The sequence below is a fragment of the Sporosarcina sp. P13 genome (assembly GCF_002743055.1).
GTDB lineage: Bacteria > Bacillota > Bacilli > Bacillales_A > Planococcaceae > Sporosarcina.
In genome coordinates, this window is the sequence record NZ_PDYM01000020.1 from 1 (window position 1) to 53,184 (window position 53,184).

Consider the following 53,184-nt stretch of genomic DNA (forward strand, 5'->3'; position numbering starts at 1 on the left):
CTTTCTTTACCTTCAACATATCGTTTAATAGCTTGAATCTTTTCTTCCACATCTATTTTCCCCACTTAAACCACATCCTTTTCATTTTAAATGTGTCCAAGTTTTGGGGTGCAGTTCAAACGCGTCCGCCTGGAGCGCAGCGTAACGATATCTTACCTATTCACTTATACTTTTCAAATCATAAAAGCCGCTTCCTCCCAAAAGAGAAAGCGGCTGGTGCTCGAATTATGCTTTTTGGCCTTTCCATTGCAAATACTCGTCATAGGACATCATCTTATCAAAGATTGTTCCATCATCGTTGATTTCGATAATGCGATTAGCGATTGTTTGGATGAACTGATGGTCATGTGATGTGAAGACCATTGCGCCCTTGAACGCGATCAATCCGTTGTTCAATGCTTGAATCGATTCCAAATCCAAGTGGTTTGTTGGCTCATCCAGTAAGATGACGTTCGCGCTTGTAAGCATCATTTTAGATAGCATACAACGAACTTTCTCTCCACCTGATAGGACGCTTGGCTTTTTCTTTACTTCTTCGCCTGAGAACAACATACGACCTAAGAATCCGCGTAGGAATGTTTCTGTTTCGTCCTCTGGAGAGTATTGACGTAACCAATCAACTAGTGTTGGTTCTGAACCTTCAAAGAACTTGGAGTTATCGATAGGGAAGTAAGCACGCGTTGTCGTTACGCCCCATTTGATTTCTCCTGCATCTGGCTCGGTTTCCCCAGCAAGTAGATCAAGCAATGCCGATTTAGCTAGTGGATTACCAAGTAATACGACCTTGTCTTCTTTACCAAGTGTAAACGTAGCATTTTTAATATGCGTTTTACCATCTACAGTTTTTGTTACGTCTTTTATCGTCAAGACATCATTACCAATTTCGCGGCCCATTGTGAAGTTAACGAATGGGTAACGGCGAGAAGATGGCTTAATATCGTCTAACTCGATTTTTTCGAGTGTCTTTTTACGTGAAGTTGCTTGTTTTGATTTCGATGCGTTGGCACTGAAACGCGCGATAAAGGCTTGTAATTCTTTAACCTTTTCTTCTTTTTTCTTGTTTTGCTCTTGAGATAATTTCAATGCAAGTTGACTAGATTCATACCAGAAATCATAGTTACCTGCATAAATTTGAATTTTACTGAAATCTAGATCTGCGATATGCGTACACACTTTGTTCAAGAAATGACGGTCGTGTGAAACGACGATAACCGTGTTATCGAAGTTGATCAAGAATTCTTCAAGCCACTGGATTGCTTTTAAGTCCAAGTGGTTCGTTGGCTCATCCAGTAATAGAACGTCTGGCTTACCAAATAATGCTTGTGCAAGTAATACTTTTACTTTGTCAGATCCTTCGAGTTCCGACATTTTTACATGATGTAGGCTTTCAGGAACGCCTAGACCTTGAAGGAGTACAGAAGCTTCTGATTCTGATTCCCACCCGTTCATTTCAGCGAATTCACCTTCGAGTTCAGCTGCACGCATGCCGTCTTCATCGGAGAAATCCTCTTTCATGTAGATTGCATCTTTTTCCTTCATCACTTCATAGAGACGTTTATGTCCCATAATGACAGTTTCCATAACCTCAAACTCTTCATATTCGAAGTGGTTCTGCTTCAAAACAGCTAGACGCTCATCTTTACCTAAGATCACGTTACCTGTCTGTGGTTCTAGTTCACCTGAAACGATTTTAATGAATGTTGATTTTCCCGCACCATTTGCTCCAATTAATCCATAGCAATTGCCTGGATTGAATTGTATATTGACGTCTTCAAACAGCTTACGGTCGCCGAAGCGAAGACTTACATTACTGACTGCTAACATATACTAAATCCTCCTAAATTCACAATGCTCCTATTATACATGAAAAAGGAGTGAAATGAAACGTTTGGACTGGTACTGTTTTCATTTTCGGTTTACGATAAGGAATGAAAGTTAGATGAATTTTTTTACATGAACAAAGGAGCCTTTTTATTGCGACCGAAAACATCCCTCATTCTTTTGAAGTTGCGATAGTTATTGTCGCACTCCATGCATTAGGTGGTTTCTTTATTCGTATTTCTTCTATTATTTTTGGACATGCTAGTGCTAGCGTTACGGATCGAAAAACAGCCGCTACAGACGTCGCACTAGACGCAACCTCTGTCTGATAGAAACGTCTGTACTATAGGACTACAGGGATACTGGAGGAATGAAAGCATCATGGACGAACAACTAGAGGGAAATATACCGCAACGTAGAAAAAAGAGACGTAAACTCCGAATCGCTAGGGTTTTCATCGTGTTTCTATTGCTTTTCATCACAATGATATCAGCGTATAGTTATGTAAAATATAAACAAGGTAAAGCGATGACAGCAGGAAGTGTAATTGACCCTGGAGAATTTCAAGGCGATCTACTAGACCCAAAAAACCCGACAACGGAAAACTATTTATTACTTGGAATCGACAATGACGGTTCAGGTAAATATCGTACAGATACGATGATGGTCCTTTCTTGGGATCAAGCAAATGGAACTGCGCGGCTCATTTCATTTATGAGAGATATTTACGCACAGATTCCTGGCTACCAATCGTATAAATTAAATACTGCTTACTATTTAGGCGGTGTGCAAACCGCGAAAGAAACGATTTCGGGCATGTTCAATATTCCGATTCATCATTACGCAGTCGTAGATTTTGATAATTTCGAGTCAATTATGGACATCGCCTTCCCGCAAGGCTTAGAAATGAATGTAAAGAAAGAAATGTCCGAAAAAATCGGTGTGACACTGACGCCTGGTGTACAACGATTAAACGGCAAGGAATTGTTAGGCTATGCGAGGTTCCGAGCGGATAATGAAGGGGACTTCGGTCGTGTCAACCGACAGCAAGAAGTCATTCAAGCAGTGAAGGACGAGCTATTTAGTATGCAGACTATTATGCAAGCACCGAAAGTCGCGGGGGCACTTGACAACTTTGTTCAAACGGACTTAACATCTAAAGATGAACTAGCAAAAGTTATGACCATTTTAGCTAAACGGAAATTAGATCTTCAAACATTACGAATCCCTGTAGAAAAAAGCTATTCATTTACAACCTATAGTCATGCAGGTTCGGTCATTGAAATAAATTTAGAAAAAAATAGAGAAGCGATCCGTTCGTTTTTAGCAACGCAATAAGGGATCGTTAAGAGGGGGAAGCGGGATTTTGAGACAGCCACCTAGAAAAAGTTCGTTACGGGATATTTGGTCTGCCCGATCGACTTCACCAATTGTTGGGTTTCTTGGTGGTCAATCTACGTTATTCGTGCTGCTTTGTTTATTGTTCATTGGATTGATCATCTTAATCTTCACACAAGTGTCATTTATTTTTTATCCGATTCAAGTGTTTTTCTCGACAGTCGTCTTGCCAGTCGTGTTGGCGACAATTTTATACTATTTAATGCGACCGATTCTACGTTATTTGGAAATGCGTCTTAAAATTCCACGTGTATATGGGATTTTAATCATCTTCTTAGCTGCTGCTGGATTACTAACATTACTCGTTTTCTTAGTACTACCGTTTCTACGAGAGCAATCCATCAATTTATTCGATGAATTTCCTTCGTATTTTAAACAACTAATTTTGGATTCGGACCATTTTTTACGAAACTCCATATTCGCTCCGATTTACGAAGGTTTCAACTTTAACGTCAATACGTTCTTAGATTCAGGTTTTAATAGCATCAGTAAGTTTTTCACGGAAACAATCGGTGGTATCGCATCTGGCGTAACATCATTCGTTTCTGCACTTACTGGAATCATCTTAAGTTTATTTACGGTACCCCTAATTTTGTTTTATTTGCTGAAAGATGGGGAGAAGCTTCCACAGATGATTTTACGTGTGTTGCCACCCCGTTTGCGCAATGATGCATTGATTATTTTCCGAGATGCAGATAAACAAATTAGTGCATATATCCAAGGACAAATTTTAGTAGCCATTGCGATCGGTATTATGGTGTCGATTGGATTCCTTATTATTAAAATGAAGTATGCGTTATTGCTTGGAGTTTTAGCGATGTTCACAAGTATCGTGCCGTACCTCGGACCTGTCATCGCGATTACACCAGCCGTCATTATCGCAATTGTCACGTCACCGTTCATGCTCGTTAAGCTAGCTGTCGTTTGGACGATTGTTCAAGTTGTAGAAGGAAAGTTCATTTCGCCACAGATTATGGGGAAATCGCTCCATATTCATCCGATTACGATTATTTTCGTGTTGCTAACTGCTGGTTCATTGTTCGGCGTCGCGGGCGTAATTCTTGGAATTCCTGCGTATGCGTTATTGAAGGTCGTAGCGAGTCACGCGTTCTACTTGTTCACGTTGCGTTATAACCGCTATGAAACGGAAGAAGAAATGTATTATGATACAGTTGAATTAGAAAATGACATAGAATAACCCGCCTAGTACAAAGGCGGGTTTTTTCTATGGTGTTTCGTAACGCTTGATTATCCTTCGTTTTCATCAACATCAATTCATACTGTTGATCAATCAACGTCTAGTAGCCGCGCCATTTTTTTTCAATTGCAACACCGACATCTTCTTTTTAATTACAACTATCTTCCATTATTTCAATAAAAAATGCAAAATTGACAAGTGTTCTGAAGCCTATTATGATATTTCTATATAACTAAACTAAGTAGGGGATTCATAGTGAAACGTTTTTTATTTTCAGTACTAGTTATCATTCTTTCAGCACTATTTGTAGGATGCTCAGCTACAGATAAGAAACCGAATGAAGAAGTAGAGTTATTGATCTCTGCCGCAGCCAGTTTGACGGATGCATTAGAAGAGTTAAAAGGACCTTTTGAGGAAAAGCATGAAGGGATTCGGTTGACGTATAATTTCGGTAGTTCTGGTAAACTAGCAACAAACATTGAAAATGGGGCACCATCCGATGTATTCCTATCCGCAAGTACAAAAGACATGAATTCGATGGAAGAAAAAGGTTTAATCGACAATGAATCAAGAAAAGTCTTCGCATCAAACGCACTCGTTTTAATTGCACCTAAAGATTCGGCTATTGAGATCGCTTCATTTGAAGACATCGATCTAGCAGCAATCGCTCATCTTGCGGTAGGTGAACCAGCATCCGTTCCGGTTGGACGTTATACGAAAGAAACGTTAGAAACCTTAGATCTATGGGAGCCATTGCAAGAAAAGCTCGTTCTAGGATCAGATGTTCGTCAAGTACTCACGTATGTAGAAATGGGTAATGCAGATGCAGGCGTTGTCTATTCAAGTGATGCGTTCATGTCAGATGACGTAAACGTATTGGCTGAATCGAATGCAGCATGGCATGCACCGATCGTTTATCCTGGCGCAGTCGTGAAAGATTCGAAGCATCAGCAAGCTGCACAGCAGTTTTTAGATTATGTAACGAGTGATGCTGGCATGGAAACGTTGCGGAAATTCGGATTCAAGTAAAACAGGAGGAGAGGGCTTGCTAGAAATGGATTATTCACCTTTGATTTTATCGCTAAAAGTGGCTGCCATCTCCACTTTCTTTGTTTTTGTAGTAGGCGTGATGATTGCGTATTACGTAGCAAAACGTGATTTTTTCGGTAAAAGCATACTCGAAGCCTTGTTTCTATTACCTCTGGTCTTACCACCGACTGTTGTTGGCTTTGGTTTACTCGTGTTATTCGGTAAAAATGGCTGGATTGGTAGTTGGTTACTTGAATGGTTCGACTTCCAAATCGTTTTTACGTGGATCGGTGCAGTTATTGCTTCCATTGTCGTGTCATTTCCGTTAATGTACCAAAGTGCTGCGGCTGCTTTTGAAAGTTTGGATGAACGCCTGTCTAACGCCGCACGAACGATGGGTGCTTCAGAATGGCGTGTATTCTATACGATTGTCTTTCCGCTTGCATGGCCAGGTTTACTAGCAGGTTTGGTGCTGTCATTCGCTAGAGGACTTGGTGAGTTTGGCGCAACATTAATGCTTGCTGGTTATATCCCCGGAAAAACCGATACGATACCGATGGCGATTTATTTTGCGGTGGAATCAGGACAGATGGAAAAAGCGACATTTTGGGTGATGATCATCATTACATTCGGATTCAGTTTGATTTTATGGGTGAACTGGTGGAGTAAGCGTAATATTCGACGATTCACGCGGACATAAATGACTAGGAGGCAATGATATGCTACACGTCAACATACATAAACAGCTAGCGCATTATGAGATGGCTATTCAATTTAAGATGGGAGCAGAAATCCTCGTCCTAGTCGGCCCGTCTGGATCAGGAAAGACAACGATTTTAAATAGCATCGCTGGGCTCGTGCATCCTGATAGCGGATTGATCGTTTCGAATACGCATACGTTTTTTGACACGGATCAAAAACCATTGCCCGCAAGAGAACGCCAAATCGGCTATTTATTTCAAGATTATGCGTTATTCCCACATATGACTGTCGAAAAGAACATTTGGTATGGGGTCAAGAAGAAGAATCGAAAAGATAGTCAGAAAATGATTGTCGAGTTGTTGCAAGTACTTGGCATTGAACATTTACTACATAAATATCCTCACCAAGTGTCTGGTGGAGAAAAGCAACGCGTCGGCTTGGCGAGAGCACTTGCTGCACGCCCGTCTGTTCTATTGCTCGATGAACCTTTATCGGCTTTGGATAGAGAAACACGAAAACAATGCCAGGATGAACTGTTGCGATTACATGAAATGTGGAAAATCCCATTCATCATCGTCACACATGATTTGGACGAAGCCGAACGTCTAGGCGACCGAATTATCTATTTAGAACAAGGACAAATTACGGATGAACAAAGGAAACGCCAATTGATTTCCACATATTAAGAACAATAGGTGACAAACAAAGCCCAGATTTCCATATCAGGGCCTTTTTTATTTTGTGAAACGCCAGTATAACCGCTATACTTTACTGTAAGCGGGCTATTTACAAGATGAATTTGAAATGGAGTTGGAATCGTGGGTAAAGAGCTGAATGAACGAAAAGCACAACATATTCAAATCGTTTTGGAGGAGCATGTGACAGGCAACAGCATCACGACTGGCGTAGAAAACTATCAATTTATACATAACGCATTGCCAGAATTAGCATTTGATGATATCGAACTACAACAGAATTTTTTCAACAAACGATGCAGCACACCGTTTTTAGTAAGTTCAATGACAGGTGGTGCGGATTTCGCTGAAACGATTAATCGTAACTTAGCTATCGCAGCGGAACAACGCGGTTGGGCTCTTGCGCTCGGATCGACACGCGCGCTAATCGAAAGTGAAGCATTCCGACCATCTTTTGCACTTAGAAAATATGCACCTAGCGTTCCAATCATTGCGAATCTGGGCGCCGTTCAGCTGAATTATGGATTTTCCGCAGTAGAATGTCGTCAAATTATTGACTATACAGACGCGGATGCGCTTGTTTTGCACTTAAATATTCTTCAAGAAGTCATTCAGCCTGAAGGAAATACGAACTTTAGCGGATTGCTTTCTAAAATCGAAAAATTGTGTGCGGATTTACCGATTCCAGTCGGTATTAAAGAAGTCGGATGGGGAATTGACGCTTCAACTGCTCAAAAATTGCTCAATATCGGTGTATCCTTCATTGACGTAGCTGGAGCAGGAGGAACATCGTGGAGTCAAGTGGAAAAATACCGTACAAATCCGATTAAACAGCAAGCCGCAGCCGCATTTAGTGAGTGGGGAATTCCAACGACCGATTCTTTATGTGCTGTCAAGCCGCAACTGGCAGATCAACTATTAATTGCAAGCGGTGGATTAGCAACAGGTGTCGACGCAGCTAAATGTATTGCATTAGGTGCGGATTTTGTCGGTTTTGGTCGGGCGATATTAGAAGAAGCGACTGTGTCAGTTGAAAAAGTTTTACAATCAATGGAAGTTAAAGAATTGGAATTACGAATGGCGATGTTTGCGGTTGGCGCTGAAAACATTACAGACTTGCAACAAACGAAGCGATTACAAAAACTAAACTCGTGAATGATCGAAATCACGAGTTTATTCATAATAAGGAGGAATTTTTATGTGGAAATTAGTAAATGGTAAAATGATTCAAACGACAGATGAAACGCGTGTGAAATTCCGTACGAATATTAGCCAGGCGATTTTAGATCAATTAGATGAATTATCGGATGAACATGATACGTATAGTAATTATTTATTGGAGAACGGATTATTAAATGTATTAGCGAACGGAATGATTCATTATGATAAAGAATTACGACCAACAGATCGAATCCAGTTTAAAACGTCGTATGATAAAGAATTACTGGAGTCCGTTAAAGAGCTGGCTAAAGAGCATAAGTTGTTTATAAACGACGTGATTGAATACAGTGTAGATCATATAGATTTCACGGACATAAAGACGAAGGATCACAAAAACCGCTTAGAAAGCTAGCGCGAGAGGCCAATATGGAGAATAGAATATGTATAGATCGTAGAACGCCCCGAACATAATATAAATTATAGGAAGTTCTATATCACTATAAAGTATACTTGCGATAGTGAGACGAAAGCGGTTTTTTCGACAAATTATGCGCACGTCTCATTATAATTACTTCGCAAGTTTTCTTCAACTTTTAATGTGATTTCTACAAAATTTATGAACACTACTTATCCATACTTCACTATATGATTTATTACATCGTGTGAATCGCTCAGCTGCTTTTGGTCCGTTTCTGATATCACACTTTGCCATTGACGGCACTTAATTCACTATGATCTCCCACAACCGAGCGAAGCCTCCTCTAACCGCGCTATTACCTGTAGTAGAGTTATCTGGAATCAATGATAAAAGGGTTAGAAATCACTAAGATTTCCAACCCTTTTGATATTTACTTATCGTCATTGTCTTTTTCATTACTTTCCCATGCCAGCTCAAATTCCATAATTGCTATTAAAATAGGCAATAAGTTTGCACGGTTAAGAAAACTTCAACTCCTTGGAGGTTGCCTTAACTCATTATATTTATTTTATAACTAGACGAACCATCTCATATTACTCTAACCAATCCCGCATCCGTTTATATACGCTTGCTGATGGCGTTGCTTCACCTCTTTCTATATTGCTTATATAGGACGTCGAAATCTTTAATTCATGAGATACTTGCTGTAGCGTCATGCCTAATTTCATGCGTCTCTCTTTAAAATCACTACCTATTTTAGTACAGACTTCTGCCTTACTATCTACTAAAGTAAGGTCCTTTGGATTTTTTACGTTTATCTTTCTTTCGATCGGCTGATAATGGGTAATAATTTCGTCTGGCGGCGCTATTATAACGGTCGCGTCCTGCCATATTCTAAGCCAACCTTTTTTGGCCACGCTGTTTTCATCCCAATTATCGTATTGCCAAAACGTGATGACACCTTCTTCTTCCAATAGATCAAGTGCCTTTTCAAAGCGGTCTCGAATGCGTGACGGTGCTAGGGAATCTATTTGAACGCCTAACTTTTCGAGTAATGTACTGATTTTATGCGGCTGAAGATAGCTCGCTTTACGCGCTTGTGTACGCCAGCGCCAACTTAAATAACGAATTAATTTTTTCTCCCATTTTCGTTGATGTGGGTTAAATTCTACCGCTTGATTTGGCTGCAACTTCACTTGCCTGCTTGATCCTCTTAAGAAATGCTCGAATGCCTCACCTATAGTCAATAGAAATACGTCAGTTGGTTGATCAACAGAGAATGAATATGGATGACCCTCTTCAGTAGTAAATAGAAACGCGCGGCCTTTTATCGGTTTCTTGACCGCTTTTCCTTTTTCGTACACTACAATAGTGTCCATCTCAATCCATAAACTTTGTATAACGGAAAGCGCTTTCAAAATTTGATTACGTTGTTGCTTCTCAAAGCCACCCCGTCTACCTGTTCCCCCTAATTTTGTTTTCAATCCCCGCCTATGCAATAAGTCGTCTAGACGGATTTTGACGTGATCTGTGGCGTCTGAGGATCTCGTTAAATAGAGATGGCACAATGTATCAAGAACATCTACATCTAACTCCGTTACATGCTCGGCCAGTTCTTGCATGGCCTCTTTAGAACCGGATGATTGTACATTTTCAATAGGAACTAATTGGACAGAACCGTTTAGTGAATTATTTTGTATAGAGGCACTTCGCCATTCGCCATACTCGTCCGCTATAAACTTTCGATTGGAAATAGCTTCGGTAATGAATTGGTAAATGGGATTACTCATCACGGTGAAATTATTATTCATTATTGTCGTTTCAAGATGCTGGTGTTCCGCTACAGGCTTACTCGATTCTAGCATAGCTGTAATCTGCTTCATGGAGTCTTTCTCCACTTCAAACTGAACAAGTATTTCTGGAATCCATTTTTTCATATACATGTTGACAACATCTGTAAAGGTATCGATAAAATTGTCATTGGAGGAAAAATTACTATTCAATTTTTGGAAAAATAATCGATTGAGCTCTTCTTTATCAATTGAGTGTAGGTGCTCATAGCCATATTTCTGAACCATTTCTTCAATCGCATGATTCAATAAATACGTTTTAAATAGTTTTCTAAACCCTTCCCATGATTGTTCATCGTTTAGCCGTGTATTCAATTTCAACATCGCTTCGTATTTTTGGAAGAGTTTATGTAGTATTTCCCATTTAAGCGTTGGTTTATTTTCTAGTAGAGGTATGAGGTGATGTTCATTTGTACTGTAAAATTTAGCTGTCATGAATTCGGTGATTCTCACTAGCATTTCATTTCTTGCCTTAATTCTTAGTTTGTAAAACAGATCAAAGTTTTCTTCATACTTTTGCTGCCGTACAATAAAAGTTTCTGATTTGCTTCTAGGAAAGATACGCGTACTCTCTATCTTTCTCTTTAACTTCTCGGATGGGAAATGAAGTAAATAATCATAATCAAATTGATTTGGCTGACGATCATATAGAATAATCACTTGAAAATCATCAATTTTACTCGCTAGCTTTTCAACATGATTCATTTCATTCAAATGTATATCGGAACCTATCAACACGATTACCCCCAATAACAGCAAGTTTCGATTAGCTTATCACAATTTCACACAATTCTCTATTCACTTTTCGCAACTTTTGGAAATGTTAAGTAATTACGACTAAAAACCACATAAAAAAACAGTCCACACGTTCGATGATAACGAACGTACTGGACTGCTTCTGTCATAAACAAATTTTCGAGGCTTCTGCACTTTATAAGCAATCGTTATTTTAATTCCTTAGGTTTCAAAGGCAGGGGAACAATCGGTGCATCTACTAAATCTTCACTACTATGAATTCCAGGGATGGCCCGTGGAATCAGTGGTAAGAACAATAAGGCTAGTACGATGAATACCATGATAACCCATGAAGTATTGGACACCGCTCCTACCATATTGCCGTTTGCACTAAAAATCGAGAAGGCCACTAGCGCAAACGAAGCACCCATTCTTTGTGCAATGGTTTCGATCACTGAATTCGTAAACGTCACGACGTTCATCCGATCTGTTGCCGCTTTCGATACAATGAGCGCTTTCACAGCCGGTGTTTGGAAGCCTACACCTATCCCAATTAAACTCATGGTAATGAACAAATATATAAACGATGTTGTTAGCGTAACGAAGTTCAACATAATGATCCCAGCAGCGAATACGAGAATACCTGTACCGATAATCAATCGGGCAGAGAAGTTCTTTAACATTTTACCTGTGAAATAAGCGGTTGCTGATGTTCCTAGGAATACAGCCATCTGTAGGAAACCGACTGTTGTCGCGGCTTTTCCTTGCACGTTTTGCACGAAGAATGTCATTAAGTACATGACACCGGTATAACCTAAGAAAATAAACACAGCAATTGTTGTCGGTACCCAGAAATTACGATTAGTTACGTAGTTAATATCTAGTAATGGGGAATGTTGCTTTTTCTCCACGAAGATTAACACAGTCAATGCGATTAGGAAAACTACGAATGATGGAATCCACTTACCAGATGAGATACCAAAGCTATTAATGAATGTAGGAATCGTCAACAGACCGAGTAATAGAACGATAACGAAAATCAAGCCTAGTACATCCAATTTGTGTCGCTTGACTGTTTTCATCTTTGGTACGAAGCTAAATAATGAAAGTGCGACCATTCCAAGAACTGCCGTAAGCAAAAAGCTTGCTTGCCAGTTAACTATATCTACGATCATCCCACTAATAACCGGTCCAAACACGGAACCGATTGTGATAAGGCCCAAAAAGGTTCCGATTGCCTTACCACGTTGTGCACCTTCCATAAACCTTCCTGCGTAAGCAATGCCTGATGGTGCGATGGCTGCTCCTGATACTCCTTTAAAGAATAAACCGAGAACGAGCATCCAGAAAGAAAATGAAAACGCAACGAGTAAGGATCCAAGGATCATAAAAATCCCACCGATTAAGATGACTACCCTTAATCCGTACGAGTCACCGATCCAACCTAATAAAGGCTGGAATCCAGTCAGACCAACCGCTAATCCTAACTGCATCCATACTGCATAACCAGGTGTTAAGTTAAATTCCTGAATCATATGTGGGTATGCCGGAAGATGCGTTGCTAAACTAAACATAATAAAGAACGCCCCAAAACTGATTAAATAGAATCCTCGATGAATTGACTTGTCATTTGTCACTGCTTCACCCATAAAGTGACCTCCTCCTATCGATTTCATGACAGTTATTTTGCCAAGCGATATTCATTATGTTCAGTCTAGTTGTCGTGCTAAAAATAAGAGACCTGCACAAATGCAGATCCTTCTCTATTGCTACTTAACGAATGTTGATGACGCAAGCTTTTTCTTGCGTGTATTCAAGGATTGAGTCTGATCCATAACCACTTTCTTTGACTCCGCTAAATGGTAGATCCGCTCCAACTCTAGCATACGTATTCACCCATACATTACCTGCTTGAAGCTTATCAATTAGACGATGCGCTCTGCCTAAATCTTGTGTCCACACACCAGCTGCAAGACCGAAGCATGTATCGTTAGCGATTTGAATCGCTTCTTCTTCCGTATCAAACGGAATCGCGACCGCCACAGGACCGAAGATTTCTTCACGGCACAGCTTTTGATCATTATCCGCCACCTTCACTAATGTAGGCGCAACCCAGTAACCGTTCGCGTATTCCGGTTGACCAGGCAATACATGTTCCCCGCCATACGTTCCGCCAAATACGACTTCATACGCATCCTTCGCTGTCTCATCTATATAAGAGCAAACTTTCTTATACTGTGCTTCGTTAGCGATTGGTCCCATCGTATTGTTTTTATCTAACGTATCTCCATGTTTGACAAATTCACTATCCGTCATCAATTCTTTCATATGTGTGATGACTTTATCGTAGATTGTGCGCTGGATCAGCATACGGGATCCGGAAACACAGAGCTGACCCGAGTTTCGTGTAAAAATCCCGCTAATTAATCCATGCGCTGCTTGTTCGATGTCAGCATCTTCAAAGACGATATTTGGTGATTTCCCACCGAGTTCAAAGATTAAAGACTTCGGTGATTTTGCCGTCGCTTTTGTAATCATTTCAGCTGTCCCGATTGAACCCGTTAAGCTTACTTTGTTTACTTCTTTATGAGCGACTAAGTAATCACCTATCACTCGCCCTGAACCCGAAATTACGTTGAGTACGCCCGGAGGTAAGATTTTTGAAATGAGTTCACCGTAGCGTAACGATCCGACCGCTGCACTTTCAGATGGTTTTATGACCACTGTGTTTCCAGCGGCTAACGCATACGCTGCTTTTATCGTAAACGTGAATAACGGTGCGTTCCAAGGGAGGATTCCGACCACGACTCCGTAAGGCTTACGTAGCGTAAATCCAAAATCACCCGTTCCCATTTGTACCGTACGACCTTGTGAGCCTAGTAGTGCGGCTGAACCTGCTGCATCATACCATACTTGCTTCAATACCTCTGCAAGATAGCCATACTCATCGAGGACCCAGCCGTTATTGCGCGTTTCAAGTTCAAGTAACTCTGTCGCGTGCTCCGAGATCATATCTCCGACTTTGCGTAAGTAGTCACCTCGTGTGCGCGCCGATAGACTGGACCAATTTTCAAATGCGCCACGTGCTGCTTGAATCACTTGCTCGGCATCTTCTATTTTACTAGACGGGATGACTGCCCACTTTTCTCCTGTCGCCGGATCAATACTAGTTGTCGTTGCTCCGTCTCGTGAAGGTACCGACTCCCCATTGATGACATTCCCATATGCTTTTACTTGCTCCGTCACGTGTGTCATATAATTTCCTCCTTTTGATTACCAGCCTAATGAAGCCACAACTTTCTCTTGATAAAAAGGTGTGGAACCTAAATATTGATCATAATAACGAGCGCGCTTTACATATAAATGGCAATCGAGTTCTTCCGTAAATCCAATGCCTCCATGGAGTTGAATATTCTGTGAAGCTGCTTCGATAAATTTCTCGGTTGCATACGTCCGTGCGCTATATACTGCCGCTTCACGATCGTTCTCCTCTGTATCTACTACCCAGTTGGCATAGTAGCTCAATGAACGAGCGATTTCTAAATGTACTTTCATATCCACGATGCTGTGCTTGACCGCTTGGAAACGACCGATCGGCTGACCGAACTGCTCACGGATTTTCGCATATTCCGCAGCCATATGGACCACATGTTCCATGGCCCCAACCATATATGAACTAAGTGCAGCATTAAAGTACAGTAGACCTTCTTGAAGTTGTTCCCACCCTTTATTGACTTCGCCTATAATTTGCTCTTCTGTAATTACCAGTTGGTTGCATTCGATTTTCGCTACATGCTTCGCTTCGTCGAATGAAAGCTGTCTTTCGATATTCAGCTCATCTACTGCGTCGATCAATACGAGGGATAAACCATCCTCGACGTCTTCACTCGTCCGAACGACTAGCAAGAATGCATCCGCCAATTCTGCTTCAGGCACAAGAATTTTTGTACCGTTCAACACGTACTGACCATCTTTCTTTGCTAAAGAACATTGAATGCCTTGTCGTGAAAAGTCATTGAATGGTTCCAGTGCGGCGAAGGAAACTTGCTTATCTCCAGCCGCAATAGCTGTCAGATAGTTTTTCTTTTGCTCATCCGTACCGTATTTTTTAATAATAGGTACAACCAAAGCGTTCGTTTCCATAAATAATCCTGGGACTAGTGAACGTCCTAGTTCTTCAAACGTTGGAACGAGATCCAGTGCCTCTAGATCTAATCCATCATACTCTTCCGGAATATTGATACCGGAGCATCCTAATTCCGCTAGTGTGCTATATACTTTCTTCAAGCTTTCCGGTTTGTCTGCAATCATTTCCCGTGCCACTTGCGTACCGCCAAACTTATCTAGCATTTTTCGAATCTGTCCACGAAACATCTCTTGATCTTCTGTTAGTGAAAAGTCCATCGTTCATCCCTCCGCTATCTATTAACGTCCCATATCTTTCGGTAATCCTAATACTCTTTCACCGATTGTATTTCGCTGTACTTCGCTCGTTCCGCCACCGATCGTTTGACCGAATGAAGCAAGGAATAAACGTTGCCATTTCGAATCTACAGCAGCGTCCTTATCCCATAACAACCCTTGGTGACCTTGGATCTCTACCGCGAATGAAGACAATTCTTTATTCAACTCACTGACGACTAACTTATCTATAGAGCTTTCTGGTCCCGGTTGTCCGTTCTTTACGGTTGTCGTTAGGTTTCTATAGTAATTTAATAGTGATCCACGTACGCGCGCATAGAAGCCTGCCATCTTCTGTCTGATTAATGGATTATGGATGAGTGGCTGTCCATTGACTTTGTACTGTTGTGCTAATGTCACTGTATCGTTAAATTGTTTTTCCAAAGTAAACAGTTCAGCACCAATCCCTGTACGCTCATGTAGCATCAACGCAATCAATACATGCCAGCCTGAATCGACTTGTCCAACGATATCTGCATCTGTAGCGACCGCATCTGTTAAATAGACTTCGTTAAAGTCTTTATGACCGTCCATTTGAATGATTGGAAGTGTTTCTACACCTGGTTGGTCCATATCGATTAAGAACACGGTAATGCCTCGATGCTTCTTTTCTGGTACAGTGCTTGTTCTTGTAAGCAAGAAACATTTATCGGCTACGTGACCGAAGCTCGTCCATACTTTCTGCCCGTTAATGAGCCAACGATCTCCGTCTTTAACTGCACGTGTTTTAAGCGCTGTTAAATCTGACCCTGCACTTGGCTCTGAATACCCTTGGCACCAGATTTCTTCACCTGTTAGGATTTTCTTCAAGTATTTCTCCTTTTGTTCTTCGGTACCCATATCAATTAACGTAGGGCCTACCATATGGATCCCTATATAGTTAATGAGTGGCGGTGCTTTCACACGTACCATCTCTTGATGATAAATAATTTCTTCCATGAGGCTAGCATCTCTTCCGCCGTACTCTTTCGGCCAAGCGATTGCTGCCCAACCACCATCATAGAGTGTTCGTTGCCAAGCTCGTAAATAAGCGGAGTATTCATCCAGATCTTCCGGCAAATCTCTTTTGCCTTCTAGCCATCCTTCTGGAAGATTTGTTTCAAGCCATGTGCGTAGTTCGGTTCTAAACTTTTCTTCCTTTTTAGTAAAAGAGAAATCCATAATCCCTCATCCTTTCTTTCTCATCTAACGCTCAGTTAGTGACTGGAATCCATTGTGGTAACGCTCGGTCTTCCGTAATATCTACCCAAGTCATCTGGATAGGCAGTCCAATCTCTACATCTTTTTCTTCGCAATGTAAGATATTACCCATGATTTTGACTTCTGGCACGTCGTCTAGCTGTGCCAACGCAATAATTGTAGGTAACTCATCTTGGAATCCTGGTAAGAACGGACGATGCGAAACAACATATGAATAGACCGTTGCTTTAATATCATCTCCAAAGTTTTCCCAGCTTACATGTTGGCTTCCACACTTTGCGCAACTAGGGCCTGGAGGTTGTGCATAGGATTGACAATCATCACATTTTTGTAGTGCTAATTGATGCTTATCCGCTGCATCCCAGTACGGTTTATTATCGTGGTCTTTCAATGGAATCGGTTTTTGGTAAGCTGTCGTAACGTGTTTCATACTATTCCTCCTAGTTTCGTAAAATCATTGCGCCGGCGATATCTGGTCCCGCCCAGCCGGTACAAATTCCGATCTTGCAGTCTTCTACTTGGCGATCGGTACCTTTATAGTCATGGCGTAATTGCCGAACAATTTCCAGTGCGTTGTTCATGCCGTGGGTATAGCCTTCAGACAGCATACCGCCCGCCGTATTGGTTGGTAGTTTACCGCCGATCTTTAAGTTCCCTTGTGCGACGAACTCTCCTACTTCCCCGCGCTTAGCGAATCCGTACGCTTCTAGTTGACGCAATACAACCCAGCTAAAGCAGTCATAGATCGATGCGACATCAATATCTTCTGGTGTCACGCCTGCGTTCTCATAAACTTCTTGCGCTACGTAATCAGAAGCTACTTGGTCAATGTCATTCCAGTAATGCGTATGTGGGTGACATTGTCTTGCGGACATTCCCATAATGTAGACTGGTCTTGATGTGCAATCTTTCGCTTTCTCTTCTGACGTGACGATAATGGCGTTCCCTTCATCAAGTTCCAAGCAAGAATCATGGATATTGAATGGAGAGCTAATATCTGGTGTCGCTAAATACTCTTCCATCGTTAACGGTTTGCCGTGTAAGAAGGCATTTGGGTTACGCTGCGCATGCTCATAGAAACTCAAGCAGACATGTCCTAAATGTTCTTTTGTAATGCCCGTTTCATGCATATGACGTGTCGCATACATGCCGAACCACTGAGATGGACTTGCCGAACCATAAGGAATGACAAAGCTTCCACCGGATAGAGCGCCTTGTAGCATATCCGGATCATAGCCACGGCCTACACGCGTTCCTGAACTACCATTCATCGAGCGATAGATTAATACTGTCGTTAGCATGCCAGATTCAATAAGTGAAACGGCATCGGCAATCAACATTTCTGTACTCGCTCCGCCTCCTTGAATATCTTTTACATATTTAGGTCTAACCCCTAAGTATGTCGCTAGCTGGTGGGATGTACAGGAATCATTTTCGTTATAATTCATGAACCCATCGATATCTGTTGCTTTTAAGCCAGCATCTTCAATCGCCGCTCTTGCTGCATCTAGCGCTAGGTGAAGAGGGGTTGTGCCAGATTTTCGTGAGCGTTTACTCTCTCCTACGCCGACAATGGCATAGCGATCTTTTATATTTCCCATCATTCATTCCTCCTATTTCGCAGTTCCTTAGTCATTCAGTTGTAGTATCGCACTTCCTGATCCAACGACTTCGCCTGATTTCTTTTCGGCTGTCAAGTCAAGAGCGATCCAGCGCTTTCCGTCTTCTTCAACTATGCGTTCGACAATTGCCGAACAGCGAATTTCATCGCCCGGAAACGTCATTTTTCCGAAACGCATTGTAAAATTGACGACTTTTGCTTGCTGCGCTGCGATTTTCATTACATACTCGCCTAAAAAACCCATCACAAGCATGCCATGTGCAACGACCCCATCCATTCCAATCTTTCTAGCAAACTCATCGTCCAGGTGCAAAGGGTTAAAATCCCCTGAAGCACCTGCGTATTGAGCGAGTTGTACTTTTGTGATTGGCGGTTTCATCATCGGCTCTATTTTTTGATTTACAAGTAGTTCTTCTAACGACCAGTCCTTAATCATTTGGTACACTCCCCCCTCATTTCGCTAGTGAACGATAGACGATATTCATTCGGCTAATACAGACTAGTTCGCCTGACTCATCTTTCATTTCTGTATCTAGTTTTAAAAACTGCATTTTCCCACTTTTACCTTCTTTGTCGTATAAGTCACTCACGATCATCTGGCAACGTAAACGATCTCCTACTCGAACGGGTTTATGGTAGATAAATTCTTGTTCGCCGTGAAGCATTCTGCGATGATCTAGATCGATTGGTAGCTCTGCGTCTCCATTGTTCATAGCGATAGGGAAGGTTGGTGGAACAATCAAGCCTTCATATGCGGATTGTTTTGCATACTCCTCATCTGTATACAATGGATTATTATCTCCAATCGCAGCAGCAAATTGGCCGACATGGCGATTTTCTACTTCGAAAACGTATTCTTTGCTCGTTAATCCAACGACGCTTTTATCTAAGTCCATTGTTCCTCCCCCTCACTTTGTAATAATCAATGCATCTGCCGCTACAATGCCATGTTCATAGACGATTAACGGATTAATATCAATCTCTTGAATGTCATCCGCATAATCTTGGATTAATGCAGATACTTTCAGTAGCACGTCGATAATTGCCTCCGTATCGACTGCATGTTTATTTCGAACGCCTTGTAGTAGTTGATTCCCTTTTAGCTCTTCCATCATGTCGATTGCATCTTGTCTCGTAATAGGAGCGACTCGGAAGGAAACATCTTTAAACACTTCTACAAAGACGCCACCGAGTCCGAACATCATGACAGGACCAAATGTCGGATCATTTGTCACTCCAACAATAACTTCCACGCCTTCAGACAACATTTGCTGAATAGAAATTCCATGGATATTCGCTGTTGGACAATGGTCTTTCGCGTTTTTGTAGATTTCCCGGAAAGCTCTTCGTACATCTTCATCGTTTTGGACATTTAATCGAATTCCGTTTACTTCCGTTTTATGTGGAATATCGGGTGAATCGACTTTTAAAACGACCGGATAGCCAATTTCATTTGCGAGAAGCACGGCTTGGTCTTCCGTCTTAGCCACTGCGCGTTTGGTCGTTGGAATTCCGTACAGAGACAAAATTTCACTTGACTGGGATTCGCTTAGCGTTTGATTTGTAGGCAATAAATGATGAATATTCTTCTTCGGTGTGTCATGGCTAGGTGCATGGTTCTCTTGCACGTTCGCTTTTCTGTACGCTTCCCCGTATTCCACTAGCTTTGCCAGCGAACGGATAGGATTCATATCTCCGCGAACAAACGGAATTCCGTTATCCTCCAAATATTGCGTACTTTTCGGTGTAGACATCCCTTCAAGTGGGAATGTCGTGATGACTATAAATTTATCCGTATTCTTGCAAAGCTCGACGAACTCTTGCAGAACAGGCGTGTTCTCATCCCAATGAAGTGGGAATTCTGAGAAAATAATAATGTCGGTCTCGGGATCATTGACCAGTACTTTTAACGGTTCTATGAAAAGCTCCGGATGTGTAATCGATGCCGCAGCTGTTAAGTCGATAGGGTTGGAAGCGCTTGCAAAACTCGGGATATTCTTTTCAATTTCACCTTTAATCTTGTCGCTTAATGGATGAATCGTTAAGCCGTGAGATTCGCATCGATCGGTTTCATTGATGCCTCTTCCACCTGAACTTGTAACGATAACTGTATTTCGTCCAGCGGGAATTTTATTTGATAAAAATAATTTTGAGAACGACACAATATCATCGTAATCATCTGCGCGGACAATTCCTGCTTGTTTAAAGAACCCATCATATACTTGGTCAGCACCCGCTAATGAACCGGTATGTGATGCTGCTGCTCGGCTACCCGCACTACTGCGACCCGATTTCATTATGACCATTGGTTTATTGATCTCTAACGCATATTTTGCTAGCATCCGTAACTTCGCTGGGTTTTTCTCGCCCTCTAAATAGCCGCTTGCGATTTTTGTTTTCGGATCATGTAGCATGTACTCGATAACATCGGAAAAGCCTACATCGACTTCATTACCTACGCTGACAAAATAGTTAAACGTTAAACCGTGTTGCGCAGCGGCCATATACGTTAATACGCCAAACGCACCACTTTGTGTAGCAAATCCAACTTCACGTCTTTTTCCAAGCGGTACACGCGTTAGTCCAGGGGAGAATGTTCCCATTAACCCGTTGGTTGTATTGAGCAGCCCCAAACAGTTAGGACCGATTAAGCGCATATTGTATTGACCCGCAATTTCTTTTAAGCGATTTTGTGCAACCATGCCTTCCTCACCGATCTCTGAGTAGCCAGACGCAAACACGATTGCAGCTTTGACCCCGCTTTCGCCGCATTCTAGTAAACAACTTTCCACTTGGTTGATTCCGACACATAGGATAGCTAGATCGACTTCATGCGGTGTATCTCCTACGCTTGAATAACATGGTAAGTTTGCGATTTCTTTGGACTTCGGATGGATTGGATAGATGTCTCCTTCAAATCCTCCATCTATCAGTGCTTTTAACTGTAAGTATCCTATTTTATTCGTATTCTCAGAGGCCCCCATAACCGCAATCCTCCGTGGATTAAATAATGGATCCAATTCAATAGTTGATTGTAGTACTTCATTCAACACGTTCATCAACACTTCACCTCTCCGCTTCTGTAATTACTTTTGTTTCATTCCATGGATAGAATCATAACAAAGTGTTTTTTTCTCTATATTTTCTTTTGTGGATTAAATAATTAATCTTATTAGGACTATAAAAAAACTACGCAGTGGCGGTGAACCGTTGATAGGGAAGGGTTTTGTGAATTCGTTATTTTCTGATTAGTATAGTTAGTCCCGACTTTCATGAGAAATAACCGCGACATTGGAGAAAGATAAGCGCTTATATTTTTCGTGACCGCGCTAACGATTCCCCGAACCGCGCCATTACCTCTCACAACCGCGCCAACACTTACTCTGACCGCGCCATTAGCCCTTACAACCGCGCGAATGCTTCCCCTAACCGCGCCATTACCTCACGCAACCGCGCCATTACCTCACGCAACCGCGCCAACACTTACTCTGACCGCGCTATTCCTTTCCCAAACCGCGCGAATCCCACCTCTGACCGCGCTATTACCTATAATAAAGTTATCCTGTATAAATATAAAAAGGGTTGGAAATCGCTATGATTTCCAACCCTTTTGATGTTTATTTACTTTCTTTTTTCACCGAAGACACTTGAACAATTTGTCCATCTTTAGCTTCGTCTACGACCGCACTTCCGGTTGATTGCCGATTGGTGTTTTTTAACGCCATGGGATCGACTTCAACTTTTTGGTTTTTGGCTGTCAGTAAGACGAAATCTTCGTCGTCTTTTACGGCTTTCATATCCACAATTCGATGCGGATTGGATTTTAATTCTTTTACAACAGTTACGCCTCTAAGGGCTCTTGAGCTAGTTTCGAACTCTGAAATGTTCATTCGTTTAACGGATCCACGCTGGGTCGCGAGGAAAATGTTCTTCGTTTGATCTGTGATGACTTCAAACGCTACTAGATCGTCTTCTGGCTTTAAATGAATCCCTCTGACACCGGCTGTGCGGATGCCTGTGATGGCGAGCTCGTTTAATGCGAAACGTAATGAATAGGCTTGTTTGCTAACGAGTAGAACATCTTCTGTTCCCGTCACAATACGTGCACCCACTAATCTTTCGCCTTTTTTGACGTTCATCGCTTTGAATGAACGGTTATAGCGTTGTACTTGGAAATCGGTTAATTTCGATAGTTTGACGTTGCCATTGGACGCGGCTGTTAGGACACTAAGTTTTTCATCGAAGCTTTCAAGCCCGATGACATCTACCAGTTCTTCGTTAGGTTCGAGCCCGACGATACTAGATAGATGTTGTCCTAAATCACGCCAACGGATATCTGGGAGCTCGTGGACTGGGTGATAAATATAATTACCAAGTGACGTGAACAACAACAGATGATGCTGGGTATTCATCGTCATTTCTAATAGATTATAATCTTCTTCTTTCATTTCTTGCCCTTTACCGCTAGATGCCGAATAAGAACGCATGCTCGTGCGCTTCACATAACCGCTTTTCGTAACGGATACCATTACTTCTTCGCTTGGAACTAAAATATCCAAGTCTACTTTTAACTCTTCAATTTTTTCTTCAATGACAGAAAGACGAGGTTCAGCAAACTGCTTGCGAATCGCTTTAATTTCTTTTACGAGAACAGAAATTAGCTTCGATTCACTTGCTAAAATGCCTTCAAGAACTTCGATTGATGCACGAAGTTCTTCTTCTTCCTTCTTCAATTCCGTAATATCCGTATTCGTCAGACGATATAACTGCAACGAAACAATGGCCTCTGCTTGAATTTCAGTAAATTCGTAAGCATCTACCAAGTTTTGTTTCGCATCTTTTTTATCTTTTGAGGCACGAATCGTCTTAATGACTTCATCTAAAATAGACAAAGCTTTCATTAAACCGTCGACGATATGTAGACGTTCTTTCGCCTTACGAATATCGAATGTAGAACGTCTTGTGATGACTTCTTTTTGGTGATCGATATATGCGTCCAGCAACATCGGTAGTGACATTAGCATTGGACGTCTACCGGCGATCGCGATCATATTGAAGTTATACGTGATCTGCAAATCGGTATGCTTGAGTAAATACTGCATAATCGCTGTGCCATCCATATCTTTCTTCAGTTCTACGACAATGCGCAAGCCTGTACGATCCGATTCATCACGAATTTCCGCAATGCCGTCAAGTTTACGGTCATGGCGCAATTCGTCCATTTTCTTCACTAAGTTCGCTTTATTGACATCATACGGAATTTCCGTAATGGCGATTTGCGTTTTACCGGCCTTTAGTTGCTCAATTTCCCATTTAGCCCGGATAATGAAGCGCCCTTTACCTGTTTTATAAGCTGTGCGTATACCGTCCGTCCCTTGAATAATCGCCCCTGTAGGGAAATCGGGTCCCGGAATGACAGTCATCAACTCTTCAACACTCACGTCAGGGTTCTTCAGGCGCATTAATACGGCATCAATCACCTCATGCAGGGCATGAGGTGGAATGTCTGTTGCGTAGCCTGCTGAGATACCTGTCGAGCCGTTAACGAGCAAATTTGGGAAACGTCCTGGTAAAACAGTTGGTTCTAGTTCGGTATCATCAAAGTTCGGTGCAAAATCGACCGTTTCTTTACGGATATCACGTAGCATTTCACTGGCAATGGCTGATAAACGAGCTTCTGTATAACGCATCGCAGCAGCTGAGTCACCATCTACTGATCCGTTGTTTCCGTGCATATCAATCATTTCATGACGTAATTTCCATGACTGACTCATTCGTACCATCGCATCATAAACAGACGTATCGCCGTGCGGATGGTAGTTACCGATTACGTTACCGACTGTTTTCGCTGACTTACGAAACGCTTTATCATGTGTATTTCCTTCATGGTACATCGCGTAAAGTATCCGACGCTGTACCGGCTTTAAGCCGTCCCGCGCATCTGGAATCGCGCGGTCCTGGATAATATACTTACTATAACGTCCAAATCGATCACCAATAACTTCTTCCAAGGGTAGATCTTGAAACGTTTCTGAATGGGTCATTCCATATCCCCCTCAACATGTATAAATGCATTATCTAATATATTATGTTCTTCAATTAAGCCGAAATCGACATTTTCTTCAATCCACTTTCGACGTGGTTCGACTTTATCGCCCATCAGTGTCGTGACACGACGTTCTGACTTCGCACCATCCTCAATCGTTACACGAATGAGTGTACGTGTTTCAGGATTCATCGTCGTTTCCCATAATTGATCGGCATTCATCTCTCCAAGACCTTTATAGCGCTGAAGCATATAGCCTTTACCGATTTTCTTCATCGCTTCACCTAAATCGTCATCTGTCCATGCATAGGCTAGTTTTTCACTCTTACCAGACCCTTTGAACACTTTGAACAAAGGCGGCAGTGCGATATACACTTTTCCAGCTTCGATTAACGGCTTCATATAACGGTAAAAGAACGTCAACAATAATACTTGGATATGGGCACCGTCTGTATCAGCATCGGTCATGATGATGATTTTATCGTAGGCTGCATTTTCAATTTGAAAATCTGCACCGACACCTGCACCAATCGCATGAATAATCGTATTGATTTCTTCATTTTTCATAATATCTTCAAGTTTCGCTTTTTCGGTATTGATCACTTTACCTCGTAGTGGCAAAATCGCTTGGAACGTACGGTCACGACCTTGTTTCGCAGAACCACCCGCAGAGTCACCTTCCACAAGATACAATTCATTCTTCGCAGCGTTTCTCGATTGTGCAGGTGTTAGTTTACCTGACAATAACGTATCGGACTTTCTACGTTTTTTACCCGAACGTGCATCTTCTCGCGCTTTTCTCGCTGCTTCACGCGCTTGATGCGCACGAATCGCTTTACGTACAAGGTTCGCGCTCAGTTCTGCGTTTTCTTCTAAAAAGTACAATAATTTCTGAGAAACGACCGCATCTGTCACGGTACGCGCTTCACTTGTCCCTAATTTCCCTTTTGTCTGGCCTTCAAACTGCAAGATTTCTTCAGGAATACGAACGGAAACAATCGCCGCAATTCCTTCACGAATATCGGCGCCATCTAAGTTCTTATCTTTTTCCTTCAGTAAGCCTGCTTTACGTGCGTATTCATTCACCACACGAGTCATCGCCGCTTTCGCACCTGTTTCATGCGTCCCGCCGTCTTTCGTACGCACGTTATTGACGAATGAAAGGATTGTTTCGGCATAACCGTCGCTAAATTGGAAAGCAAACTCAACTTCGATCCCGTCTACTTCGCCTTCTAAGTATGCTACGTCATGCAACACGTCTTTTTCTTCATTCAGATATTCAATAAACGCCTCGATACCAGATTCGTAATGGAATACGTCTGATTTGTCGGTGCCTTCTTCTTGTAACGTAATCTTTAAACCTTTTAATAGAAAAGCGGACTCACGCAATCTTTCAGCCAGTGTGTCGTATTGGTATTTGATCGTTGAAAAGATCGTTTTGTCTGGTTTGAAATGAAGAACCGTACCCGTCTCTTTCGTCGTGCCGATTTTTTCAAGTGTTGTAACCGGCTTTCCACCCTGTTCAAAACGCTGACGGAACTTTTTACCATCGCGATAAATCGTTACTTCCAACCATTCGGATAGCGCGTTAACGACTGATGCCCCTACACCGTGCAGTCCACCACTTGTCTTATAGCCGCCTTGACCGAACTTTCCACCTGCGTGTAATACCGTCAAAATGACTTCAGCAGTCGGTTTTCCAGATTGGTGCTTCCCCGTTGGCATCCCACGTCCGTAATCTCGAACACTTACGCTGCCATCTTTATGGATTTTTACGTCGATTTCATTACCGAATCCAGCTAATGCTTCATCGACTGAGTTATCGACAATTTCATATACTAAGTGATGTAATCCTTTAGTATCCGTGGAACCGATATACATCCCAGGTCTTTTACGGACTGCTTCTAAGCCTTCTAAAATTTGGATTGAACTATCATCATACGTATTTTGAATTTTATGTTTCGTCAAAATGAAACCCCCGTCAAACAAATGTTCTCTTATTTTTATCATACATCTTCTGATAAACCTTGTCAAATCAACGTTTTGTTTCAGCTCAACCTATTGTATAGAAGAAATGTGAGGAATGCAATGTGGAAACGGTGACAACGTACGGAACGTTTTTTTAAGGTTGTCGATATTTCTGCATTCTGGAGAGCCTAATGGAAAACTATTATTGTCCAAAACATATGGTTCTGCTACACTTAAAGTAAACACTTATATATGCAAAAGGGGTTCACTATGGATAATTATATGATCATTCTAGCAGCCTATCTGCTTGGTTCGATACCATCCGCTTTATGGATTGGGAAGCTATTTTATCAAACCGATGTTCGAAAGCACGGCAGTGGCAATATGGGTGCCACGAATACATTCCGAGTCCTAGGAAAAAAAGCAGGCATCGTGGTGACACTTCTTGATATCCTCAAAGGTACAGCCGCTGTTTTATTGCCACTACTACCATTCTTTGACGGTACAAGCATTCATTCATTGATACTCGGTGTCGTCGCTGTACTAGGCCATATTTTCCCGATTTTCGCAGGGTTAAGAGGCGGTAAAGCGGTCGCAACGTCAGGCGGCGTCTTACTTGGCTATAATTGGCCGATTTTCTTACTAGTCATCATAACGTTTTTAATTGCGTTAAAGCTAACGAAGATGGTATCGTTAACGTCCATCATCGTGTCGATTCTCGGACCCATCTATTGTCTAGTCTATTACATAATGGGCGGCGATCTTTACTTGTTTTTAGTCGTCACACTGATGGCCTCCTTCATTTTCTATCGCCACCGTGCCAATATTAGCCGCATAAAGGATGGAACAGAACCGAAGATTAAGTGGTTATAGAATCACAACCTAGAAAGGACGTTTTACTCCATGAATATCAATGTATCGGAAAAAGCTATTCAATGGTTCCAGAATGAAATGGAAGCAACTTCAGGCGATTATGTAAAGTTTTTTTCGCGGTATGGCGGATCTAGTCCATTACACGAAGGCTTTTCAATGGGGATTACAAAAGAAATGCCTGATGAAATTGCGGCTGAAACCGTGATTGAAGGTATTCATTTTTATGTAGAAGCGCGTGATCTGTGGTTCTTTGATGCACATGATTTGCATGTAGATATCCATCCTACGAGTGAAGAATTAGCATTTCATTATAATCCCACGAACTAAAATAAACGGTAAGCACAACTCCTACAATGAGTTATGCTTACCGTTTTTTAATCGACTTAATTGTTCAAAGCGCTGTTCTTTTTTTAAAATGTCTACTTGTCGTTCGCCAAGTAGATCAAAATGGGGATATTCTTCTCTTGAATGAATCCACTCGCGGCGTAAACCGTACTGTTCTCCCCACTCTACTAGCTTGTCCAAGTCGTTGCAACCGACTTTTGTGACGGTATTGACGTTAGGAAAGCGATCATCCAACCAGTAATGTGTTAAAAAAGCGATATTTCCCTGCTTCACTTCTCTCTTCCAGTCACGCAATTGCTGACGATCGATACCAAAAGCCATCAGCCTTCCCCTCGCTGAATTTCCGTATATTTAGCATCCCACTCTGGATGAACTTTACGTAAAGCGACCGGTCGGAAATTATCTTTCTTGACAATTACGTGCTCCGAAACGGCAGTTGCCGCTATGGTGCCGTCTGCGTGCAAGATTTCATAGCCATAGACGGTACGAAGCTTGCCGTGTGACTCGACCCACGTGCGAACCGTAATCGTTTCTCCATAGGTAATGGATGTCTTATATTTCACAGAGAGCTCTGTAACCGGCGATAAATAGCCGTCCTTCTCTAGTTGTGCGTAACGGAAGCCTAGGTCTTGAATAAGCGTCGTACGCCCAATTTCCATCCAGACGAGATAGTTGGCATGGTACACCACACCCATCTGATCCGTTTCCGCATAACGAACTTCAATTTCTTTTTCACTGCTGAACATGTATAATCACCCCACTCTCTAGTATAGCGAATGAAAATTCAGTTGGCTTGTGAAAGCATCGGGAAATGTTAATAAAGATAGAAATAAGAACTTGGTGAGTAGTCCGGGATTTGCGCTTCAGACGCGCGCTTTCCGTGGGGCGGGAGGGAGCCTCCTCGGTCGCTATTGCGACACTGCGGGGTCTCGCCTATCCCGCTTAATCCCACAGGAGTCGCCCGTCTTCCGCTCCAATCCTATAAATTGAATTCAAATACTTTTAAACTACCTCGAAGCTATTAAGTAACTTAATCATTCTTCTTTACTCATTTTAAGTTCAAAATCAAAGTAAAAAACTGGAAGATTCCACCAACAAACTTCAGGAGTAGACACCAGTGAAGCGTAGTGTAAGGCGGCGACTCTGGGAGGATCAGAGCGACAGGCGAGACGACCAATGAGCGTAGCGAAGGTTGGCTCACCGCGCTCCCTCCAGAACGCGTCCGCCTGAAACGCAGCGTAACGGTAGAAGTACCACTCTCCCACTTCTTCACTTAGTCCATGTTCACATATAGTAAACTATACCCAATTACTTTATCTACACGCTAAAAAAGAGTACCCGACATAGCCGGGTACTCTTTGTATAAGCTATTATTTTACTTTTGCAGCCAATTTGTTACGAAGAACCATTTGAAGGATTCCGCCGTGACGGTAGTAGTCAATTTCAACTTCAGAGTCAAAACGAGCTAGTACTTCAAATTCAGTTACCTTGCCGTCTGGAGCTTTTGCAGTGACTTTAAGGATTGAACGTGGCTTCACGCCTTCAGCGATATTTACGCTGATTTCTTCTTCACCCGTTAAGCCTAGAGACTCAACGTTTTCACCATTGATGAATTGAAGTGGAAGTACACCCATCATCACTAGGTTTGAACGGTGAATACGCTCGAAGCTTTCAACGATAACTGTTTTAATACCAAGCAAGTTCGTACCTTTTGCTGCCCAGTCACGTGAAGAACCCATTCCGTAGTCTTTACCGCCAAGAACTGCTAGACCTGTTCCGTCTGCTTGATACTTCATCGCAGCATCATAGATTGGCATAATTTCTTTGCTTGGCCAGTACGTAGTGAATCCACCTTCTGTGCCAGCAGCGATTTGGTTACGGATACGGATGTTAGCGAACGTTCCGCGCATCATTACTTCGTGGTTACCACGACGTGATCCGTAAGAGTTAAAGTTACGTGGCTCTACGCCGTTTTCACGCAAGTAGATTCCTGCAGGTGTATTCAAACCAATTGCTCCAGCTGGTGAAATGTGGTCAGTAGTGATTGAATCACCGAACTTACCGATTACACGCAAGCCTGCAAGTGTTTCGATTGCACCTGGCTCTTTCGAAAGATTTTCGAAGAACGGAGGATTTTGGATGTACGTTGAAGCGTCATCGAAATCATACAATGAATCATCAGTAGTTTCGATTGCGTTCCAAGCTTCGTTTTCTGTGAATACGCGAGCATATTCTTTACGGAACAATTCAGGAGTAACTGTAGCGTTCAATACATCGTTAACTTCTTGAGTAGAAGGCCAGATGTCTTTGAAGAATACGTCGTTACCGTCTTTGTCTTGTCCGATTGGATCTTTAGCGAAGTCGATGTTCACAGTTCCAGCTAGTGCATAAGCAACAACTAGTGGTGGTGAAGCTAAGTAGTTCGCTTTAACGAATGGGTGTACGCGTCCTTCGAAGTTACGGTTACCAGAAAGTACAGATGTAACTAGAAGATCTTCGTCGCCAATTGTTTTTTCGATTTCAGGAAGCAATGGACCGGAGTTACCGATACATGTAGTACATCCGTAACCTACTGTGTTGAAACCAATTTTGTCCATGTATTCTGTAAGACCAGAATCATTCAAGTAGCCAGTAACGACTTTTGAACCTGGAGCCAATGAAGTTTTAACATATGCAGGAGGTGTAAGTCCTTTTTCAACAGCTTTTTTCGCAACTAATCCAGCAGCTAACATAACGTAAGGGTTTGAAGTGTTTGTACAAGATGTAATAGCTGCGATTGCAACGTCACCTGTTTTCAATTCCACTTTACGGCCATCTGCGAATTCGATTGTGCCTTTTTTCTCAAGCTCTTTTGGTGATAGACCGAAGCCTTGTGTTCCTTCTGGAGCTACAACTGCGTCTTTGAACGACTGTTGCATTTCAGTCAATGGAATCAAGTCTTGTGGACGCTTAGGACCTGAAAGGTTTGCAGCGATATCACTTAGGTCGATTTCTACAACTTTAGTGAAGTTTGGCTCTTCAGCATCAGCAGTGAAGAACATATCATTTTCGATCAAGTATTGCTTTGTAACTGCGATGTGGTTTTCATCACGGCCAGTTAAGCGCATGTAGTTAAGTGCTTCTTCGTCAACTGGGAAGAATCCACATGTAGCACCGTATTCCGGAGCCATGTTAGCAATTGTTGCACGGTCAGCAAGTGGCAATTTAGATACGCCAGGGCCGAAGAATTCAACAAACTTGTTAACAACGCCTTGTGCACGAAGAGTTTGAGTTACTTTAAGTGCCAAGTCAGTTGCAGTCGTTCCATCTGGAAGATCTCCAACTAATTTTACACCGATAACTTCTGGAATTGGGAAGTATGAAGGTTGTCCAAGCATTCCTGCTTCAGCTTCGATACCACCAACACCCCATCCAAGTACGCCGATCCCGTTGATCATTGTTGTGTGGGAGTCTGTTCCTACCAATGTATCTGGGTACGTTTCGAATGAACCATCTTCGTTTTCAATAGCATGTACAACGTTTGCAAGGTACTCCAAGTTTACTTGGTGAACGATACCTGTTGCAGGTGGTACAGCACGGTAGTTATCGTATGCTTTTTGTGCCCAGCTCAAGAACTGGTAACGCTCAGCATTACGATCAAACTCAAGCTCCATGTTCTTTTGAAGAGCTTGTGGTGTACCGTAGCTATCTACTTGTACAGAGTGGTCAATTACTAGATCCACTGGAATTTCAGGGTTGATCTCGTTTGGATCTCCACCTAGTTCTTGCATTGCTGAACGCAAGGAAGCTAAGTCAACAACTACAGGAACACCTGTGAAGTCTTGAAGGATTACGCGTGAAGGTTTGAAAGGCACTTCAGCGTCTGCATTTTGTACAGCGCCCCATTTAGCCAAGTCTTCTACGTGTTCGTCTTTGATGACGTATCCGTCGTGTTGACGAAGTACTGATTCTAGTAACACTTTCACTGAATAAGGAAGTTTAGAGACGTTTGCGATTCCTGCTTCTTCTAAAGCTTTTAAACGGTAGTAGTTATATGTCTTTCCATTTACTTCGAAAGACTTACGGCTGTTATGCAAATTGCTTTTTGCCATGATTTTGTTTCCTCCCTTTATGTACTTAAGTACTGAAAGATAAAAATTACACATCTTTCCTCTACTCCATCTTAGTATAGCAAAGAAGAATAGTAAAATACATATAATTTATAAGCTGTCATAAGAAAACGTTATGACTAAATCAAATATCATTAAGAATTCTCAATTAGTCTTTCGCATTCTCAAATAGACTACGTTTTCCGGTGAATGTTCCAATTTATTGTAATTCCTAGTAGTTATTTCTCTATATTTTTTGACTACTCGAACATTTCCGTGTATTCCTTAAGTTAAATGTCTTTACATATGACTAGCCATTCAGCCGGTACTATGACAAAATAAAAAAAAGGAGTGAATTCAATTGAAGAAAGCATTACTAGTGATCGATTATACAGTAGATTTCGTCGCAATAGATGGCGCCTTAACATGCGGTGAACCTGGAATTGCGCTAGAAGAATATATTACAGAGCTAACGACTAGCTATCTGGAGAAGCAACTACCTGTATTCGTCATTAATGATCTACATGAAAAAAATGATCCTTATCATCCAGAAAGCTCCCTCTTCCCTGCGCATAATATTCGAGGCACTGCTGGAAGAAATCTTTACGGCAAACTACAAGATCTTTATGAAACGCATACAGACGATATGATTTGGATGGATAAGACTCGGTACAGCGCATTTGCTGGTACGAATTTAGATATACAATTACGCTCAAGAGGTATTAATGAAATCCATTTAACAGGTGTGTGCACGGATATTTGTATTTTACATACCGCAGTCGATGCGTACAATCTTGGTTATAAGATTTTCGTTCATGAAGGTGGCGTCGCAAGCTTTAATCCGATTGGCCATGACTGGGCATTATCGCATTTCACGAACACGTTAGGTGCTACGGTAATTCCCAAATAAATTCGTAAAAAGTTCAGGCAGAAACCCAACTGTCTGAACTTTTTTTGCATAAAATAAAATAATAAAGGTTTCATGTATTAAAAAGATGGTAATACAAATACTATGCAGGAACTATACAGACAGTAAAAAGGAGATGAACAACATGAGCTTTATTTGGTTCTTAATTATCGGAGGCGTTATCGGTTGGCTAGCTGGCCTTATTGTCGGTAAAGATATTCCAGGCGGTATTATTGGTAATATTATTGCGGGTATTATCGGTGCATGGGTTGGTGGTGCACTGTTAGGCGAATGGGGTCCACAGATATCTAGTTTCTACTTTGTCCCTGCGTTAATCGGTGCGATTGTACTCGTATTTATTGTTAGCTTGATCATGAAAAGTATGCGTAGAGCCTCTAGATAATTTGAAACGTGGAGCCGACTTTGGCTTCACGTTTTTTTGTGAAAATGATGGGGATTGGTTAGTATGCCGTTTCACTACGTTTTTGGCGGACGCTTTTTTCCACATTAAAAAACGCGATGCCAGTAATTCGGCTTCGCGTTTTATTTTTTGGCTTGTTTTTCGGTTTGTTTACGTTGCTCTTCGAATTCGTGATAATACCAGAGAACGTCCTCTACGTACTTTTCACTGTGGTTGTAGGTGAACACCGCTTTTTCTATGTTACCGTCTGCAGCACCGCTATCGGACAGATAGTTTGCCGCGCTGAAGATGGCGTCTTCCATATCAAACGGATCGGCAATGCCGTCTCCGTTGGCATCGACACCATAACCACCATATTTTGCGATGACATCTGGATTGGTCTTGTCTTTTTTGGGGATGCTTCCCTTACCCAGGTCTTTACAACCTGGATAGTTCCAGCCGACGAATGTGCAAGGCATGAACTGCATCGGACCTTCCGCGCCTACTGGTGAAACGTCCGTACGCATCGTGGAAAATCGTGTTTCGATTCGATGGTGCGCCGCGAGCAACGTCCAGGGAATATTGTATTCATCTGCTGCAGCGATATAGATAGGGATATACTTCTGAGGTACCGTTGCACCTGTCTGCCGGTCGTGGATCGTAAATAGTACAGAAGCAGACTTATCGATGACATCATTTTTCCCGAAATTCACAAAAAGAATTGCAGAAATCGTAAAGAGCGTGACGGCAACTGGTACTAATAAAACCAAGAAAGCGATCATTACGCGGACGGATCGGCGTAATCGTCTTTTCTTCCTTGCCATTGCCCCACCCCTCCTATTCTTTAGTTACCTTCTTTAATCAGTGCTTTCATATCTTTCACGATTGTATCATATGGGACATTGTCTTTCCCATCATACAGTTTAACTACTTCGTTTTTCTGATTCACTAGACCGAAAGAGATACCATGTAATACTTGATCGTCATTCGGGATTTGCTTAACAATTTGTTTAAATGAGGAAGCGGCTAACTTTTCAATCATCTTCATGTCATAACCAGTCAGCATCTCCCATTTACTTTCGTCAGGTGCGCTGAATAAGCCTAAATAGGTTTTCAGTTCTTCTGGTGTATCCACTTCTGGATCTACGCTGAATGAAACAAGTTTATAATCTTCTATTTTATTATCGATCAATTGCTCTTGCAGTCTTACCATGTTGCTCATCATTGGCGGACAAGCTGTTGTACATTTTGTAAAAACGAACTGTGCAAGCCATACAGTACCTTTTAAGTCTTCATTTGTTACGATTTCATTGTCCTGATTCGTGGATTCGAATGAATCTACTTTATATTTATGATCTGGTTTGAATCCTCCGCCACATGCACTTAACATCAGCACAAAAATGAGCGTCAACGGAATAAAAAGCTTTCTATACATAATTAATACCTCCACCTTTTGATAGTCACTTTATCATATCGAAAGTTCCGATCTCATACAAGGCGGAGGGTGAGTGGTATTTGGCTAAACGTTGACGGAATCATGAAGTTCTAATGAAGTTTACCGATTCATATCCGAAAGAACTTGATGGATTGCTTCTAGCTTCACTTCTAAACGATGCAGTAGGTAAAACGATACGAATATCGGAAACCCGATATCTTGAACAAGCTGTAGCCATTGCTCCATAATCTATTCCTCCTTACTATGATAGATAAAAAACCGGCTTCCAGTAAATTACTGAAAACCGGCAGTACGTATAGTTAACGCGTCAATAATGTTTGTGTATCGCGTTCGACAATCCGTGCACTTTTAATCGTTGCGAGTGGTGATTCCTCGATAACGAAGACGCCACTAGTAATTACTTGCTGCATGACTAATTCTACTTGCGCAGCTGTCACATCCACGCTTGGTTCGTCCACCGTTAGTTTGAGCACTTCTTGATCCGCAGTCAAAAATGTCAATTCCAATACTTTTGCCATGTGTTCTCCTCCTTTTCATTAGTTATTTTGGATGTCTTCTGTGATGACTCTGTCTACTTTAATCATCGGATAGTCAGATAGTGATGCCAATTGCGTTAACGCTGTGTACAGATCAGCTGCAGATGCTTGTCTTGTAACATTCTTATACGTCTTTACTTTACGAATTACGTGTCCTTTTTCGTTCACACCTGCGTTGAAGTGAATTCTGCCTGTTGCTTGGTTAAATTCGAGTGTTGCGCTCATGTGGATCACCTCCTTTCATCCGCTATATAGAACGAAAGGAAGAAAAGGATACTTAGTTAGTGAAATATTTTAGTTTTCCTCTTATAATAGAATGTAGAATGGAAGAGGTGAAAACAGTGCAAGACCTATTTATGTGGTTTATCCTATTTTGGGGCGTTGTACTCATTGGTTTATTTGCGATTGGCGGATTTTTTATGTTCCGGAAGTTTCTGAAAGTATTGCCTAAAGAAGATGGGAAATCTACGCTCGATTGGGAAGAGCACTTCGTCAATGAATCGTTGCATTTATGGAATGACGAAGCGAAAGTCATGCTGAATGAACTCGTCACACCCGTCCCCGAACTTTTCCGTGACGTAGCAAAACAAAAGATTGCTGCGAAAATCGGCGAAACTGCCTTAGAAGACCATGCCAAAACTATTGAATTTGACCATATTATCGAAGGCTATATTCTCGCGACACCGAAGCGCGATCATAAATTCTTACGTAAAAAGTTGAAAGAGATGGAAGTCGATGTGCAGCCGTACGAGCATTTATTTTCGTTAAAAACAGCTACACAAGTGGAAGATTATCGGACGTAAAAGAATACAGAAAAGGCCACTAATTCCTAATCGAATTAGTGGCCTTTTACATGTGCATGGATTATTGAGGTATTTCAAGCACAACACACGCTTGATGTTTCACTTCCTCGAAGCTTACATCTAGTTCTTTTGTTCATTTATATCATCGGACCATAATCCATCTTCTGTGGCGGCGACGACTACGGAAGCGGAAGCATCACCTAAAATATTTACGGTCGTTCTAAACATATCTAGAATTCGATCAATTCCTGCGACTAGCGCGATTCCCTCCAAAGGCATATTCACTGAAGTTAATACCATTGCCAGCATAATTACACCAGCTCCCGGCACACCCGCTGCACCAATGGATGCTAACACCGCCATTAACACGATCGTTAGTAATTGTAGAATAGATAACTCCAAACCGTAAAATTGAGCAATGAAGACGACGGCTACCCCTTGGTATATTGCCGTTCCATCCATATTAATCGTCGCACCTAAAGGAAGAACGAAACTACTTATTTTCTTAGGGACGCCCAAGTTTTCTTGTGTGTTTTTAATCGTAACGGGTAATGTTCCCGCGCTGCTACATGTACTGAACGCCACTACTGAAGCGGGCGCCATACCTTTAAAGAATTGTATTGGGCCGACCTTAGCAAATTTTTTCACCGCAATGGAATAAACAAACACAACATGTAGGAAGCATGCGATGGCGACAGCTAAAATTAATTTTACCAATGGCATCAATACACTCATACCGTAATGTCCGACAACTGGTGCAACCAATCCTAAAATTCCAATGGGAGCGACCCACATGACGATCCCAGTAATTTTATACATGATTTCAGCAAATCCTTCGAAGAACTGATAAACCGGCTTTGCTTTTTCCCCTACTAATGCGATGGCTAGACCGATGAAGATGGCAAAAAAGATAATTTGGAGTATATTTCCTGAAGATAGGGCCGCAAAAGGATTATCGGGAATAATGTTGAGCAAAGTAGCGATGAATCCGCCCGTTTCATTTATTTGTACAGCTGCTTCTGGCACGGTTATATTAATCCCTTTTCCTGGTGAGATTAAAAAGGCGATAGCCAAACCAATAGTCACTGCAATTCCACTTGTAATTAAATAATACGTTATCGTTTTTGCACCCATTCTCCCCAACCGCTTAGGATCTCCCGTACTCGCAACCCCAACGACTAAAGATGCTAAAATGAGCGGTGCAATAATAAATTTAATTAAACGTAGAAACAAATCACCCAATGGCTTAATTACGTCAATAGAAGGACCAAATAGTATACCTAAAATAATTGCAAGACCAAACGCAATGAAAATCTGTGCCAATAAGTTTCCTTTCAACTTCATTTCACTCTCTCCTTTCCTCTAGTTGTAAGCGCTTGCAATAATCAGTAATGCTCGCTCTGCTTCTTGTTTGATGTTTGCTAGAGAGACGCTTAGTTGTATGTATGATAGAGGAGGACGATATATGCTTATGTACACTAAAGACAACATAAAATAAACGATCCGAGGAGTGTGTTGAACTACTCTTTGGATCGTTTTAGTTAATTGTCTAGTTGCAACCAGATCACTCCGGTAAATTCAACTGCCAGGAGATGCCGAACTGGTCATTCAACCATCCGAATTTTTTACTGAAACCATAGTTATTTATCGGCATGAGCGCTGTACCATGTTCCATCATTTTATCATACAAGCTGTCAATTTCCTCTTCACTTTCACACGTAAGATAGATAGAAAAAGACGGTGTAAACGTAAAGTTATGATCAATGTGGCTATCGATACACATAAACTCCTGCCCCTTTAACGAGAATACAGCTTGTACAACTGTACCTTCTTCACCGGGCCCTTCAGCTCCATACCGCGTAATACTTTTAATTTCAGAATCCTCGATAAGTGATGTGTAGTATGTCATAGCCTCTTCTGCCATACCGCCTTGAAACATTAAAAATGGAGTTACGTTTTTCATTGTTAATCGCCCTTTCTTCACTTTTAATTAGTGTGTCCCTAGTGCTACGTTCAATCCGTCCTTTGCAACTATAACAAAGATCCCAATCAAACACTTGCAAATGCAAATTTTCTACCAAAACATGTACAAATTAGGTAAGAACCGTAAGGAGTACAGCAATCCCATTAAATAGCCCATGAATAATGATCGCAGGTACTATTGAATTTGACTTTTCATAAGTCCACGCAAAGATCATACCAGAAATAAAGTTGACTGGTAACGTATTATAGGTAGGAATGTGTACGATAGTGAAGATGACCGAACTAACAATGATTCCAGCACCTACACCCCATGTATGTTTAAACCACTTATAAAGGAAGCCACGATAAAAGATTTCTTCATATATAGGAGATATAATAGCTGCTGAGATGTATGCGATAGCAATCGTGAACCACGTCATATTTGACGTTAATGACTCCGTTTTCGCATTTTCAATTCCTATATGAAATAGTTCCATGAAGAGGACGATAAGTAGACTAGCCGCAAGTAAGACGATTAACCATATGATGATCCATTTCCAATACCTTCTTGGGAATGACCGCAGTCCGACTTCTCCCCATCCTAAGTGTAAAGGCCTCAAGGCAACGAAATATACCCCAAGTACAAATACAATGGACATGACAAAACCCGTAATCGTCCCGGCATAAAGATCATTTCCGAGCACTGCAAGCAGATAATCATGGAATAAAAATTCAATCACTATCGGTACGATTATGAGTGTAAGTACAAGTAACTGAACAAGTTGCTTAGTAGTCCACTTCATAGCAACTAATGGATCTTCCTTCATCGTTAGATCCCCCTCTTTTTTAATTTCACTACACTACGACTAACTGATGACGTAACGTAACCTATAAGATTTTTAGAAAGAATCCGTTTACTTATGTTTTTTTCACGTGAAACGAATGGAAATCGATTGTATTCCACTGAGAATATGTAACTACTAGATATAGTATTACTAGTAAAGTCTACGTAGATTCCAGTAAAGGATATAAAAAAGCGCAAATCTGCAAGTAGATTTGCGCCTGTAAATTATTTATTCATAAAAGCTTTGATTTCTTCTTCCGGCATAGATGAATCACATTTCACGTTTACTGTATCACCATTTGTATAGATGAAACCTGGAACTGTTGGAATGTCGTATTTTTTACGGAAAGCCGAAATACCTTCCATATCTGATGGTTCCACACTATTGACATAATAAATCGTCGTATTCGTTTCACCCGCGACCTTTTTTAGTTTCCCAACGAATAGTTGACAATAAGGACATACAGACTTACCAATATAGATTACGGCTTCGCCTTCCCCATTTACCAACTCCTGTGCTCTTGCGGAATCAATTTTTTCAAAACTTGCTACCGTTTCTTCGTATGTAGTCATCATCGATCCATCTCCTTTCATTACTCACCTTAGTATACAACATTGTGTACATGTTCCAACACATTATGCTTATGTGTTGGAATTAGGTACGAACTGTGAGTATTGCATCTATCTCCTATGCACGATACCGTCAATTTGGGAAACAATGTCTGCTAGTAAATCATTAACGGTTTGCTTCTTACTCATTCGTGGCGATTGCCCACTCCAAAGATGTATCCATTCCGGTCGGTTTTGCTTGGCAGCCTCTTTTCGTATGCCCGAAGTTAACGTATTCATGATCGGATAATCTGGCAAACCTTCTTCGTAAGGTTGCAGTTCCCTAATAAATTCATTTTGAATTCCTCTTGCCGGTTTACCACTAAATACCGACGTGACGATAGTTTGTTCTTCCGTACTCGTTAAAATTGCGTCGATATGTTGTTGGTTTGCTCCACTTTCAACAGTGGTCACAAATGCAGTTCCCATTTGAACCGCCTGTGCACCAAGTGTAAGAGCGGCTAACACACCTCTGCCATCCATAATTCCCCCAGCAGCGATTACTGGTATGTCAACATGGTCTGCGGCTTGCGGTACAAGTGACATCGTTCCTATCATGGCATCCGTGAAGGAACTTGCAAACGCGCCGCGGTGACCACCTGCCTCACTTCCTTGCACTACAACCATATCCATTCCTTGCTCTTCATTAATGATCGCTTCTTTAACCGTCGTTGCCGTACCGATAACAACAATATTTTCTTGTTTTAATCGTTGCACTATTTCTTTAGAAGGAACACCGAATGTAAAACTACAAACAGCTACCCGTTGTTGAATAATCACTTCTAGTTGCTTAGCAAAGTTTTCAGTAGAGTCCTGTCCCACTTGCGGTTTTGCTACGTTTAGCTTTTCACGAAATGGTCGCAACAGTTCATTTGCTTTATCAATCTTTTCTTCACAGTGCTCCGGTAATTCGGGTATAAACAGATTGACCCCAAAAGGCCGATCCGTTAGTTCTTTTATTTTATTAATCGTTTCGTTCATTTCATCTGCAGTCATATACCCAGCACCTAGTGTTCCTAGACCACCCGCAGTAGAAACGGCCGCTATTAACTCGGGTGTCGTTGTCCCGCCAGCCATTCCTGCTTGGATGATTGGATAATGAATACCTAACGTTCTCGTCAACTTGTTGTTATTCCACATAGTGTTGAGCCTCCTATTCCTATCACTTGAATTTTTATACTATGTATTGATTTTGTTTATACAAAAAACAAAAACTTCTGAGAGTCTGCAATGTGATGAACCAATTGACGTTTACATTTATTTTGCATTCTACCTAGTTTTACTTTTTCATTTATTCTATTATCCCATCCATTTTTCAAAAATTCAATGAATACTGCAATATTTGGATTCATTTGTCTTATGCCTCGTTATAATAAGAAGGGGACGCAAAAAAATCCCTCCGTCGTAACGGAAGGACTAGTCTATCGCTATTCATTGATCCTTTAAAACAAATGCACATCGGTGAAAGAAACCAACGGGTAATGTAAGCACATAAAAAAAAGACCCTACATATAGGGTCTTTTCCAAGCTATTATTAAGCTTTTTGAACGTTTGTAGCTTGTAGGCCACGTTGTCCTTGTTCAATTTCAAATGTTACGCTTTGACCTTCGTCTAAAGATTTGAAACCTTCACTTTGGATTGCTGAGAAATGTACGAATACGTCTTCCCCTGCTTCACGTTCGATGAAACCAAAACCTTTTTCTGCGTTAAACCATTTTACTGTACCTTGTTCCATAATTAATTGCCTCCTAGTGTGGATATCCACACAATATGTTACTATACTTGCTCAAATCACCTTAGACGAAAGACAAATCTATTCTCTATCGGAAGAACAAAGATAATACTTCTTAAGAATAACAGAGAAATGTTCAAATAGCAAATGAAATGATTCGTATTGAAAATAAAGACATTACAATCTTCCTAAAAACATCGCGTGAGGTTGCATGTAGGGAGTGAATATAGAATATCGTTATGTGTAACTGAGTAAGCCTTCTGACCATTCGTGAACAGAAGGCTATGTTTATGTCTGTAGTCTTTTTGCTAATATTATTGTTGCTCTTCTGGGACATTCACTTGGAAAGTAACGCCGAACTTGTCCTTTACTTGTCCATACAAAGGGCTCCAATCGGTCTTCTGAAGAGGCATGATTACTTGTCCTCCGTCCGCCAATGCGGCGAAGATTCCTTCAGCCCTAGCCTTTTCTTTAGGATGGATAGCCAGTTGAATCGAATTGCCTGGCTGATAAGGCATTCCTTCGTACGTATCGCTAAACATGAGATCTGCTTCTCCAACTTTCAAGTGTGCATGCATAACGCGATCCTTCATGTCTTCCGTCAACGGATGATTTGGATCCGCCGGCATATCTCCGAAAGTCATGATACCTATCACTTTCCCACCAAGCGCTTTCTCGTAGAAATAGACTGCTTCTTTTGTGTTACCATCAAAAAGCAAATAAGGGTTCAAACTGATTGACATCATTCAACAGCTCCTTAGTTCAAATTATTTACAAAGCTTAAGTAACTTTCCAAGTGGCAGTTACCACCAACTAGTATTACATAAGCATACTTTATACTACAGAATATACATTCGTCAAAAAGTTTGGATACTAACAACCTGTACAGGTAAATGATACCCTAATCGCCCTGGGCTACAATTTTGTAGATGGACTTTTTCACTTGCGCAACCCTACTAGTAGAAACAGGCACGTACCTCGCTTGATAAAATGAGATACGTACCTTCTACACATTTATTTCTTCAATGCATTCGTCAATTCAATAAATTCTTCTACATCTTTTCCAACGAGCTTAATTCCAGCAACCCAGAAATCTTCTTTCGTGATGTCTACATCCAGATGTTTCTTAGCCAGGTCTTCTACTGTCATTGATCCGGTATCCCGCAGTAAGGCAATATACTTCTCTTCAAACCCTTCCGGCTGTTTCAAGTATTCCGCGTAAATACCTAGGCTGAATAAATAACCAAATGTATACGGGAAATTATAGAACGGTATACTATCGATAAAGAAGTGTAACTTGGCTGCCCAGAAATGTGGATGATAGGAGGATAGACTATCACCAAATGCTTCTTTTTGTGCGTTGACCATTAATTCATTCAAACGTTTTTCTGATACAATTCCTTTTGCACGTTCCGTGTAAAAGCGATCCTCAAATAAGAAGCGAGCATGAATATTTAAAAACATCGCGGTTGCGCCTTCTAATTTATTCGCGAGAAGGGATACTTTTTCTTCAGTAGATGCAGCATTTTTCACAGTTGCATCTGCAATAATGTTTTCAGCGAACGTACTGGCTGTTTCCGCCACATTCATGGCATAGTTACGGTTCAATTCCGGTAAATCCTTCATTACGTAACTATGAAACGCATGGCCCAATTCATGTGCTAATGTACTCGTATCATTTGGTGAACCCGTGAACGTCATGAAAATACGTGACTCTTCAAATTCCGGTAAGCTTGTGCAATACCCACCTGGACGTTTATTTGGGCGATCTTCTGCCTCCACCCAGCGGTTTTCCAGCGCATGTTTTGTAAAGTCCGTCAGTTTCGGACCAAATGACGAGAAGTGCTCAATGACAAAATCACAGGCCTCATCATAGGTGAATCGTGTAGGTTTTGTTTCACCTACTGCAACGGGCCCAGCAACATCTTGCCATCCTAACTGATCCATACCGAATAAATCTGCTTTTTGTGCCAAATAATCAATAAATGTTTGTTTCTGTGCGTCCACTGCAGACCACATCGCAGTAAGTGTCTTCTCCGTCATGCGGTTGTATTCGAGCGGTTCTTCTAAATGACCTTCTCTTCCGTGAGCTTGTTGTAATGTTAAGCGATAACCAGCTAAATGATTCAGGATGTCTGCGAAGATCGGCCCGTTTTTCGACCATGTTTTTTCCCAGTTTTCAAAAAGTTCCGCACGCACCGCTACATCAGGATCAGCGTACATTTTGTTCATCGCTTGCCCGACAGATAGCTCAGTCGTTTTGCCGTCTTGAGCTGTAAAGGGAACCGTCATGACGGAGACGACTGTATCATATAAATCGCTCCATGCTGCGATGCCGTCTTTATTTAATGTAGCAATTAGTTTCTCTTCCTCTTCAGATAAAAGTCGTTTGCCTTGTTCACGTGTCTCATCTAATGAAAAACTGATTTTTGTAAAAGCATCCTGTTGCAAGAGTGTGTTCCATTTCTCATCTGGGATCGCTACCAGTTTTTTAGTGAAGATCGTTGATAGTTGCTGGATTTCACTCCATAATTCCATCACTTGACCTTTGACAACGCTTGCATGTTCATCGTCCATGAAGGCGTCATGCCACATATTGATAAATGTACCTACCTGACCTAGACCTTTACCAATTACTTCTTGTTGCGATAATATTCCTTGCAAGTTAGAAGCATCGTTAGCTGGATCGCTATTCCACGCCTGTAACTGATCTGCATACCGTTTAATCTCTTCTTTTATAGACGTAATTTTGGTCTGTACTTCTTTTGAGTTTGTTCCACCTGTAAATATACTCTCTAAATCCCATGTATTGTTATATTTCATATTGCGTCACTCTCCTAATGTATCTTCTGTTATAGGGTGTGCCAAACAGAGATGGCGTATTCTTTTCATCAAAAATATATGACTTTAAGTAAAATTCTTCAAGTAGTTAAGTAAGTGACGCGATAATTCTTTCTGTGCGTTACTTAAGAATAAAACTGCCATGTGATTAGTAAAAAGATTAATATACTAATAGTAACGATGGATAGAAGATAAATAGCCCTCTGGAATTTCGTTAGTGCTGCCTTTTTCCAATTAATTAGAACGAAAATAATAAAAATAACACTTACAATCGTTAACACATAATTAGCCACTAGTTGTGGGAATACTTCAATATATCCTCGATCACTAGTACTCAACATTCTACTTACTAATAAAATAATATTTACGATAAAAGCTGTACCAACAATATTTAGTAGGTAAATCCATTTTTTTATTTTTACAGAAGGTTTTCTTCTTCTTCGATTCAACATACCGATTATGAGTAAAACGAATGGGGAAACAATAAAGTATATTACACAATAAATGAATAATACAGCACTTATTGTTAACCAAGATCTACTTTTATCCATAGGGAGATAATCTGTAATCGCTGTGGAAATTTGTTTCACTTCTCCATCCTCTATTGAAAAATGAAGAACATTTGTCAGAATAAACATAGGACTACCAGTTGTCATTTTATAGACGTTTGGATGTATTTGGACGTAATTAGCTTTCATACCTGCCAAACTCACTTCAATTTCATTCGCATTGAGTGATTTCACTGTAAGTGGTAGTAAATAGTAATATAAATTTAAGAAGCCACTTTTCATTCTGCGAGTAGTAAGATACGTTCCTTCTGTTAGTTGTGCGTTTGGTAAGTCCGCCAATTTCACTTCTTCATCTAACTCTTTCTCGCCAACCAATTCCTTCGTCAGCCCATAGGATATATCCATCTCTGAGGCTTGATTCGTTACTATGATTACTGCAAATTTTTCTTCTGGGACGATATGAAAATTGCTTGTAAAGGAAACTGTATTTCCACCATGTGTGAATCCTTTAAACTTTCCATCATACTCCCAAAAACCATGTGCGATACCAGGGACATTTTCATTCACCGCATAACTTTGCGAAAGCATTGTATCTAACGTATTTTCATCCGTAAACAAAACGTTTTCAGTATCGGATTGCGGCATAAGTGCCATGGCAAACGCAGCTAAATCTTGTGCTGTTCCATTTATTCCACCGCTTGGATACATGGACATATAGTACGGTGTCGATCGTTTGAAATTCCCTTCTTCAATAAGCTCATATCCATGTACTTTGTTTTTTGTTATTTGCTCATTTCTCCCTAAAGACAAATAGGCAGTTGAATCTAGAATACCTAATTTTTGAAATATATGTTCATCAACATATTCATTAAAGTCTTGTTCTGTAAGTAATTGAACGATATATGCAGCTAAGGATGTTGAATAATTTGAATAAGCAACGACTGTACCTGGACGATATACTTGGTTTGGCTCGGCAATTTTCAATCCTTCTTCTAAAGACTTTACAGAGTATTCGGTAGCATATCCCAAATCAAAAATATTTTCCTCAAATCCCGCCGTGTGATTCATTAAATCCAACATAGTGATCGGTACATCATATGTTAGCTTTGTTAAAAATCCTTGCGGTAAATAGTTGTTTATATTTTCATCTAAATCGATTTTTCCTTGTTCGACTAATTGCATGACAGACACCCAAACAAACAATTTACTAACTGAACCCCACTCAAAAACAGCAGTATGAGCATCTAGTTTAATTTGGTTTTCAATATCTGCGTAACCATATCCTTTTGATAAAACCACTTGATTATCTTTCAAAATCACAATCCCTGCACCCGCAGTTGTTTCACCAATATACTCATCTACATAATCGTCTACGAAACGTTCTACATCGGATAATGAAATTCCAGATGGTGTTGTAAGTTCATTGGCGTAATTTGTTTCGGTAAAAAACAAAGATAAAGCTAGTAGTAATAAAACGGCAACATTTTTATTCATGTAGCATCCCCTTTATAAAAGGAGACACAATTCAACTGTGAATTGTGCCTCCATTTTACTTGCTATTTACTATTTTCTCTCCATCAACTGTACGACTAGCTGATCTTTTGAAATACGCTAGTTTAATAATACAAACGACAGCGGTGTTTCGAAGGAGTTTCTCCAGTTTATTTAAAATCTGGCACAACTTCAGCACGTTCACTTTCATCAATAGTATATTCTATGCCATATTGATAAATATCTAATGTTATTTCTTTCATCCAGACAATCGAGCCAAGTAGCTTATTTGTTTCTGCAAATAAATACGTCTCAAATTCAAGAATGAAGAGGGATTTGTAAAAATCACCTTTTTTCCACAAACGTTCTATTTTCTAATTTGAGATCATTAGATATATCGATTGTTCCAATCTTTAATAATTCTTCAAATTCATTAGCTGAAACTGGCTTCGAAAATAAATATCCTTGAATAATCTTACAGCCCAGTTGCTTTAAAATATAAGCACCTACCAAAGCCTCTTCCACAATCCCTCTAAATTTCGCCTCTGATTCCAGTAAGCTATTTTCAACTTTCCGAGTTTCAGATTGATCTTTTATAATTCCCAAAACACCGGTTACCTTCCCCTTTACAATCGTAGGAATCAGTAAAATGTATCTATATCTATATTTATCATCAATACATTCCTTTCTTTTGAATGCCACTTATGTAGTTCAGATAATTTTAATAATTAACTAATATCTATTATCTTACCATATAATTTTCCAAAAGATTAACATGTATAGGCACATTCGATACCTTATTTTACAGACTGTTGTCTATATGATTTTATTTCCTTTACTTTTCCAGACCTTGCAGCATTGGAAAACGTATATACATCACAGAAATCAATAATTGTATTTGGCCCTAATGAAATCACACCATTAATTGAAGCAAATTTTCCATGCGTTAACACTTGATAAATTTCAAGGCACTCAATGGTATTTGTTTCATCCTGTACACTGGCAAGTACTGAACATAGTCCCTCCACTTTTTTATTTTCCTGTAATTGATACCATATTATAGATTCAGCTGCATAGTCCGTAATGATTTCAAGTTGTTGCTTTAGTATAGCTACGGTGAAATCAATGACTAGTTGCTTCCTTGGGGCATTGTCAGATCCTTTTGGAACGATTAATTTCATCTCGTTTTTGGAACGATTCATTTCATTCAACTCCCTATGAAATTACATATAGTAGGTATACTGTTAATCATTTACTAGATAAGCTTAACCTATGATTCTTTTGCAATCAAACTAATATTAATCACATTCCTTTATACTCCCCACTATATTTCACCATAAGAAAACACCCCATAAGTTAGATTGTGTAACTCTAACTTTCGGGGTGCATACCAGATGTTAATTCTAGTATTACTTACTATATTGGTTCTCCAGTCGCTTATACTTCATAAGCATCCCAATCCGCCACGGCAAAATCATCGAAAACGCAAGAATGAAGAACATCCCGCCAAGTTCTCCGACATCAATCGTATTACTTAAGACGATCTTGCCGAGCAGCCGAATGACGAGCAGCCCCAGTAAAATCACGAGAAAAGCTTTTGACTTCTTCAAATAAATGCCGTCTTCCTTCATTTCAAACCGCGTCGTATAAATCAAGAATGTGGAGAATATAAGACCGACAAGACTCGCTTCTGCTACTTGTGTCCACGGTACTTGAAATTCATCAAACAAGAACATGAACATACCCGTTGACATAAATAGTGGCGGCAGAATAATCTTCCTTGCCTGGATTGGCTTATTCGCTGCCTTCGCTCGCATCGTATAGACAATCGTCGTCATCACAACGAAAACGACTGTAGAAGCGATGATTAAGTAGATTGGTGGAATACTATTGAATATATAATCGACTAATTGTTGTAACTTAAGCATTTTCTACGTTCCCCCACTGAACCAATTCCTCCATGCGCTTTTTCAAATCATTCATCGGAACAATTCTAGCGAAACGAGCAAGTTCCTTTTTGTCGTGGAATAACAACACGACAGGCGCTGTGAATAGCGCAAGTTGTCCTGCGATTTCAGGTACTGCGGATGCATTGACTCGATAAAACGGAAACGGGTACTCACTTTCAAGTGCCGCCACTTGCGGATAAAGTCCTTCACACACCGAACAATGGTCCGCTTTTACAAACAATACTAACTGCGTGGAAGCTTCAAGTAGTTCTTGCCACTCGTCAAAAGAAGTAATTTCCTGCATTGTACACCTCTCTCCCGCATTCACTGCTTTCATTAGAATCCTTGGAAATCTCCGAAGATCGGGCTCAGTAAACTAGTCAAAAACACCATACCGTCAAAGAACAACAGAATACCGAATGCAATCATTAAATAGCCACCGACTTTCGTGATGGTCATACTATGTTTGCGGATCCAACTGATTCTTGTGACAAAGAAGGACAAGAAGAAGAAAGGAATCGCAAAACCGAGTACATACAGCATCATATACAGCATACTAGACGCTGGATTGGTTGCGGCGAGATAAATGATTGCGCCGATAATGGGGCCCATACATGGCTGCCAACCTGCTGCAAACGCCAAGCCGATCAGTGCAGTACCGAAATAGCCCGCTGGACGATTTTTAAATTGAAGCTTTCTCTCTTTCATCAAAAACTCTGGTTTAAATAATCCGATCGTCATCAATCCGAAAAGTACGATGAAAATTGCGCCCAATTGACGGATCAAGTCTTGATACTGTAAAAAGATCGAACCGATAAACGACGTACTGAATCCCAAAATAACAAATACGACTGAAAATCCTAGTAAAAAGAACAGCGTATGTAAAATACCCGTGCGGCCCATTCCTTTTGATTTGTCCCCAAGATCATCGAGTGACATGCCGGTAATATACGATATAAAGGCCGGGTATAGCGGTAATACGCAAGGAGAAATGAAACTTAGAAAACCTGCTCCAAACGCGAATAAAATATTTACATCCGTCCCCAACAAAATTCCTCCTTCAACTTCAGGAATAGTAGAAAGCTGACGAGTTTGCCAGCGTTCCCACTCTATCGTACCAAACCGAAGGACAGATTACGCATCATTTGTTTGTGACATCTTTTTGACGGTACATCAAGTAGTTTCTTGTTTGCCATTTTGCAATTCATACATCGTGTGATACAAGCCTTTTTGCGCCAATAACTCCCCATGCGTTCCGCGTTCAACGATTTCGCCACGATGAAGTACGAGAATTAATTCGGCATCTTGAATCGTACTCAAACGGTGCGCAATCGCAATTGTCGTTCGACCTTGCCGCATTTTCGCTAGACTCGTTTGAATAGCTACTTCCGTTTCTGTATCAATATTCGCTGTCGCTTCATCCAGAACGAGCACTTTCGGATTCATCGCAATCGTTCGCGCAAATGCAAGTAACTGACGCTGACCACTTGATAATGTAGACCCTCGTTCGGTCACTTTTTGCTCATAACCTTTTGGGAGTTCATTGATGAAATGATCGGCTTGTACGAATTCTGCTGCCGCTCGTATATCTTCATCGGTCAATTTGTCGTTATGCAGTCGGATATTACTCGCGATATCGCCATAGAACATGAACGGATCTTGTAGCACCAATCCGACTTTCGCACGCAACTCTTCTATTGGATAGTCTTTCAGCGACACACCATCGATTAAGATTTCGCCCCGCTCGTATTCATAGAAGCGCATAAATAAGTTGATAATCGAACTCTTCCCGCTACCTGTATGACCGACAAGCGCAACAGTTTCGCCCGCATTTGCTTTGAATGAAATATCTTTCAATACATCATGTTTGCCGTCATAACTAAACGTCACATTACGGAATTCAATTGTTCCATTCGTAATTTTCTTCGTAGCGTTCGCAGTTTGCGTAGGTTCTAGTTCTGTATCATCAATCAATGCAAACACGCGTGACGCCGAAACAATTGCTTGCTGGAAAATCGATAATCGCGCCATCACTTGTTGGACCGGCTGGAATAGGCGACGCAACAACGTAGTGAACGCATAGATGACCCCGACATCCACTGGCTGTGCAAGTGATACCAACCCAAAGTAACTAAGTACTGAAACAATCGCGACTGTATAAAGTAAATCGATTAACGGAGTAAGTAATAACGTATCGAACTTAATATTACGCATGCCTGCGCGATAATGACCTTCATTGACCTCTATAAATTCATCGGACAGTCGTTTTTCCTGACGAAACGCTTGAATCATTCCCATACCAGAGAGTGATTCTGAGATTTTTGCGTTCAACTGACTCAATCGTTCCCGTATATCCTGATAAAATTCCGAGCTGTAATGACGATACACAGCGACCACGAGTAAAAATACCGGTAGTAAGATCAATGTATACAGCGCAAGTTTCGGATCCAGTGTGAACAACGCAATATAGACACCAATCAATCCGAAAATCGCTTGTAGAAATGTGGACGCCACACTGACGAACATTTCCTTAATCGACTCCGTATCATTTGTTACTCGCGAGACAACCCCACCCGCAGGCGTCTGATCAAAATAACGCAATCCTAGCTTCTGCACTTTCGTAAAGACATCAATCCGGATTTGTTGGATGATTGCTAGTGCGAGCTTTTGGAAACGCAACGTTTGAAAATAGGAAGCGATCATATTGACGAGTTGCAGTGCAATATACATACCTGCCAGCAACCATAGCGGCTTCATTGGAAACTCCAGCGGTACGACATAGTTATCGATAAATGTTTGTATGACTAACGGACTGACTACAGTAGCCGTCACCGTTAATAGAAGCAAGACAATCGCAAGTAACGCACTGCCTTTAAATGGCAGGATATAACGCGCTAAACGCACAAACGTCTTCCATTGATCTTTAGCAGACATGTCTTGTTGCTTATTCATATGTCCCGCCTCCTTGCTCCACAATGGATTCAAGCTGTTGCAAATCGTACATTTCTTTGTAGATCCCTTGTTGTTTAATCAATGTTTCATGATCACCAATTTCCACAATTTCTCCCTCGTCCATCACGAGTATTTGATGGGCATGTTGAATAGCGCTTAAACGGTGAGACGTAATAATCGTCGTCTTATCCTTTCGCTGCTCTTTCAATGCATGAAGAATCGCTTCTTCCGTCCGCGCATCGACTGCAGACAATGAATCATCCAGCAATAATAATTCAGGATTCATCAACAGCGCACGAGCAATCGATACTCGCTGGCGTTGCCCACCGGATAACGACACACCACGTTCGCCAACAAGTGTTTCGTAGCCATCACTAAACGACAGAATATCTTCGTGAATATGTGCGGATTTCGCTGCCGCCACAATTTTCTCAGGATCCGTTTGTGGATTCGTAAACGCAATATTTTCAGCAAGTGTCGTAGAAAATAGGAAATGGTCTTGCGGCACATAACCAATTGCCTGGAGTAAACACTCTTTCTTATAGTGCGTAATCGGAATCCCTCCATAGCGGATCTTTCCTGTATAATTATCAAATTCACGCATCAATACTTTAAGGAGGGCTGTCTTACCGGATCCTGTTTTACCAACGATTCCGAGTGTTTCCCCTTGTTTCAACGTGAAGTGTAAATTACGCAAAGAAGGTCTCGTATCGTCTGGGAATGTAAACTTGTCCACCGCAAAAACGATATCCCCATGAGGAAGCTTCGCAATCGCATTCGGTTCATCCTGAATTTCCGGATCCACCGCAAGCAGCGATAGGATTCGTGTATACGACGCATTTCCACGCTCGACAATATTAAATAGGAAACCAATCGCCAACATCGGCCACGTCAATAATCCTAAATAAGCAGTAAACGCTATTAAGTCACCAATCGATAAGTCTCCAGACAAAATGAAACGCGTACCGAAGTAAAATGATAATACATACGAAATCGCAAAAATCCCCGCAATTGTCGGATCAAATAACGCATCAATTTTTGCGACACGCATATTCTTCGCCACGACACGCTTGGAACGTTCCGTAAATTCCGCGATATCTTCTTCCTGCTGCCCGAACGTCTTCAGTACTTTCACACCTGAAATACTTTCCTGCGTTTTATCATTCAAATCCGAAAACGCTTCTTGTGCGATGCGGAATCGCTTGCGCAGCAGTCGGCCATAATAACTCGTTAATAAGACCATAAATGGAATGGGAATGAGTGCAATTAACGTTAGCTTCCAACTAATCGTCAACGCCATCGTCAAAATAACAAAGCCACCCGTCGATAGTGAATCCGCTAGCGTCAAAATTCCCATACCTGCTGTTTGCTGCACTGCGTTAATATCATTCGTCGCATGCGCCATCAAATCCCCAACTCTTCGGCGCTGATAAAAGGACGGAGACATCCGCGTGAAATGCAGGAATAACTGCTCCCGCAACGTTCGCGCCAAATACACGGAAGAACCGTAAATCATCGTCCGCCACAAATAGCGCCCCCCATACATCAATAACCCCGCCACCGCTAAGATAATCATCCAGCGCGTCAACATCTGTGACGTTAACTCGTCCTTCGTCACCGCATCTACAATCATGCCGATAATCTTAGGGGGCGCTAGTTGGAGGAGTGCCACAAACATTAACGTAATAATTCCAATGATATATTGCTTTTTTCGTTCTTTAAAAAACCAGCCTAAATCAACTAAAACTTTCATGCACTTTCTCCTTTCTGCAGATCTATACCTTTACCCATTACTTCATCGGCCTAGTCCCCAATTGAGTTTACCAAAACTCTTATGATATCGAAAGGCACGCAACTTACATCTTTCGGTTATTGAAATAGTTCGTTATGAATTACCTAATTTATGGGAAATGTTAACTAACTACTTCTACTCACTGTAACGTTAAACAAGTGGTGAGGTTTGGTAAGTTTAAAGTTTCGGTTGGCAAAAAAGACGTTAAACGGTAACATGACCGTTGTAGAGATTGTAAAAAAACATGTATGTATGTCACAATACTCCACTTTATTACTCATAAGCCTGATAAATGGATGGAATTCGTTAAATGTATGTTGATCGTGAATTATAGAAGTGATAGTAGAAAGCTACGTATTTCCAATTGATGAAACTTATCGGTCATTTCGAGCGTATCACTAGTAGTGCTTTGTTTTATTCAACTAACAGGCCATTTCATGAATCATTATAAAAAGGAGGAATATAAATAAATGCGTTCTACTAAAACAATGCTACTGGGTATTGCACTGATGCTTGTTGCATTGTATATACCACATGAAGTTGCTTTTAGAACAGGTGGTAGCGAGATTTTCCTTTTAGTTATAGGACTTATTATTGTATTAATAGGCCTTTTCATAAAAGATAAAAAATGCAATTCATAGATGAATTACTTAACTAACGGGCGCGATTGCGTTACATGATTTATTCGTAGTCACTTAGTTGATCGGAGCGGAAGCCGGCGACTCCGGGAGGATCAGCGGGACAGGTGAAACACCTAGCGAGCGAAGCGAGGAGTGTGGTTCACCGCCCGCC

At 41.1% G+C, this 53,184-nt stretch carries 52 protein-coding genes; 13 read left to right on the forward strand and 39 right to left on the reverse strand.

The window, feature by feature from the left end; genetic code table 11:
* Window positions 1-225: 225 nt before the first annotated feature.
* On the reverse strand, window positions 226-1,824 hold the full coding sequence (locus CSV79_RS10215; RefSeq protein ID WP_099688954.1) for an ABC-F family ATP-binding cassette domain-containing protein: 1,599 nt from the start codon (window positions 1,822-1,824) through the stop codon (window positions 226-228).
* Window positions 1,825-2,202: 378 nt separating this feature from the next.
* On the opposite strand from CSV79_RS10215, the gene CSV79_RS10220 reads away from it, so the two are divergent.
* The 7 genes from CSV79_RS10220 to CSV79_RS10250 all read left to right on the forward strand — a co-directional run bounded on the left by CSV79_RS10220 (window position 2,203) and on the right by CSV79_RS10250 (window position 8,416).
* Window positions 2,203-3,159 (forward strand): LCP family protein, encoded by a 957-nt coding sequence (locus tag CSV79_RS10220; RefSeq protein WP_099688955.1) that lies wholly within the window; start codon window positions 2,203-2,205, stop codon window positions 3,157-3,159.
* A gap of 64 nt (window positions 3,160-3,223) precedes the next feature.
* Window positions 3,224-4,417, forward strand: coding sequence for an AI-2E family transporter (locus CSV79_RS10225; RefSeq protein ID WP_099689002.1), 1,194 nt, complete (start codon window positions 3,224-3,226; stop codon window positions 4,415-4,417).
* A 252-nt stretch (window positions 4,418-4,669) separates the two neighbouring features.
* Window positions 4,670-5,446 (forward strand): molybdate ABC transporter substrate-binding protein, encoded by a 777-nt coding sequence (gene modA, locus CSV79_RS10230; RefSeq protein WP_369824947.1) that lies wholly within the window; start codon window positions 4,670-4,672, stop codon window positions 5,444-5,446.
* A gap of 25 nt (window positions 5,447-5,471) precedes the next feature.
* The gene (gene modB / locus CSV79_RS10235; RefSeq protein ID WP_199171905.1) at window positions 5,472-6,146 is read left to right on the forward strand and encodes a molybdate ABC transporter permease subunit; all 675 of its coding nucleotides are present in this window, start codon (window positions 5,472-5,474) and stop codon (window positions 6,144-6,146) included.
* Window positions 6,147-6,165: 19 nt separating this feature from the next.
* Window positions 6,166-6,834, forward strand: coding sequence for an ABC transporter ATP-binding protein (locus CSV79_RS10240; RefSeq protein WP_099688958.1), 669 nt, complete (start codon window positions 6,166-6,168; stop codon window positions 6,832-6,834).
* Between the two features lie 132 nt (window positions 6,835-6,966).
* Window positions 6,967-7,998 carry a type 2 isopentenyl-diphosphate Delta-isomerase gene (gene fni, locus CSV79_RS10245; RefSeq protein ID WP_099688959.1) on the forward strand — a complete coding sequence of 344 codons (1,032 nt, stop codon included), beginning with the start codon at window positions 6,967-6,969 and terminating at the stop codon, window positions 7,996-7,998.
* Between the two features lie 43 nt (window positions 7,999-8,041).
* On the forward strand, window positions 8,042-8,416 hold the full coding sequence (locus CSV79_RS10250; protein WP_099688960.1) for an rRNA methyltransferase: 375 nt from the start codon (window positions 8,042-8,044) through the stop codon (window positions 8,414-8,416).
* Between the two features lie 599 nt (window positions 8,417-9,015).
* Here CSV79_RS10250 and CSV79_RS10255 read toward each other — a convergent pair.
* From CSV79_RS10255 to parE, 12 genes are all read right to left on the reverse strand, one after another.
* Window positions 9,016-11,007, reverse strand: a complete 1,992-nt coding sequence (locus CSV79_RS10255; RefSeq protein ID WP_099688961.1) for a helix-turn-helix domain-containing protein — start codon at window positions 11,005-11,007, stop codon at window positions 9,016-9,018.
* A 209-nt stretch (window positions 11,008-11,216) separates the two neighbouring features.
* Window positions 11,217-12,656 carry an MFS transporter gene (locus tag CSV79_RS10260; RefSeq protein ID WP_099688962.1) on the reverse strand — a complete coding sequence of 480 codons (1,440 nt, stop codon included), beginning with the start codon at window positions 12,654-12,656 and terminating at the stop codon, window positions 11,217-11,219.
* Window positions 12,657-12,780: 124 nt separating this feature from the next.
* Complete coding sequence (locus tag CSV79_RS10265; protein WP_099688963.1) at window positions 12,781-14,262, reverse strand: aldehyde dehydrogenase family protein; 1,482 nt, start codon at window positions 14,260-14,262, stop codon at window positions 12,781-12,783.
* 18 nt (window positions 14,263-14,280) lie between these two features.
* Complete coding sequence (locus CSV79_RS10270) at window positions 14,281-15,411, reverse strand: acyl-CoA dehydrogenase family protein (RefSeq protein ID WP_099688964.1); 1,131 nt, start codon at window positions 15,409-15,411, stop codon at window positions 14,281-14,283.
* A gap of 21 nt (window positions 15,412-15,432) precedes the next feature.
* Complete coding sequence (locus CSV79_RS10275) at window positions 15,433-16,629, reverse strand: acyl-CoA dehydrogenase family protein (RefSeq protein WP_099688965.1); 1,197 nt, start codon at window positions 16,627-16,629, stop codon at window positions 15,433-15,435.
* Between the two features lie 31 nt (window positions 16,630-16,660).
* Entirely contained in the window at window positions 16,661-17,098 is a 438-nt protein-coding gene (locus tag CSV79_RS10280; protein ID WP_099688966.1) for a Zn-ribbon domain-containing OB-fold protein, read from the reverse strand.
* Between the two features lie 10 nt (window positions 17,099-17,108).
* Window positions 17,109-18,272, reverse strand: coding sequence for a thiolase C-terminal domain-containing protein (locus CSV79_RS10285; protein ID WP_233201418.1), 1,164 nt, complete (start codon window positions 18,270-18,272; stop codon window positions 17,109-17,111).
* 24 nt (window positions 18,273-18,296) lie between these two features.
* Complete coding sequence (locus CSV79_RS10290; RefSeq protein WP_099688968.1) at window positions 18,297-18,725, reverse strand: MaoC/PaaZ C-terminal domain-containing protein; 429 nt, start codon at window positions 18,723-18,725, stop codon at window positions 18,297-18,299.
* A gap of 16 nt (window positions 18,726-18,741) precedes the next feature.
* A complete protein-coding gene (locus CSV79_RS10295) occupies window positions 18,742-19,185 on the reverse strand; it encodes a MaoC family dehydratase N-terminal domain-containing protein (RefSeq protein WP_099688969.1) in 444 nt (147 codons plus the stop codon).
* Window positions 19,186-19,197: 12 nt separating this feature from the next.
* The gene (locus CSV79_RS10300) at window positions 19,198-21,348 is read right to left on the reverse strand and encodes an acetate--CoA ligase family protein (RefSeq protein ID WP_099688970.1); all 2,151 of its coding nucleotides are present in this window, start codon (window positions 21,346-21,348) and stop codon (window positions 19,198-19,200) included.
* Between the two features lie 558 nt (window positions 21,349-21,906).
* Window positions 21,907-24,333, reverse strand: a complete 2,427-nt coding sequence (gene parC, locus CSV79_RS10305; protein WP_099688971.1) for a DNA topoisomerase IV subunit A — start codon at window positions 24,331-24,333, stop codon at window positions 21,907-21,909.
* Window positions 24,330-26,345: a DNA topoisomerase IV subunit B gene (gene parE / locus CSV79_RS10310; RefSeq protein ID WP_233201419.1), complete on the reverse strand. Its 2,016-nt coding sequence runs from the start codon at window positions 26,343-26,345 to the stop codon at window positions 24,330-24,332. Before parE ends, parC begins: the two co-directional genes overlap by 4 nt.
* A gap of 228 nt (window positions 26,346-26,573) precedes the next feature.
* On the opposite strand from parE, the gene plsY reads away from it, so the two are divergent.
* Together plsY and CSV79_RS10320 are read left to right on the forward strand one after the other, a co-directional pair.
* Window positions 26,574-27,176: a glycerol-3-phosphate 1-O-acyltransferase PlsY gene (plsY, locus tag CSV79_RS10315; RefSeq protein ID WP_099688973.1), complete on the forward strand. Its 603-nt coding sequence runs from the start codon at window positions 26,574-26,576 to the stop codon at window positions 27,174-27,176.
* A 30-nt stretch (window positions 27,177-27,206) separates the two neighbouring features.
* Window positions 27,207-27,503 (forward strand): HesB/YadR/YfhF family protein, encoded by a 297-nt coding sequence (locus CSV79_RS10320; protein ID WP_099688974.1) that lies wholly within the window; start codon window positions 27,207-27,209, stop codon window positions 27,501-27,503.
* A gap of 21 nt (window positions 27,504-27,524) precedes the next feature.
* Here the strand turns inward: CSV79_RS10320 and CSV79_RS10325 are convergent, their stop codons facing one another.
* The 3 genes from CSV79_RS10325 to acnA all read right to left on the reverse strand — a co-directional run bounded on the left by CSV79_RS10325 (window position 27,525) and on the right by acnA (window position 31,612).
* Complete coding sequence (locus tag CSV79_RS10325) at window positions 27,525-27,842, reverse strand: hypothetical protein (RefSeq protein WP_099688975.1); 318 nt, start codon at window positions 27,840-27,842, stop codon at window positions 27,525-27,527.
* Window positions 27,842-28,267, reverse strand: a complete 426-nt coding sequence (locus tag CSV79_RS10330) for an acyl-CoA thioesterase (protein ID WP_099688976.1) — start codon at window positions 28,265-28,267, stop codon at window positions 27,842-27,844. Before CSV79_RS10330 ends, CSV79_RS10325 begins: the two co-directional genes overlap by 1 nt.
* Before the next feature lie 624 nt (window positions 28,268-28,891).
* On the reverse strand, window positions 28,892-31,612 hold the full coding sequence (gene acnA, locus CSV79_RS10335; protein WP_099688977.1) for an aconitate hydratase AcnA: 2,721 nt from the start codon (window positions 31,610-31,612) through the stop codon (window positions 28,892-28,894).
* A 358-nt stretch (window positions 31,613-31,970) separates the two neighbouring features.
* Between acnA and CSV79_RS10340 the strand changes: the two genes are divergently transcribed.
* Window positions 31,971-32,519: a cysteine hydrolase family protein gene (locus CSV79_RS10340; RefSeq protein ID WP_099688978.1), complete on the forward strand. Its 549-nt coding sequence runs from the start codon at window positions 31,971-31,973 to the stop codon at window positions 32,517-32,519.
* A gap of 142 nt (window positions 32,520-32,661) precedes the next feature.
* The gene (locus CSV79_RS10345) at window positions 32,662-32,919 is read left to right on the forward strand and encodes a GlsB/YeaQ/YmgE family stress response membrane protein (protein ID WP_099688979.1); all 258 of its coding nucleotides are present in this window, start codon (window positions 32,662-32,664) and stop codon (window positions 32,917-32,919) included.
* Window positions 32,920-33,059: 140 nt separating this feature from the next.
* On the opposite strand, the gene CSV79_RS10350 is transcribed toward CSV79_RS10345, so the two are convergent.
* The 5 genes from CSV79_RS10350 to CSV79_RS10370 all read right to left on the reverse strand — a co-directional run bounded on the left by CSV79_RS10350 (window position 33,060) and on the right by CSV79_RS10370 (window position 35,133).
* Window positions 33,060-33,740 (reverse strand): lytic transglycosylase domain-containing protein, encoded by a 681-nt coding sequence (locus CSV79_RS10350; RefSeq protein WP_099688980.1) that lies wholly within the window; start codon window positions 33,738-33,740, stop codon window positions 33,060-33,062.
* A gap of 20 nt (window positions 33,741-33,760) precedes the next feature.
* Window positions 33,761-34,351, reverse strand: a complete 591-nt coding sequence (locus tag CSV79_RS10355) for an SCO family protein (RefSeq protein ID WP_099688981.1) — start codon at window positions 34,349-34,351, stop codon at window positions 33,761-33,763.
* A gap of 120 nt (window positions 34,352-34,471) precedes the next feature.
* Entirely contained in the window at window positions 34,472-34,597 is a 126-nt protein-coding gene (locus CSV79_RS10360) for a YvrJ family protein (protein ID WP_099688982.1), read from the reverse strand.
* A 74-nt stretch (window positions 34,598-34,671) separates the two neighbouring features.
* Window positions 34,672-34,890 carry a DUF2922 domain-containing protein gene (locus tag CSV79_RS10365; RefSeq protein WP_099688983.1) on the reverse strand — a complete coding sequence of 73 codons (219 nt, stop codon included), beginning with the start codon at window positions 34,888-34,890 and terminating at the stop codon, window positions 34,672-34,674.
* Between the two features lie 18 nt (window positions 34,891-34,908).
* Window positions 34,909-35,133, reverse strand: coding sequence for a DUF1659 domain-containing protein (locus CSV79_RS10370; RefSeq protein ID WP_099688984.1), 225 nt, complete (start codon window positions 35,131-35,133; stop codon window positions 34,909-34,911).
* A 131-nt stretch (window positions 35,134-35,264) separates the two neighbouring features.
* Between CSV79_RS10370 and CSV79_RS10375 the strand changes: the two genes are divergently transcribed.
* On the forward strand, window positions 35,265-35,711 hold the full coding sequence (locus CSV79_RS10375) for a DUF2621 domain-containing protein (RefSeq protein ID WP_233201420.1): 447 nt from the start codon (window positions 35,265-35,267) through the stop codon (window positions 35,709-35,711).
* A gap of 120 nt (window positions 35,712-35,831) precedes the next feature.
* Here the strand turns inward: CSV79_RS10375 and CSV79_RS10380 are convergent, their stop codons facing one another.
* The 18 genes from CSV79_RS10380 to CSV79_RS10460 all read right to left on the reverse strand — a co-directional run bounded on the left by CSV79_RS10380 (window position 35,832) and on the right by CSV79_RS10460 (window position 52,353).
* Window positions 35,832-37,055: a dicarboxylate/amino acid:cation symporter gene (locus tag CSV79_RS10380; RefSeq protein WP_099688986.1), complete on the reverse strand. Its 1,224-nt coding sequence runs from the start codon at window positions 37,053-37,055 to the stop codon at window positions 35,832-35,834.
* Window positions 37,056-37,275: 220 nt separating this feature from the next.
* Complete coding sequence (locus tag CSV79_RS10385) at window positions 37,276-37,674, reverse strand: VOC family protein (RefSeq protein ID WP_099688987.1); 399 nt, start codon at window positions 37,672-37,674, stop codon at window positions 37,276-37,278.
* A gap of 130 nt (window positions 37,675-37,804) precedes the next feature.
* The gene (locus tag CSV79_RS10390; RefSeq protein ID WP_099688988.1) at window positions 37,805-38,500 is read right to left on the reverse strand and encodes a CPBP family intramembrane glutamic endopeptidase; all 696 of its coding nucleotides are present in this window, start codon (window positions 38,498-38,500) and stop codon (window positions 37,805-37,807) included.
* 242 nt (window positions 38,501-38,742) lie between these two features.
* Window positions 38,743-39,093, reverse strand: coding sequence for a DUF6568 family protein (locus tag CSV79_RS10395; RefSeq protein ID WP_099688989.1), 351 nt, complete (start codon window positions 39,091-39,093; stop codon window positions 38,743-38,745).
* Window positions 39,094-39,198: 105 nt separating this feature from the next.
* Window positions 39,199-40,266 (reverse strand): NAD(P)H-dependent flavin oxidoreductase, encoded by a 1,068-nt coding sequence (locus tag CSV79_RS10400; RefSeq protein ID WP_099688990.1) that lies wholly within the window; start codon window positions 40,264-40,266, stop codon window positions 39,199-39,201.
* A 56-nt stretch (window positions 40,267-40,322) separates the two neighbouring features.
* Entirely contained in the window at window positions 40,323-40,478 is a 156-nt protein-coding gene (locus CSV79_RS16820) for a hypothetical protein (protein WP_158232511.1), read from the reverse strand.
* 182 nt (window positions 40,479-40,660) lie between these two features.
* Window positions 40,661-40,861, reverse strand: a complete 201-nt coding sequence (locus CSV79_RS10405; protein ID WP_025783429.1) for a cold-shock protein — start codon at window positions 40,859-40,861, stop codon at window positions 40,661-40,663.
* Window positions 40,862-41,172: 311 nt separating this feature from the next.
* The gene (locus CSV79_RS10410; RefSeq protein ID WP_099688991.1) at window positions 41,173-41,601 is read right to left on the reverse strand and encodes a VOC family protein; all 429 of its coding nucleotides are present in this window, start codon (window positions 41,599-41,601) and stop codon (window positions 41,173-41,175) included.
* Between the two features lie 271 nt (window positions 41,602-41,872).
* On the reverse strand, window positions 41,873-43,681 hold the full coding sequence (locus tag CSV79_RS10415; RefSeq protein ID WP_099688992.1) for a M3 family oligoendopeptidase: 1,809 nt from the start codon (window positions 43,679-43,681) through the stop codon (window positions 41,873-41,875).
* 143 nt (window positions 43,682-43,824) lie between these two features.
* Entirely contained in the window at window positions 43,825-45,702 is a 1,878-nt protein-coding gene (locus tag CSV79_RS10420; RefSeq protein ID WP_099688993.1) for a serine hydrolase, read from the reverse strand.
* A 167-nt stretch (window positions 45,703-45,869) separates the two neighbouring features.
* Window positions 45,870-46,061, reverse strand: coding sequence for a hypothetical protein (locus CSV79_RS10425; protein WP_099688994.1), 192 nt, complete (start codon window positions 46,059-46,061; stop codon window positions 45,870-45,872).
* Window positions 46,045-46,305 carry a hypothetical protein gene (locus tag CSV79_RS10430; protein WP_099688995.1) on the reverse strand — a complete coding sequence of 87 codons (261 nt, stop codon included), beginning with the start codon at window positions 46,303-46,305 and terminating at the stop codon, window positions 46,045-46,047. Before CSV79_RS10430 ends, CSV79_RS10425 begins: the two co-directional genes overlap by 17 nt.
* A gap of 191 nt (window positions 46,306-46,496) precedes the next feature.
* Entirely contained in the window at window positions 46,497-46,901 is a 405-nt protein-coding gene (locus tag CSV79_RS10435) for a hypothetical protein (protein WP_099688996.1), read from the reverse strand.
* Between the two features lie 207 nt (window positions 46,902-47,108).
* Entirely contained in the window at window positions 47,109-47,627 is a 519-nt protein-coding gene (locus CSV79_RS10440; RefSeq protein ID WP_099688997.1) for a CcdC family protein, read from the reverse strand.
* The gene (locus CSV79_RS10445) at window positions 47,620-47,952 is read right to left on the reverse strand and encodes a thioredoxin family protein (RefSeq protein ID WP_099688998.1); all 333 of its coding nucleotides are present in this window, start codon (window positions 47,950-47,952) and stop codon (window positions 47,620-47,622) included. Before CSV79_RS10445 ends, CSV79_RS10440 begins: the two co-directional genes overlap by 8 nt.
* Window positions 47,953-47,984: 32 nt before the next feature.
* Entirely contained in the window at window positions 47,985-48,695 is a 711-nt protein-coding gene (locus CSV79_RS10450; protein ID WP_099688999.1) for a cytochrome c biogenesis CcdA family protein, read from the reverse strand.
* Window positions 48,696-48,821: 126 nt separating this feature from the next.
* Window positions 48,822-50,600, reverse strand: a complete 1,779-nt coding sequence (locus tag CSV79_RS10455) for an ABC transporter ATP-binding protein (protein WP_099689000.1) — start codon at window positions 50,598-50,600, stop codon at window positions 48,822-48,824.
* Window positions 50,593-52,353, reverse strand: a complete 1,761-nt coding sequence (locus CSV79_RS10460; protein ID WP_099689001.1) for an ABC transporter ATP-binding protein — start codon at window positions 52,351-52,353, stop codon at window positions 50,593-50,595. Before CSV79_RS10460 ends, CSV79_RS10455 begins: the two co-directional genes overlap by 8 nt.
* A 509-nt stretch (window positions 52,354-52,862) precedes the next feature.
* Between CSV79_RS10460 and CSV79_RS16825 the strand changes: the two genes are divergently transcribed.
* Window positions 52,863-53,033, forward strand: coding sequence for a hypothetical protein (locus tag CSV79_RS16825; RefSeq protein WP_158232512.1), 171 nt, complete (start codon window positions 52,863-52,865; stop codon window positions 53,031-53,033).
* Window positions 53,034-53,184: the final 151 nt, after the last annotated feature.

Bases quoted from the DNA above. Each gene is read 5' to 3' on its own strand.
- CSV79_RS10410 (WP_099688991.1), bottom strand. From the start codon at position 41,601: ATGTCAATCAGTTTGAACCCTTATTTGCTTTTTGATGGTAACACAAAA.
- CSV79_RS10295 (WP_099688969.1), bottom strand. From the start codon at position 19,185: ATGGACTTAGATAAAAGCGTCGTTGGATTAACGAGCAAAGAATACGTT.
- CSV79_RS10360 (WP_099688982.1), bottom strand. From the start codon at position 34,597: ATGGAGCAATGGCTACAGCTTGTTCAAGATATCGGGTTTCCGATATTC.
- CSV79_RS10270 (WP_099688964.1), bottom strand. From the start codon at position 15,411: ATGGACTTTTCACTAACAGAAGATCAAGAGATGTTTCGTGGACAGATT.
- CSV79_RS10375 (WP_233201420.1), top strand. From the start codon at position 35,265: ATGTGGTTTATCCTATTTTGGGGCGTTGTACTCATTGGTTTATTTGCG.
- CSV79_RS10355 (WP_099688981.1), bottom strand. From the start codon at position 34,351: ATGTATAGAAAGCTTTTTATTCCGTTGACGCTCATTTTTGTGCTGATG.
- CSV79_RS10220 (WP_099688955.1), top strand. From the start codon at position 2,203: ATGGACGAACAACTAGAGGGAAATATACCGCAACGTAGAAAAAAGAGA.
- CSV79_RS10380 (WP_099688986.1), bottom strand. From the start codon at position 37,055: ATGAAGTTGAAAGGAAACTTATTGGCACAGATTTTCATTGCGTTTGGT.
- CSV79_RS10325 (WP_099688975.1), bottom strand. From the start codon at position 27,842: ATGGCTTTTGGTATCGATCGTCAGCAATTGCGTGACTGGAAGAGAGAA.
- CSV79_RS10405 (WP_025783429.1), bottom strand. From the start codon at position 40,861: ATGGAACAAGGTACAGTAAAATGGTTTAACGCAGAAAAAGGTTTTGGT.
- acnA (WP_099688977.1), bottom strand. From the start codon at position 31,612: ATGGCAAAAAGCAATTTGCATAACAGCCGTAAGTCTTTCGAAGTAAAT.
- CSV79_RS10215 (WP_099688954.1), bottom strand. From the start codon at position 1,824: ATGTTAGCAGTCAGTAATGTAAGTCTTCGCTTCGGCGACCGTAAGCTG.
- CSV79_RS10240 (WP_099688958.1), top strand. From the start codon at position 6,166: ATGCTACACGTCAACATACATAAACAGCTAGCGCATTATGAGATGGCT.
- parE (WP_233201419.1), bottom strand. From the start codon at position 26,345: ATGATAAAAATAAGAGAACATTTGTTTGACGGGGGTTTCATTTTGACG.
- CSV79_RS10275 (WP_099688965.1), bottom strand. From the start codon at position 16,629: ATGGATTTCTCTTTTACTAAAAAGGAAGAAAAGTTTAGAACCGAACTA.
- CSV79_RS10395 (WP_099688989.1), bottom strand. From the start codon at position 39,093: ATGATGACTACATACGAAGAAACGGTAGCAAGTTTTGAAAAAATTGAT.
- CSV79_RS10265 (WP_099688963.1), bottom strand. From the start codon at position 14,262: ATGACACACGTGACGGAGCAAGTAAAAGCATATGGGAATGTCATCAAT.
- CSV79_RS10250 (WP_099688960.1), top strand. From the start codon at position 8,042: ATGTGGAAATTAGTAAATGGTAAAATGATTCAAACGACAGATGAAACG.
- CSV79_RS10400 (WP_099688990.1), bottom strand. From the start codon at position 40,266: ATGTGGAATAACAACAAGTTGACGAGAACGTTAGGTATTCATTATCCA.
- CSV79_RS16820 (WP_158232511.1), bottom strand. From the start codon at position 40,478: ATGAATCCAAATATTGCAGTATTCATTGAATTTTTGAAAAATGGATGG.
- plsY (WP_099688973.1), top strand. From the start codon at position 26,574: ATGGATAATTATATGATCATTCTAGCAGCCTATCTGCTTGGTTCGATA.
- CSV79_RS10350 (WP_099688980.1), bottom strand. From the start codon at position 33,740: ATGGCAAGGAAGAAAAGACGATTACGCCGATCCGTCCGCGTAATGATC.
- parC (WP_099688971.1), bottom strand. From the start codon at position 24,333: ATGACCCATTCAGAAACGTTTCAAGATCTACCCTTGGAAGAAGTTATT.
- CSV79_RS10445 (WP_099688998.1), bottom strand. From the start codon at position 47,952: ATGCAGGAAATTACTTCTTTTGACGAGTGGCAAGAACTACTTGAAGCT.
- CSV79_RS10385 (WP_099688987.1), bottom strand. From the start codon at position 37,674: ATGAAAAACGTAACTCCATTTTTAATGTTTCAAGGCGGTATGGCAGAA.
- CSV79_RS10300 (WP_099688970.1), bottom strand. From the start codon at position 21,348: ATGAACGTGTTGAATGAAGTACTACAATCAACTATTGAATTGGATCCA.
- CSV79_RS10365 (WP_099688983.1), bottom strand. From the start codon at position 34,890: ATGGCAAAAGTATTGGAATTGACATTTTTGACTGCGGATCAAGAAGTG.
- CSV79_RS10285 (WP_233201418.1), bottom strand. From the start codon at position 18,272: ATGATGGGAAATATAAAAGATCGCTATGCCATTGTCGGCGTAGGAGAG.
- modB (WP_199171905.1), top strand. From the start codon at position 5,472: ATGGATTATTCACCTTTGATTTTATCGCTAAAAGTGGCTGCCATCTCC.
- CSV79_RS10435 (WP_099688996.1), bottom strand. From the start codon at position 46,901: ATGAATCGTTCCAAAAACGAGATGAAATTAATCGTTCCAAAAGGATCT.
- CSV79_RS10455 (WP_099689000.1), bottom strand. From the start codon at position 50,600: ATGAATAAGCAACAAGACATGTCTGCTAAAGATCAATGGAAGACGTTT.
- CSV79_RS10415 (WP_099688992.1), bottom strand. From the start codon at position 43,681: ATGAAATATAACAATACATGGGATTTAGAGAGTATATTTACAGGTGGA.
- CSV79_RS10390 (WP_099688988.1), bottom strand. From the start codon at position 38,500: ATGAAGGAAGATCCATTAGTTGCTATGAAGTGGACTACTAAGCAACTT.
- CSV79_RS10420 (WP_099688993.1), bottom strand. From the start codon at position 45,702: ATGAATAAAAATGTTGCCGTTTTATTACTACTAGCTTTATCTTTGTTT.
- CSV79_RS10320 (WP_099688974.1), top strand. From the start codon at position 27,207: ATGAATATCAATGTATCGGAAAAAGCTATTCAATGGTTCCAGAATGAA.
- CSV79_RS10280 (WP_099688966.1), bottom strand. From the start codon at position 17,098: ATGAAACACGTTACGACAGCTTACCAAAAACCGATTCCATTGAAAGAC.
- CSV79_RS10370 (WP_099688984.1), bottom strand. From the start codon at position 35,133: ATGAGCGCAACACTCGAATTTAACCAAGCAACAGGCAGAATTCACTTC.
- CSV79_RS10460 (WP_099689001.1), bottom strand. From the start codon at position 52,353: ATGAAAGTTTTAGTTGATTTAGGCTGGTTTTTTAAAGAACGAAAAAAG.
- CSV79_RS10345 (WP_099688979.1), top strand. From the start codon at position 32,662: ATGAGCTTTATTTGGTTCTTAATTATCGGAGGCGTTATCGGTTGGCTA.
- CSV79_RS10440 (WP_099688997.1), bottom strand. From the start codon at position 47,627: ATGCTTAAGTTACAACAATTAGTCGATTATATATTCAATAGTATTCCA.
- CSV79_RS16825 (WP_158232512.1), top strand. From the start codon at position 52,863: ATGCGTTCTACTAAAACAATGCTACTGGGTATTGCACTGATGCTTGTT.
- CSV79_RS10290 (WP_099688968.1), bottom strand. From the start codon at position 18,725: ATGATTAAGGACTGGTCGTTAGAAGAACTACTTGTAAATCAAAAAATA.
- CSV79_RS10330 (WP_099688976.1), bottom strand. From the start codon at position 28,267: ATGTTCAGCAGTGAAAAAGAAATTGAAGTTCGTTATGCGGAAACGGAT.
- CSV79_RS10260 (WP_099688962.1), bottom strand. From the start codon at position 12,656: ATGGGTGAAGCAGTGACAAATGACAAGTCAATTCATCGAGGATTCTAT.